Consider the following 49,825-nt stretch of genomic DNA (forward strand, 5'->3'; position numbering starts at 1 on the left):
GTTGCTTCCTGCCCGCGCGCGGTATCCAGATCGGCCGACCATGCCAGCCCCAGCCCGCTGACGTTGGCGGCATTGACTGCGCTCAGCGGCGAAAAGCGCTGCTCGCCATAGTCCCGGCCATAGCTGAGCCATTCTTCCGACGGGCTGGCGGCAATATCGGCGGCAGTAACCCCGGCCAGCGCCGCACTGCCACCCGGCTGCACGGTCGCGAGCGCCAACGCTGCGGTGGCCGCAACGCCCGCACCAAACCGGCCCATCACCGATTTGCGACCCGAAAAGACCCCACGATACAGATTGCCAGCCATGGCCTTCGACACCCTTGTGTTGGCGCCGGGCTGTGCCCCGGTCGCATTGTCCCAAGATTTGCGAATGACCCGGTCAAAAGACCAGCCCAACCACTTGTTAAGAGGTTGATTAAAGCGCCCGCCCCGGTTCGGCAAGAGGCGAAGGGGGCAACCCGCGCAGTTGCCCCCATGGACCGCGCCACGCCGGTTGCGACCGAGCGCGGCATGGTTAGTGTAACCGCGTGGCGTTAGAATGGGAGCGTGCGGGCATGTGCGATGATCTGACCGAATCCGAAAACTCGACTTTCCTTGGCCGGCTGGCGCTGGCCAATCCCGCGCTTGACCGCCGCCGGTTTGCTGCGCTGGGTGCCGGCGCGGCTACGCTGGCCGCGGTGCCGGGGTGCATCGCCAAAGTGGCTGACCAGTCCCCCGCCTTGCCCGTCAATGGCCGTGCGGTGACGGTGACCACCCCCGATGGCGTCACCGATGCCTGGTTTGTTGCGCCCACCAGCGGCAAACATCCAGGCGTGATCCTGTGGCCCGATATTGCCGGGCTGCGCGATGCGTACAAGACCATGGCGGCACGGCTGGCCGGCGCCGGCTATGCCGTGCTGGTGGTCAACCACTATTACCGCGGGGCAAAGGCGCCGGTGCTGGAATCGCTGGTCGCCTGGCGCACACCCGAAGGCCAGGCGAAGCTGAAACCGCTGATCGCCGGGATCACCCCGGCCGGAACCATGCGCGACGCGACGGCTTATGCCGCCTGGCTGGACCAGCAGGCAGGGGTGGATACCGCCCGCCGCATCGGCACGCTGGGGTTCTGCATGGGCGGGCCATACACTGTGCGCACCGCCGCAGCGGTGCCGGCGCGGATCGGCGCGGTGGCGTCGTTCCACGGCGGTGGGCTGGTCGATGCAGAGGCAGGCGCCGACAGCCCGCACCGCCTGCTGGGCAAGACCCGCGCGGCATTCCTGTTCGCCATCGCCCAGAACGACGATGCGCGCGATCCGGGGGACAAGGTCGCGCTGAAAGACGCCGCTGCCGCCGCCGGCCGCCCTGCGGAAATCGAGGTATACCCCGCCCAGCATGGCTGGTGCACGATCGACGCGCCGATCTATGACGAGGTCCAGGCCGAACGCGCCTACGCCCGCATGATCGCGCTGTTCACGGCCAATTTGTAAGCGGCCCCGAATTCCACTTTTTTGACCCTCCTCCTAAGGGGGAGGGTTGGGTGGGGTGTCCCACGCCGAAAGGAATCGCTGCAAATCAGGCGCCGGACACCCTTCCCCACCCCCTTCCCTGAGGGACGGGGCCTTAACGGGCGGTGCTATTTCACCACTTCGCCGCCCTTCATCACGTGGGCGACGTGTTCCAGCACGGTCACATCGGCCACCGGATCACCCGCCACCGCGATCATGTCGGCGTAATGGCCGGGTGACAGCGCGCCGACATCCTTGCTCCACCCCAGCATCTGGGCAGAAACCACCGTGGCGGCCTGGATCGCCTGCATCGGCGTCATGCCCCATTGCACCATGTATTTGAACTGGCGCGCGTTCAGCCCGTGGGGATAGACCCCGGCATCGGTGCCGAACGCCAGTTTGACCCCGGCGCGCACCGCTTTCCTGAACCCTTCGCGCTGGCCCTGCGTGGTTTCGGTATTTTTGCGCATGTAATCATCGGGATAATGGTCGCGGCGGCCGACCTCGTCGGTCCAGTCACCGTTATAGACATCCATGTCGAGGAACACGCCGTGCGCCTTGGCCATGGCGATGCCTTCGTCATCGATCAGGCTGGCATGTTCGATCCCGCGCACCCCGGCGCGGATCGCCGCCTTGATCCCGCCCGCACCATGCGCGTGTGCGGTCACCCATGATCCGCGCGCGTTGGCGACATCGACCGCCGCACGCATTTCTTCCTCGGTCAATTCCTGCTGTCCCGCGACCGTGCCGATGGCGAACACCGCGCCAGTGGCGATCAGCTTGATCGAATCCGCGCCGTGCTGGAACAGGTAATTGACCTTTTGCGTGACCTCTGACGCATTGGTGACCACGCCCACGCGCATGTCGGCGGGCACCTGCACATCGGGCGAAAACCCGGTCACTTCGCCGCCGCCGCCGGGTGACGTTATATAGGCGCCGACCGCCGCCATGCGCGGCCCGATGACATCGCCGCGGTTGATCGCATTGCGCAGTTCGACATCGCCAAACGCGCGGAAACAGCCGACATCGTGCACCGAGGTGAACCCGGCAAACAGCGTGGTGCGCGCATTGGCCGCGCCCACATAGGCGATCTCCATCGCCGAATGCAGCAACGGTTCCGCCGGGTTGTTGGTTTCACCCGGATCGGCCAGGTGCACATGCATGTCGATCAGCCCGGGCAGCACGGTATAGCCCGACCAGTCGACCACCGTCGCCCCCGCCGGCGCCGTGCCATCGGGCATGATCGCGGCAACCCGGCCGTCCACCACTCGCAACAGGCGCGCGGGCAGCACCGTGCCCGCTTCGGGATCGACCAGATGCCCGGCGCGCACATAGACGGTGGCGGCCTGCGCCGTACCGGCTGACAGGACCAAGGCTGCTGCGATCAGTGTGCGCATAGCGTTGTCATTTCCCCATTGTGAATTTTCACGCCCAGCGGGCAATGCGCGCGCAGCACTGCGCCCAATTGCACTGCTTCGTCATGGGCATCATCGATGGTCGGGTGCGCACGGTCAAACCAGCCGCCCCGTTCATGCCGCAGGCCATAGCCAATCGCGATATCGGCAAACTGGTCGGGCCGGGCATTGATGCGGTAATGCGCGCGCAGGGCCTGCCATTGCCCGGGGGCAAGATCGGGCGCGGCCCCAGCGGGCGCAGTGTCCCGGTGCGATGATAGCGCATGCCATGCGCCACTGGCCGCGCCATACGCACCGGGTGCCGGGTCCAGATCGACCACATCGCCCGCGGGTGGCGGATCGCCGATCGACAGGCGCCTTAAACGGTAGGTGACCGCGACCGGACGACCATCCGCGTTGCGCAGCACCAGGTCATAGACCAGATCAAACGTGTGCCGCCCATCGGGCAGCCGCCCCAGATCGCGCACAAACAGCGCGCCCGAAGGATTGTCGCCACTGCCACCGGGTGGCGGTGGCGGACGATGGCCGTCATGCCCAAACGCCGCGAACACCAACAACGCCGCCAGCGCCAATGCGCCCAGCACGACCAGCCAGCGCAGCGCCACCGTGGCGCGCGCAAATGTTTCGGGTACGGCCACCAGAAAATCGCGCAATGCCGCGCGGCGCGCCTTTTTGTCCTTGGTGCTCACCCTGCTCCCCGTCTGATCGGCCATGGCGCACCTTGGCAGAAATGTGCCGGTGCGGTCCATTGATTGTTGCATCGGCGCGGGGGGCGCCCGGCCCGCCACGCGCTGCCGATGCGGTGGCCATACGTCCTGACCCTGATGGCCTGTTCACCCGCATTAAGCCCGGCTTCGCCACAGTCCGGCGTTGCTTTGGCGAAAGACAGTGCTTTGAGCTATATCGGAAAAATTGTCGCGGACGGGTTGGCGGGCGACACCCTGGGTGGTGCCGATGCGATGGCCGCGGTGCGGGCCGATCTGTTGCGGCAGGCGCAGGCCGCCAGCGCGCTGGGATCACCGTTCGTGTGCGACGTGCTGGTGGCGGTGGCGCGGCAATTGTCGCACGCACCGCACCTGGCGCTGCGCCTGGCGACGTGGCCGGGTGACCGTGCCGCGGCGGCGCTGGCATTGCGCGTCAATGGCGCGCTGCATGCGCTGGCACGCAGCGGCACCGTGCCGTCGCTGGCAGCGATCTATGCGCAGCGCGGCGGCGATATCGATCGCGCGGTGGCCGATGCCTTTGCCGCCGCCGATGCGCTGCTGGCGCGCAGCATTGACCATCCGACCCAGACCAACGAAGTCGGCCGCAGCGGCGCGCTCTATGCCGGGCTGATGGCCGCGGCAGCGCCGTTTGGCCACAGCATCGAATTGCTGGAAGCGGGATCGAGCGCGGGGCTCAATCTCAACCTGGCGCGTTATGCCTATTGCCTGGGCGGCACAGCGGCGGGCGACCCGGCATCGCCCTTGCGGATTGCCCCGCACTGGCAGGGCCCGGCCCCGGCCCGCGTGCCATTGCAGATTGTCAGCGCACGCGGGGTCGATCTCGCGCCCATCGACGTGGCCGATCCCGCTGCTTGCGAACGCCTGCTGGGCTTTGTCTGGGCCGACCGCAGCGACCGCATGGCGCAATTGCAGGCCGCCATCGGCATCGCCCGGCTGAACCCGCCGGTCGTGGAATACGGTGATGCTGCCGACTGGATCGAAGCGCGGCTGGACGCGCCCCAGACCGCGGGCACAACCCGCGCGCTGATCCATTCGATGGTGCGCCAGTATCTGGACATCGCCACCCGGCTGCGCATCACCCGCGCGCTGGAACGTGCCGGTGCCCGCGCCGATGCACGCCGACCATTGATCCACCTGGCCTATGAATGGGATGTGGCGCGGCGCAATGTCGAACTGGTGGTGACGACCTGGCCGGGCGGCGAAACCCGCCTGCTGGCGCATCCCGATCCCTATGGCGACCGGGTGCACTGGTTCGGCTGAGTGCCGGGCCGATCACACGCCGACCGCGTGCCCCCCACACAGCGGGCAATGATCAGAATTCCGACCAGTCGTCATCCGCTGCCAGCGCGCTGGCCGTGGCCGTTTTGACCACCTTGCGCGGTGCGGGCGCGGTGGGCGTGGTGCGCAGTGGCAGGCGGGTTACGTCGTGACGACCGCTGCCCTGGTGGACCGGGTGACCGCCATCGCCGCTGACGCGGAATGCCGCGACCGCCCCGCCCAGTTTGCGCGCCTCGTCCGCCATCAGGTTGGTCGCGGCGGTGGTCTGTTCGACCATCGCGGCGTTTTGCGTGGTCGATTTGTCCATTTCGACGATCAGGCGATTGACCGCCTCCATCGCCTGCGACTGGCGCGCGGCCGTTTCGGCAATCGTTTCAATCGCGCCACTGACATGGCCGACGCGTTCGATGATACGTTCCAGCGAATGCCCGGTTTTGTCGACCAGTTCCACCCCTTGCGCGACATGGCCGGCGGCCGAGGTAATGCGCACCTTGATATCCTGCGCGGCGGCAGTGGCACGCTGGGCCAGCGCGCGCACTTCGCTGGCGACCACCGCAAAGCCGCGGCCGGCCTCACCCGCGCGCGCCGCTTCAACCCCGGCGTTGAGCGCCAGCAGATTGGTCTGAAACGCGATACCGTCGATCAGCGTGGTGATTTCGGCAATTTCGCGGCTGGCGGTATCGATCCCGTTCATCGCCTCGATCGCGCGGCGCACCACCCCACCGCCGGCCTCGGCCTCTGACCGGGCCTCGATCATGGCGCTGTTGGCGCGCGTCACTTGCGCGCTGCCGTCGCGCATCAATCCGCTGATCTCGTCGATCGACCGGGTTGAATTCGCCAGGTTGACCGCCTGCTGTTCGCTGCGGTTGGACAGATCGGTCACCGCGTCGCGGATCTCGCTCGAACTCGTCGCGATCGACCCGACGCCATCGCGCACCACCACCATGGCATCGCCCAGCTTTTCCATCGCGGCGTTGTAATCGACGCTGATGGCGGCAAATTCACGCGGCAATCCGTCCAGCCGGTGGCTGAGATCGGCTGATGACAGCCGGCGCAACGATTCGCCGATGGCGCGGACCGCAGTCTGCACATCGCGATCGGTTGCCACTTTGGCCTGCGCGGCATCGCGAAACACGCTGACCGCGCGCGCCATGTTGCCCAGTTCGTCTTCGCGATCGGCATCGGGCACGTGCACATCGTGGTTGCCGGCCGCCAGCTGTGACATCACCCCGGTCAGCGCCACGATCGGGTGGGCGATCGCCTGCCCCAGTTTGCGCGACAGGATCAGCGCCAGCCCGATCATCGCGATCCCGCCCAGCACCAGCGTGATCATCGCGGTGGTGATCGCGCTTTGCTGGCTGGCAGAATTGGTGGCGATCAGCTTGTCTTCGGCATCGCGCAAAGCGCGCAGCGACAGCACCGGGCGCGTGATCAGCACCGCCTTGCCGGCGGCGCGCATATCGGCCTCGGCCGCATCGCGCCCGTCCGATTTGACCCGTTCGATCAGGTGATCGCCCCAGTCGTGCCGCCAGGCCAGCGTATCGGCCCGCGCGCTGCGAAGCAGATCGCGCTTTTCCGGTTCGCTCAGCTGCGCTTCCAGCACTTGCGCAGTGCGGTCAAAATCGTCGCGCGCGTCGTAATAGGATTTGAGATAGCTTTCATCGCCGGTGACCAGGTACCCGCGCATTTGGCTGTTCTGGCGCAGCAGCGCGGATTCCAGCGTCAGCGCCTCGGCATGGATCTGCTGGCTGAGATTGTTGCGATCGATCGCCGACCGGATCATCAGGATATTCGCCAGGAACACCGCCATCATCACCGCAGCGGAGGCGATCACGAACACGAATGACAGGCCCAGCTTGCGCTGGATGTTGAGGGACCCAAGCATTCACGAATTCTCCGTATGATCTTCACGTGCGCCCCGCCCGCGCATCAGGTGCATGCGGGCCACCAACCGGCGCTGACCCCGCGATAGCGTGCCAGGGATTAACCATGCACGGCGGCGCGGTTACGCGCGGATACCAGCCGGCGGTTAACCACGCCGATGTTCCACCCGGTGTGCGGCGGCACCCGGGCCATCCCGATTGTGGCTTGTTTTGAAATGTTTGTGCCGGATTGGCAGGGCGTATCCGCCAGCTCGCCAGGCCGCGACAGGCGTGTCGCCAAGGCCGCCAACACATCGACGCGCGCCCGCGACCTGCGCGCCCTCCGCAATAACCCGGATGAGACACCTTTCGACCCGTTAAGCACACCCGACGCAAGGCCCGCAGCACTGGTTTCATCCAATGAAAGGTCACTTGTGAAGACACCGTTCACCATGCTCGCGCTGACGACCGCGCTCGTTCCGTTCAGCGCCTGGGCCGACAGCCCGGCGACCACAGCAGCCGAACAGCCGTCGGCCAAGGCCGCCGCGCCAGCCGAACAGCCGTCGGCCAAGGCCGCCGCGCCAGCCGAACAGCCGCCGGCCAAGGCCGCGTTCACCACCGGCGTCGCCAAAGGGCGCGACCTGCTGGACAGCGCCATTTCGGCCAGCACGCTGGATGAAGCGGACATTGCCAAGATCGGCACGCGTTCGATTGCCGATGTGATCGGCAACATCCCCGGCATCCGTGCCGAAACGTCGGGCACCGACGGGCTGACCGCGATCACCATTCGCGGATTGCCGCTGGCCGCCGACGGATCAAAATTTGTGCAGATCGAAGAAGACGGCCTGCCGGTGCTCGAATTCGGCGATATCCATTTCGGAACGGTCACCGCATTCCTGCGCACCGATCTTAGCCTGGCGCAAGTACAGGCCATCCGTGGCGGTTCGGCATCGACGTTTGCATCGAATTCGCCCGGCGGCGTGATCAACTTCATTTCGCACACCGGCGAGGTCGATGGCGGCCAGATCGAACTGTCATCGGGTATCGGCCATGCGCTGGGCCGCGTCGATTTCGACTATGGCGCAAAGCTTGACGATCATCTGCGCTTTAACCTGGGCGGTTTTTACCACCAGGGCGAAGGGCCGCGTGCGGTCGGTTATGACGCCTATCGCGGTGGCCAGATCAAGTTCAACATCACGCGCAGTTTCGACAACGGCTATATTCGGCTGTATTTCAAGGCGATGGACGACCGTGAGCCCAACTACAGCGCATTCCCGGTTGCCGTTTCGGGCACCAACGATGCGCCGCACTACAGCGCGCTGCCCGGTTTCGATGCGCGGCGCGACACGCTTTATTCGCGCAATGTCAGCAATTTCCTGTCGACCGATGAAAACAATCAGCCGCACAGCTACAACACCCGTGAAGGCAACCGCAGCATTGTCAAATCGGTGGGGCTGGAGGCGCAGTTCGATGTCGCCGGTTGGACGGTGACCGACCGGTTCCGCTATGCCGCGATGTCGGGCGCATACAATGAAATGCTCAGCCTGGGCGTGCTGCCGGCCGCCTATGCCGGGCCGCAGTTCGGTGGCCCCGGCGCCACGCTGTCCTATGGCACCGGGCCGCTGGCGGGCCAGGCGATTACCAATCCAGCCACGCTCGGTGGCAACGGCCTGGTCGCCTATAGCGCGATGAACCACGAAAACATCGACCGGCTGGACAATATGACCAACGATTTCCGCGCCAGCCGGGTCTGGAACGCGGGCGCGGGCAAACTGACCACCACTGCCGGTCTCTATGCCTCGTCACAGGACATCGGCATGACCTATATGTTCAACACCGTGCTGAGCGATGTGGCCGGCGGGGGCAATCTTGACCTGCTGGATGTGACCACCGCCACCGGGCTGAAAGTGTCGCAGGCCGGCACGCTGATCTACAGCGTGCCCGGCGCGCAATCGTATCACCGCATCTATGACGTGAATTTCCGCGTGATCGCCCCCTATGGTTCGTTCAATTACCAGTGGGACAAGCTGTCGGTGGGTGGCAGCCTGCGGTATGATGCCGGGCGGGTCAGCGGTGCGCTGTATGGCAGCGATCTGGGCGGTGGCCGCGTCGGCATGGCGCCGGTCGATCTGAATGGCGACGGGGCGATTTCCTATCCCGAAAGCCATGTTCCGGTGCTGCCGCTGGCGCAGCCGGGCACGGTTGGTTACAATTATCATTACTTGTCCTATTCGGTCGGCGCCAATTATCGCTTTCAGGACTCGTTTTCGGGTTTTGCGCGCTACAGCAAGGGCGGCCGCGCCAGCGCCGAGCGCGGCCTGTTTCCGCCGGGTGTCGATCCCGCCACGGGCGCGCTGAACGACCCGTCATCGGCGTTCGGCACGATCAAACAGGCCGAGGCCGGGGTAAAATACCGCGTCAACGGTCTGACCGTGTTCGTCACCGGGTTCTGGGCATCGACCACTGACAAGAATTCGCAGATCGGCGCCGATGCGACCGGCGCGACCGTGGTCATCCCGATCGACCGCAAATACAGCGCCAAGGGCGTGGAACTGGAAACGCTGGCGCAGCGCGGGGCGTTTAGTTTGCGCCTGGGCGCGACTTATACCGCGGCAAAGATCGACAGTGATGCGCACAGCGTCGCTTTCAACGGCCTGACACCGCGCCACGAACCCAAACTGTTCTTTACCGCCACACCGCAGTTTGAAAACAAGCTGTTGTCGGTCGGCGCCAACGTGATCGGCGTTTCCAGCAGCTATGCGCAGGACAACGATGTGCTGAAACAATCGGGCTATGTCATCGTCAACCCGTTTGTCGAACTGCGCCCGGCCAAACGCGTGTCGCTGCGGCTGAATGTCTACAACCTGTTCGACAAGCTGGCGGTGGTGTCGGTCGGATCGGCCGCCATTCCCGCCATCGGCGTGGTCAACGCGCAGGTGCTGAACGGTCGCACCATCAGCGGGGCGCTACGCCTCAGCTTTTGATCCGGCAAAGCAAACGATTTGACGGGCGCGGCGGCAAACTGCCGCGCCCGTTATCGTGTCAGGCCGATATCAGGCCGCTTGGGCCTTTTGCCCGGCGCGTTCCAGATTGATCGCCTCGGCCAGCAGGAACGCCAGTTCCAGCGATTGCGCGGCGTTCAGCCGGGGATCGCAATGCGTGTGATAACGATCGGCCAGGCCCGCCTCGCTGATCGCCACCGCGCCACCGGTGCATTCGGTCACATCGCGCCCGGTCATTTCGATATGGATGCCGCCGGCATGGGTGCCTTCGGCGCGGTGCACCGCGAAAAATCCTTCGACCTCTTTCAGGATGCGTTCGAACGGCCGCGTCTTGTACCCGTTGTCGGCCTTGATCACGTTGCCGTGCATCGGGTCGCACGACCACAGCACCGGATGGCCTTCGCGCGTGACCGCGCGCACCAGCGCGGGCAGCCCGGCCTCCACCTTGTCATAGCCGTACCGGCTGATCAGCGTGATGCGCCCGGCTTCACGGCCCGGATTCAGCGTATCGAGCAGTTTCAGCAGGACATCGGGCGCCAGGCTGGGGCCGCATTTGACCCCGATCGGATTGTCCACCCCGCGCAGGAATTCGACATGCGCAGACCCTTCAAACCGCGTGCGATCGCCGATCCACAGCATATGCGCGCTGGTATCGTACCACTTGCCGGTCAGCGAATCCTGCCGCGTCATCGCCTCTTCATACTGCAACAGCAGCGCTTCGTGGCTGGTGTAGAAACTGGTGCCCTGCAGCTGCGGTACGGTCGCGGGATTGACCCCGCAGGCCTGCATGAAATCCAGCGCTTCGCCGATGCGGTCGGCCATTTCGCCGAATTTGGCCGCCCACGGGCTTTTGCCGATATGGTCCAGCGTCCACTGGTGGACCTGGCGCAGATTGGCATAGCCGCCGGTCGCAAACGCCCGCAGCAGGTTCAGCGTCGCCGCCGCCTGGCTATAGGCGCGCAACATTCGGTCCGGATCGGGAATGCGCGATTCGGGCGTGAAATCCATGCCGTTGATGTTGTCGCCAAGGTAGCTGGGCAATTCCACATCGCCCTGCCGTTCCATCGGCGATGACCGCGGCTTGGCAAATTGCCCGGCCATGCGCCCGACCTTGATCACCGGCTGTTTGCTGGCAAAGGTCAGGATCACCGCCATCTGCAGCAGCACGCGAAACGTGTCGCGGATGTTGTTGGGATGGAATTCGGCAAAGCTTTCCGCGCAATCCCCGCCCTGGAGCAGAAAAGCGCGTCCCGCTGCTGCTTCGGCCAGATCAGCCTTCAGCGCGCGCGCTTCGCCGGCAAACACCAGCGGGGGAAAGCTGGTCAGCGTGGTTTCGACCGCCTGCAATTTGTCCGCATGCGGATAAACCGGCAGATGCCGTGCTTCGTGCCCGCGCCAGCTGTGCGCATTCCAGTTGCTTGCCACTGTACCCGTCCCTCAGGCGCAATGACCATGGCAATTTGCCCCGCCATCACGCGAAAACACCGATCGCGGCACGTGCTGCCGGACCACGAAGCGAACGCCGCCTGTGGGCGCGAAATAGGCATGGCCACGCGCAAATGCAAAGGACGGTTGCAAACAACCCGGTCTATCGCCCGGGTTGCGCCAAAAAATCAGCGCTTTTCAGGCACGACCTGCAGCTTCCACGTGGTGCCCGGGGTCAGGTAACGCCGCGCCAGATCCTGCATTGCGGCGGGCGTGGTCGATGCCGAATCGATCAGGATGCTGCGCAGATCATCCAGCTTGCGCGGTTCCGACGCGGCGCCCTGCAACTGATCGAGGTAAAACCCGTTGCCGGTGGACAGCCGGGTGATCCACTGTTTCATCGGTTCGGTCACGCGCGTGATCTCGTCCGCGCTGGGCGGCGCGGCGACCAGGTCGGCGGCAATCTTTTCCGCCGCGGCAAAAAACGCCGGCAGGTCGCCCGGGCGCAATTGCGTGGTGGCGGCGAAATAGCCCCCCGATGGCAGATCGAGCGGCCAGGCCGAGCTGACCTGCGGCGCATAACTCGCGCCGATGTGTTCGCGCATCACGTCAAACAGCCGGTTCTGGAACACTTGCGCCAACAGTTCCAGCTGACGCGATTCGCGCAAGCTGGCCCGCCCGCCGCCGGTCGGCCAGGCCACCACCGCCGCCGCCGCATCGGGATCGCCGCGATGGGTCAGTTCCAGCGGCACGGCATTGTGCGCGGGCAAATGTGGCGCCAGCATGCCGCCCGGCAGCGCCGTGCGTGGCGGCAATGCGCCAAAGCTGCGTTCCAGCGCGGCAATCGCGTCTTCACGTTTGAAATCACCGAACAGGTCCACTTCGACCGGGCCCTGTTGCAACAGTGGTTCCCACACCCGGCGGAAACCGGCGGGCGTGGCCTTGGCCAGTTCGGCCGGATTGGGCTGGGCAAAGCGGGGGTCACCATCACGCACCAGCCACGGCAGATCGCGCTGCAACACGCGCATCGGCGACCCGTTGGTGCTTTCATACCCCAGCCGCGCCGCCGCCAGCGCGCGGATCACCGGATGGTCATCCCAACGCGGCATCGCCAGTTTGGCCGCAAACAGATAGAGCTGGTCGGCCATGTCGGCCGGGCGGGTGTCGGCATAAAACCCGAACACCTTGTCACCGATATCGAAATCCAGGCTCAGCTTGCGCCCGGTGGCCAGCCGGTCCAGGTCTTCACGGCCATATCTGGCAAAGCCTGAATCCATCAGCGCCGCTTCTGCCAGCGGGGCATAGACCGCGTCCTTTGGGTCGATCGCGGCATAGCCTCCGCCAAACCGCACGCGTGCAATAATGCGGCCCGGTTCGGCATCGTTGGCCCACAACAGCACCTTTACACCGTTGGACAGCGTGATCCGTTCGATCCCGAGCAGCCCGGTGGGCGTCGCACTGACCACTGTGCCCGGGGTGCCGATCACCGGCAGATCGGCAAATTTGACCGAATTGGCGGCCAGCCGGCTGCCTGACGCGGCATTGACCGGTGCCTGCAGCGCCGCGCGCACATCGGCCGGGGTGCCGTCGCTGGCCCGCGGTGCGATCAGCACCGCGCGTTCGACCGTGCCCCAAAACAGCGCGCGGGTATGCGCCAGCACCGCCTGCGGGGTGAACAGCGGCACGGTCTGTTTGAAAATCTTGTAAACCGTATCGGGATTGGCGACGGTTTCGCGGATATCGACGGCCTGGACAATATCGTCGGCCAGTTTCGATCCGGCCTGGGTTTCCTGCGTTTCCACCGGCACTTTATAGCTGACATCGAATTCGGCCACTTCGCGGGCGATATCGGCCTTGCTGGGCGGGGTGGTCAGCGCATCCACGATCACCTCGCGCACATCGCGCACCGCGGTTTTCCAGTCATCGCCCAGCGGGGTGACGGTGATCAGCGTGGCATCGGCCGAACGGCTGATGCGGTTCTGATCGACCGACGCCGCCAGATAGCTGGCCGCACCGCGCGCGCGCGCCTCCAGCCGGCGGTTGATCAGCGCCAGCGCCAGCCGGTCGGTGATGTTGCCCTGGTTATAGACGATCGTATCGTTGATCTTGTGCCAGGGGCGCAGAATCGCCGCGTTGAACACGCGTGGCAGATCGGGCTCGACGATCACCGCGGTTTCACCAACCGGGAGCGTGTCGCAATGCGGGGATTGGCACTCATGTGGCGCCTGGGGCGTGCCAAAATCGGGCTGCGCCGGCTTTGGCCCGGCGCCCTGCCAATCGCCGAACCACTTGGTGATTTCGGTCACCAGCGTGGCCGCATCGGCATCACCCACCACCACGATCACGGTATTGTCGGGGCGGTACCATTTGTCGTGAAACGCCTTGACGCTGGCGGCAGTCGCGGCCTCCAGCGTGGGCACGGTGCCGATCGGTGAGCGGCTGGCCAGCGGCTGCCCGGCAAAGAACGCGGCACGTGTCGCTTCGATCACGCGCGCCTCTGGCCCGCGCCGTTCGCGCATTTCCGCCAGCACGATCGGGACCTCGGTGGCGACCCCCACCGGGGTGAAGATCGGCGCCGAAATCATCCCCGACAACAGCCGGAACGTTTCATCCAGCGTGGCCGGGGTCGCGCCGGGCAGATCGAGTTTGTACGCGGTCTGGGTCGGGCTGGTTTCGGCATTGGTGTCGCTGCCGAATGTCGCGCCCAGTTTCTGCCAGGTCGGGATTGCCTCGCCCGCCTTCAGGTACTTGGAATCGCGGAACGACAGATGTTCGATCAGGTGGGCATAGCCGCGCTGCGCATCGGTTTCATACAATGATCCGACGTCGGCGACGATGCGGATCGACACTTGCCCCGGCGGCACCCCGTTGTGCCGCACGGCATAGCGCAACCCGTTGGGCAGAATGCCGAAAGTCCACTGCGCGTCGTGCGGGACATCGGACCCGACATACAACCACGGCACTGGTGCCGCGGGTGCCGCGGGCGCCGCCCACGCCCCCGCCCCAAGGGGCAAAGCGGTGCCGATAACCAGGGAGACAACAAGACCGAAGCGCGCAAAGCGCCGACGCGAAGACATCATGCGTCAAGCTATAGCCCGCAGAAAAATGAAGGGCCAGTGAATAGCCGCGCCGGCAACGGGGGCATTGCCCGAACGCCGGGCGCCGCAACCGGTGACGATCAGTGCGCGGGCGGTGGCGGCGGTGTCGGTGCAGGCGCGGCGCCAGATTCGCTTTCGGCGCGTGCCTTGCGAAGCGCATCGACCTCTGCCGCCGATTTGGAATCGATCAGTTCGATCTGAAACACCAGGTCGGCATTGGCCGGTACCTGGTCGCCCGCGCCCGCCGGGCCATAGCCAAGCGCCGCCGGCAGGCACAGCCGCCACACGCTGCCGCGCGGCATCAACTGCAGACCTTCGGCAAAGCCCGGGATTACTGCCGAAAGGTTGAGCGGGGTGCTGCGGTTCTGGTCGAACACCCGGCCATTGGCCGCCAGATAGCCGATATAGCTGATCAGCACGAAATCACCCTTGCCCGGCATGGGCCCGGTACCGGTGCGCAGGGCCTCGGTCCCCAGCCCCGACGCAGTCTTTGCCGAACAGGTGCGCAGATCGGCCGCGACCACCGGCTGCAACGGCAGCGTGATGATCGCCGGATTGGCCGCCGCGGCTGGCGCCGGCATTGCCGGCTTCACCGGTGCCGCAACCGGCTTTGCCGCCCCGCGCCCGGGCGCTGCGGCCAGCGCAGGGGCGGCTGCGCACAGCAGCAGGGTGGCAACAGCAGGGGCGAATCGATGGCGGATGGTGATCATGGCGCTGCCGAATAGAGTTGCGCATGCACAAGCGCCAGCATGGATTCATGCAGGCGGCCCACAAAATCGCCACCGCGTGCGCAACCTTCGCCCCAAAACGCGCAACTTTCGCCAGCTCGGGACTGCTGTGCCCCTTGACCCCCGTGCCGCCTCATCCCAAAAGCAACAGATGTTCATAGAAACCGAAACCACGCCCAACCCGGCCACCCTGAAATTCATGCCTGGCGAAGTGGTCATGACCACCGGCACGCGCGAATTCACCTCGGCGGAGGAGGCCGTCGCTTCGCCCCTGGCAGAGGCGCTGTTTTCGCTGGGCGATGTTACCGGGGTGCTGTTCGGGCGCGAATTCGTGTCGGTCACCATCGCGTCGGGATCGGCGTGGAGCGATACCAAACCGCAAGTGCTGGCGGTGATGCTGGACCATTTCGTCACACAGACGCCGCTGTTCGCGGCCGGCGTTGCCGATTTCGCGGTCCCGGCCGATGATGCCGGCGACCTTGGCGATGATCCGGCCGATGCCGATATCATCGACCAGATCAAGGATCTGATCGAAACCCGCGTGCGGCCGGCGGTTGCCAACGACGGCGGTGACATCACCTATCACGGTTTTCGCGATGGCGTGGTTTATCTGCGCATGCAGGGCGCCTGCGCCGGTTGCCCGTCATCGACCGCCACGCTCAAACAGGGCATCGAATCGCTGTTGAAGCATTACGTGCCCGAAGTGAACGAAGTGCGCGCCGCGTAACCCGCGCCGATCAGCGACGCCAACCCAGCATCCTGCCCCCGCCCGGTCGGGGGCGTTTATCCCGGAATGCCGACACCATGACAGACGTATCCGCCGAAGCTTTGCCCGATGCCGCGCTCGATCAGGTGTTTCGCACCGCGCGCAGCTATAACGGCTATCTCGACCGGCCGGTCAGCGAAGAACAGTTGACCCGGATCTGGGACCTGATGAAAATGGGGCCGACATCGGCCAACCAGATGCCCGCGCGGCTGGTGTGGTGCACCAGCGCACACGCAAAGGAGCAACTGGCCGCGTCGACCAGCGGCACCAACGCGGAAAAAATTCTGGCCGCGCCGGTCAGCGTGATCATCGGCATGGACCTTGATTTCCATGAACAGCTGCCGTGGCTGTTTCCGCATGCCGACGCCAAAAGCTGGTTCGACGGCAACGATGCCCTGCGCGAATCCTCGGCCTTTCGCAATTCGACGTTGCAGGGCGCCTATTTTCTGATCGCCGCGCGCATGATCGGGCTCGATACCGGGCCGATGTCGGGGTTCAACCCCGCCGCGGTCGATGCGGCGTTTTTTGCCGAGACCCCGCGCGTGCGCACCAACTTCATTTCGACACTGGGCTATGGCGACCCGGCGACGATTTTCGGCCGCAGCCCGCGCCCCGACTTCGCCGTGTTCAACCGCATCGTCTGACGGACTGACCGGTGACGCGCATCCTGGTGATCGACAGCGCGACCGAGGCTTGTTCGGTCGCGCTGTTTGACGATGGCGCTGCCGATACCATGCTGGTGGCCGGCGAATGGGCCGAACTGGGCCGGGGCCACGCCGAACGTCTGGTGCCGATGATCGCCGGATTGCCCGCGTCCGGCCGCGCCGACCGGATCATGGTCAATCTGGGCCCGGGCAGCTTTACCGGTATCCGCGTCGGGCTGGCGGCGGCACGCGCGCTTGGGCTGGCCTGGGGCGTGCCGGTCGGCGGGTACGGTTGCCTGGATCTGGTGGCCGCGATGGCGCACGCCGCGCAACCCGGCCAGGCCATCGACGTGGTGATGTCGGGTGGCCACGGCGAATGGTTTTTCCAGCCCTTTGCGGCCACCGGCGCGGCCATCGCGGCGCTGGCATCGCTGTCGCCACCGGCGGTGCTGGCGCGCAGCGCGGCGGCCTGTGTCGCCGGCAGCCAGGCGCATGCGGTTGCCGCGCATACCGGGGCGCAGGCGCTGGACATCCGGCCCGATGCGCGGGCGTTTGCGCGGCTGGACCGCGCAGCGTGGTGCGACGATATCAGCCCGGTCTATGGCCGTGCGCCCGATGCAAAAGTGGCGGTTGCGCGCGCGCCAGTGGCAAAAACGGGGCGCGCGAAAACAGGGCCTGGCGCGCCCCGGGCCGCCTGACGCACAGCGGTGGCGGCCCCCCCGACAGACGACGTCGACCGGATCATGGCGGTCATGGAATGCGCATTTTCGCCCGAATACGGCGAAGCGTGGAACCGCCGCCAGGTCAGCGACACACTGGTGCTGACGGGCACGCATTATGCGCTGATCGCGCCCGATGGCTCCACCCGGCCGACCGGCAGCGACCCCGCCGCCGGGTTTGCATTGTCGCGTGGTGTGTTTGATGAAGAAGAGCTGCTGTTGTTCGCGATTGCCCCGCAATGGCGCAGACGCGGGCTGGGTCAGGCGCTTTTGGTTCATTTTATTGAATCCGCGCGCCAACGTGGCAAGAAACGGCTGTTTCTGGAAATGCGCCACAACAATCCTGCCGGGAAATTGTACTGCGCGCATGGATTTCGGCCAATTGGAATACGGCCTCGGTATTACTGCGCATTGAACGGCGATCGGATCGACGCGATAACGCAGGAATTGGTCTTGGCGTGAATCCTTGACGCCGTAGCCGAATTATGAAATTTTTGTGAAATTGATCGTTGCCAATGGACACAAGCATTGTGTCTGGCAATATCCGCCTTATATGACGCCCACCGCACAGCAGAGTCGATCTGCCTGATCGGCCCAAAAAGCCAGCAATTCAAACAATCTGGCCAAGACCAAAGACTGTAGCACCAACAGCAAGAAAGTCGGTTCGCAATGACTGAAACTGAAAACGATCTGCGTGAAACGCTGATCACCCTCACCTCCGATATCGTCGCTGCCCATGTCAGCAACAACAGCGTCGCCGTGGGCGACCTGGCCACGCTGATCAGCAACGTGTACGGCGCGCTGGCCGGCCTGAAGCCGGCGGAACCGCAGGCCGAACCGCTGCCAGAACCGGCGGTATCGATCCGTTCTTCGGTCAAGAACGACCACATCGTCTGTCTGGAAGATGGCAAAAAGCTGAAGATGCTGAAACGGCATCTGATGACACGCTATAACCTGACGCCGGACCAGTATCGGGCCCGCTGGAATCTGCCGGCTGACTATCCGATGGTTGCCCCGGCCTATGCCGAAAAGCGTCGTGAACTCGCCAAGAAAATCGGCCTGGGCCGCAAGCCTGCGCCCAAGCGTGGCCGCGCCAAAGCCGCGAGCTGAACCCGCGCCAGCCATGCTGGCCTGAACCGGCCGCATGATCCACCACCATTGGTCCGGGCATGGACTGATGGGCACCGGGTCATGCGGCCGTTTGCGTTATGGTGGGCGGCCTGACCACCCGCCAGTGCAGCCAAATATAACACCCTGCATATAACACCCTGCAAAACGATCCGTACCTGTTGCAGTCTGTGGCTGACGCCGTATCATGCGCGACCACAGCGCCATTTGCGGATCCATCGTGCACCAGCCCATCGACATCGAAGCCCTGTGTGCCGAACGCGGTTTGCGCATTACCGAACAGCGGCGGGTGATCGCGCGCGTGCTGTCCGACAGCGATGACCACCCCGACGTCGAAAAACTGCACGAACGCGCCGTGCTGCGCGACCCGCGCATCTCTATTGCCACGGTGTACCGCACGGTCCGCCTGTTCGAAGAAGCGGGCATCCTGGACCGCCATGATTTCGGCGATGGCCGCGCCCGCTATGAAGCCACGCCAGAGGCGCATCACGATCATCTGATCGATGTGGAAAGCGGCAAAGTCATCGAATTCGTTGACCCGGAGCTCGAAGCGTTGCAACGGCAGATCGCCGAGAAACTGGGGTATCGGCTGGTCGACCATCGGATGGAGCTGTATGGTGTCAAGCTTGGCCGAGAGGCTTAAACTGCGCCGCCGCAAGGTCGGGCCGGAACGCGGTGAGCCGATTACATGGATGGGGTGGCTGCGGATCGCGTTGCGCGGGCTGGGGCTGGGGCTGACGCTGCTGATCATTGTGCCGCTGCACTATGCCTATCGCGCGATTCATTACGGGTCACCGTTCCCAAAAATCTTTTTGCGGATTGCCTGCCGGCTGTGTGGCGCGCGATTGCGCATTCATGGCGTGCCGCTCAAACGCGATGTGTTTTATATTGCCAACCATCTGTCGTGGATAGATATTCTGGCGCTCGGCGGGGCCAGCGGTACGGCCTTTGTGGCCAAGGCGGAACTGGCAACCGCGCCGCTGGTCGGCTGGCTGGCGCGGATCAACCGCACCGTGTTCGTTTCGCGCGAAGACCGGCTGGGCGTGGCCGACCAGATCAACCGCCTGCGTGAAGCGCTGGCCGACAACTGGTCGGTGACGGTGTTCCCCGAAGGCACCACCACCGATGGCAAATCGCTGTTGCCGTTCAAAACCGCCATGCTGCGCGTGCTGGAACCGCCGCCGCCGGGCGTGCTGGTGCAACCGGTGGTGCTGCATTACGGCGGTGACATCGGCGAATGGATCGGCTGGATCGGCACCGAGGCCGGCGTCGACAATGCCAAACGCGTGCTGGCCCGGCGCGGGTCTTTCAAGCTGGAGGTGTTTTTCCTGGAACCCTTCGATCCACGCGATTTCGGCGGGCGCAAGGCGATCTCGGCCGAGGCGCGTGCGCGCATCCTGCCCGCGCTGGAGGCGCGGCTGGGTGAACCGGTGCGGCCGTTTGCGCATGCGGTTGGCCAGATCGGCTATGTCCCCCCCAAACAGGCGGCCTGATCCCCTTTCGCAATTGACCATTCTGGCGTAAGGGCAGCGGCTTATGCCCGCCCAGACACCCCCTCGCACCTTTCACGTCAAAAGCTTTGGCTGCCAGATGAACGTCTATGACGGCGAACGCATGGCAGAACTGCTGACGGCAGAGGGCATGACCGCGGTCGATGCCCGCGAAACCGCCGATCTGGTCGTGCTCAACACCTGCCACATCCGGGAAAAGGCCACTGAAAAGGTCTATTCGGATATCGGCCGGTTGCGGCGTGATGATGGCACCGTGCCGCTGATCGCGGTGGCGGGGTGCGTGGCCCAGGCCGAAGGCGCGGAAATCATGGCGCGCGCGCCATCGGTGCGCGTGGTGGTCGGCCCGCAGGCCTATCACCGCTTGCCCGAAATGGTCGCCGCCGCCACCAAAGGCAGCCGCGAAACCGCCACCGACATGCCGGCCGAGGCCAAATTCGCCGCGCTGCCGCAACGGCGCAAATCGGGTCCGACCGCGTTCCTGACCATCCAGGAAGGCTGCGACAAATTCTGCACCTATTGCGTGGTGCCCTATACGCGCGGCGCGGAAATTTCGCGGGCGTTTGTCGATCTGATCGAAGAGGCGCGCGCGCTGGTCGATGGCGGCGCGCGCGAAATCACGCTGCTGGGCCAGAATGTCAACGCGTGGACGGGCGAAGCGACGACCGGTCGCGCCATCGGCCTGGCCGGCCTGGCCGAGGCGCTGGCCACGATCCCCGATCTGGCGCGCATCCGTTACACTACCAGCCACCCCGCCGACATGGATGACGCGCTGATCGCCGCGCATGCCGACAATCCCAAACTGATGCCGTTTCTGCATCTGCCGGTCCAATCGGGCAGCGACCGCGTGCTGAAGGCGATGAACCGCAGCCACAGCGCCGATGGCTATCTGAAACTGATCGACCGGGTGCGCGCTGCGCGCCCCGATATCGCACTGTCGGGCGATTTCATCGTCGGCTTTCCGGGTGAGACCGAGGCCGAATTTGCCGATACGCTGGCGATCATCGACGCGGTTGGCTATGCGCAGGCGTACAGTTTCAAATATTCGGCGCGGCCGGGCACGCCAGCGGCGCTGATGGACGGGCATGTGCCGGCCACCGTGATGGAAGACCGACTGGCGCAAGTGCAAGACCGCATCAACCGCGATCAGCTGGCATTCAACCAGGCGTCAATCGGCCGGCGGTGCCAGGTGCTGGTCGAACGGCGCGGGCGGCAGCCCGGGCAATGGCTGGGCAAATCGCCCTGGCTGCAATCGGTGCATTTCAGCGACGAGGCCGCGATCGGCGATCTGGTCGAGGTTGACCTGATCAGCGCCGGTCCCAATTCGATCGCCGGGCAACGCGTCGGCTGAAATTGGGAAACACTACGCACCTCAGCGGGTGATCAAAGGAACTCGTCATTCCCGACGGGATCGGGAATCCAGCGAACATTGAATGCGTTAGCATTCCTGCCGCTAGGCAGATTGCCTACCGGCAAAGACGCTAACGCGTCTGATGCTCGCTGGATTCCCGATCCCGGTCGGGAATGACGAGTGAGTGCGCCCACGGCTGGTGCAAAACCATCATCATCCACCACAATTCGTGCACGCTGTCTTGCGCCTGACACACCGGGGGATAATCTAGGGCGATGCAAGCAAGGGAGACGCATGGCTCGTAAAATTCCCCGCGCCACGACAGAGGCGCATCGTGGTTCCCGCGGCGGACAGCGTGGCGACAGCGATTCGTTTGTTGAGCCCGCCGGCCATTATGGCGCCACCCACGAGGGCCTGCACCGCAACGAAGGCAACCGGCGCGCCCGCATCGAAATCGAATTTGACGAACAGACTGTGCTGGGCGCGCTGTTTGGCCAGTTTGATACCAATCTGGTGCAGATCGAAAACCGGCTGGGCGTGTATATTTCCGCACGCGGCAACCGCGCCGTGGTCGAAGGGCCCGAAGACACAGTGGCCCGCGCGCGCGATGTTCTGCGCGGCATGCACCAGCGGTTGCAATCCGGGCACGACATCGATGCCGGCGCCATCGACGCGCTGATCGCGATGTCGAACGAACCGACACTGGAAGGGATCATCACCGGCGCGCCGATGGAAAACCCGCCGATCCTGATCCGCACCCGGCGCAAGACCATCGCGCCGCGGTCAAAGACCCAGATCGACTATATGCGCGCGCTGGTGCGCGATGACGTGATCTTTGCACTGGGCCCGGCCGGTACCGGCAAGACCTATCTGGCGGTGGCACAAGCCGTGGCGCAGTTGATGAGCGGATCGGTGCAACGTTTGATCCTGTCGCGCCCGGCGGTCGAGGCGGGTGAGCGGCTGGGGTTTCTGCCCGGCGACATGAAGGAAAAGGTCGATCCCTATCTGCGCCCGCTCTACGATGCGCTGTATGATTGCATGCCGCCCGAACAGGTCGAACGCCGCATGACATCGGGCGAGATCGAGGTGGCGCCGATTGCGTTCATGCGCGGGCGTACTTTGGCCGATGCGTTCATCATCCTGGACGAGGCGCAGAATACCACGCCCGCGCAGATGAAGATGTTCCTCACCCGGTTTGGCCAGAACAGCCGCATGGTGGTGTGCGGAGACCCGCGCCAGGTCGATCTGCCCGGCGGGGTCGCCGCCAGCGGTCTGGCCGATGCGGTGCGCAGACTCGAAGGCGTGGATGGCATCGGCACCGTGCGGTTTGGGGTGGCCGATGTCGTGCGCCACCCGATCGTTGGCCGCATTGTCGAAGCCTACGAAGGCAAAGACGCCCAGGACGTGCCGTAATGACCGATGCGGGCGCGGCGCCCGATATCGATATCGATATCGATCCGGTGTGGGGTGATGCCACCGATTGGGAGGCGCTGGCCGCTGCCGCCGCCGCTGCCGCCGCCGCGGTCGCGCCCGAAATCGCGCATGCACACATGCTGGTCAGCCTGGTGCTGGCCGATGATGACGAAGTCCACGCGCTCAACCGCCAGTGGCGTGCCAAGGACAAGCCGACCAATGTGCTGTCTTTCCCGATGCTTGCGCGCGATGAAGTGCTGCGCGCAGGGTCGGTCGATGCCCCGGCGATGCTGGGCGACGTGATCCTGGCGCATGGCGTCTGCGCGCGCGAAGCTGCCGACAAGCATATTGCCGTTGCCGCCCATACCAGCCACCTGATCGTGCACGGTTTGCTGCACCTGGCCGGGTACGACCACGAAACCGGCGACACCGAGGCTGGCGAAATGGAAGCGCTGGAGCGGAAGGCGCTTGCACTTTTGGGCCTGCCCGACCCATATGCGTGACGGGGCGCATCAGGGTCGGCGATTGCGCCGGGCCTGACCCCCGTGACGAAGGAGACTATGCACGTGCCCGAGGGCAATGGGTCCGGCGGTGACAACCGTTCGGGCGAAAGCGACAGTAGTCACGCGCTATGGCGCATGGTGAAGGCCCTGTTTCGCGGGTCGGACCACGACCAGTCTTTGCGCGCCCAGATCGAAGAAGCGATCACGGAACACGAAGGCGACGGCGGCGGCATCACCGACCGTCAGGGCGATCTGGTGCCGCTGGAACGCCAGATGCTGCGCAATCTGCTGCATTTCAGCGAACACGATGCCGATGACGTGGCCATCCCGCGCGGCGAAATCGTCGCGGTGCCGGCGGGCGCCAGCTTTGCCGAACTGGTCGCGGCGTTTGCCGATCATGGCCACAGCCGCCTGCCGGTCTTTGGCGAATCGCTGGATGAAGTGGTGGGCATGGTCCATGTGAAGGACCTGTTCCCGATCGTCGCCAAAATGGCATTGGAGGGCGCGCCCGCGCCCGATGACTGGTCGCACCTGATGCGCCAGCCGCTGTTTGTGCCGCAGGCGCGCGGCGCGCTGGATGTGCTGGGCGACATGCGCACCAGCCGCACTCACCTGGCGATCGTCATCGACGAATATTCGGGCACCGACGGCATCATCACGTTTGAAGACCTGGTCGAGGAAATCGTCGGCGAGATCGAGGACGAACATGACGATGCGCCGGTCGACATGCTGCACCGCGTCGAACCCGGCCTGTGGGAGGCGGATGCCCGCGCCGAACTCGACGATATCGGCAAAAGGGTGGACCCCCGGCTTGCCATCGTCGATGAGGACGTTGATACGATCGGCGGATTGGCAGTGGTGCTGGCGGGCGAAGTGCCGCCGGTCGGCCGCGTGCTCGACCACGACAGCGGCTGGCGGATCGAAGTGACCGAGGGCGATGAACGCCGGTTGACGAAGGTGCGGCTGCACGCACCGGTGGCGGCGGGCCACGATCACGAATGACGTTGGTGAATGAAGGACGGACAATGACCACGGCGACCGGCAGCGACCGGGCGATTGATGAACGGGGCGCGCGATGATTCGCCGGTTACCCCCGCTGCGCTCGCTCGAAGCGTTTATCCGCGTGGTGCGCGCAGGGTCGGCCAAGACGGCGGCGGCCGAACTCGCGCTCAGCCCCTCTGCGCTGTCGCGGCGGCTGGGCGCGCTGGAGGAATTTGTCGGCAAACCGCTGTTTGAACGCAAACACCAGGCGCTGAAACTGACCGACGAGGGCCAGGTGCTGTACGATGCGGTGGCGCCGCTGATCGACGAAATGGCCGACCGCATCGATCGGCTGATCGACACGGGCAAGATCATGCGGCTGCGGCTGGGGGTATTGCCCTTGTTCGGCAGCCAGCGCCTGTTTCCGCGGCTGACTGAATTGCGCCGGCTGCACCCGCTGCTGCATATCGACATCGACAGCGGCCATGCGGCGGAAACCAAGCTGGGCGATACCATCGATGCCGCGATCGTGCTGTCCGAAGGGCCCGATGCCTCACTCCATTCGGTGCGGCTGGATCACAACCGCGTCTATGCCATCGCCAACCGCGAACTGGCCGCGCAACTGGGCGACCGGCCCGATATCGAAAAGCTGTCGAAGCAGACCTTTCTGATCCACAACGATCTGCCCGCCAGTTTCGAGGCGTGGAAGCGCACGTTGCATCTGGAAAGCCTGGAACCGGCGGCGGTCGACCATTTCGATTCGGGCCAGCTTATTCTTGAGGCGGCGGCACAGGGCCTGGGCGTGGCGATCATGCACGACGACCATTTCACCCGCAGCCACGATTCCCGGCTGGCGCGGATCTACGATATCGAGGTCGACAGCCCCTACAGCTATTGGTTCGTCTGCCGCCCGCGTGCGCTGCAATCGCGCCCGGTGCGCCTGTTCCACGACTGGATGATCAAGGCGGGTTTGTAAGACCCAACAAATTCCCGCTAAACCATTGATTATACAACAACTCCGCTCATCCTGAGCCTGTCGAAGGATGCGTGGGACGGTTGTCCAAGGGAATGCTGCCGGAGTGTTGGGCTGGCATTTGCGCGCATCCTTCGACAGGCTCAGGATGATCGGATGTATATGATATAATAGAAAAATATATCAGATTGAGGGATGTGGGAATCCGTCAGCCTGATCGAGATGGGGGAAGATCCACCCCAAATCACCGCAGGCGCCCCGATCCGATCAGCCGCGACAGCTCTTCGGGCAGCGGCAGATCGTGGTGCGGGCCGGGTGCCGGTTCCGCCGCGCCCATTTTGGTGGTCATTGGCAAAACGCCGGCCCAGACCGGAAAATCGGCTTCATCGGCATCGCCCGGCGGCGCGGCGCGATGCTTTACGCTGGCTTCGTCGATATCCATCCACAGCACGCTGGTGGCCTTCAATTCCTGCGCCGACATCGTGCGCAAAGTCTGCCAGCGACCGGGGAACAAATCATCCACCAGGTGGCGCAACGCGGCGGCGATATCATCGGGGTTGGTGATGATCTGCGCACGGCCAAACACCATCGCCGACCGGTAATTGACCGAATGGTTGAACGCCGACCGCGCCATGACATAGCCATCCATCAGGCTGACGGTCAGGCACACCCGCTGGCCCACCACCTGGCGCAGAAAACGGCTGGCGGCAGACCCGTGCCAATAGACGCGGTTGCCGTCGCGCCAGTGAATGGTGGGCGTCACATACGGTTCCCCATCAATGACATAGCCGACATGGCACAGCGGCGCGGCATCGAGCACGGCGTGCACGTCCGCCGCCGCATGGCTGCCGCGTTCATGCACGCGCCGGATGCGGCTGCGCTCGGTCACCGGAAAATCGGACATCATGCCTCCATCATACGCTGCCGTGGGTGCCACACCATGCAGCGAACCCGGCCCAATCGATCACACCGTCACCATCGCCCACCTGCGTCAGATCATCCGGCGCGGTCAACCATGCCCCGGTTTTCGGCGCGCGCGCATCGATCCAAAGCACCGGGCGCCCCCGTTCCAACGCCTGCACCATCGTGTGCCGGGTGCCGCCACGCCCGCCCGGGCTGACCCCGTCCCAAACCGCGACAACCGCAGCGCTGGCATCGATCACGATCGCCGCCGCCGCCGCTGCGTGATCGGCCACCAGCGCGTCCAGCGCCCCGGCGTTTGCACCGGTGCGCATCAGCGTTTCGGCCAAAGCATCGTCGTGATCGAACGCCCGGCAATGCGCCTGCGCTGCCAAATCCTGCATTGCGTGTGCCAGCGACGCGGTTTCGGGCGTCACCGCCTGCCGAACAAGCCAGGCCAGCCGTTGCGCCGGATCATCGATGTTCACCGCGATGTTGATGGCAATCCCGAACGGCAGTGGCGCGATCACCCGCCAGCCCCGCGCCACCGCCAGTTCCGCCGCCAGCATATCGGTACCCTGCGCCAGCGGCGATACCAATTGCGGGGTGGGCGGGCACGCCGCTTGCGCCACGTCCATGATCTGCCCCAGTGCTTGCGCTATCGCCACTCGGTTTGCGGCAAACGCCGCATTGGCCGCGCGATGCCCGGTAATCCCGAGCGTTAGCGCACGCCCCGAAATTGGCCAATCGTCCGACACCGCCCGCTCCACCACCACGGCACCGGCAATGCGCGCAGGCCTCGGTGGGGCGATAGCGCAACGCAGATGGTTTGTGAATCGGCCGCGCTGCGTTACAAGGGCGCGGCCCGGGGGGGTCATCGCGCTTGTCACCGCGCGCATGGGGTGCAAAGCCATCGTGTCCCGCGTGTCTTGCAAGCGGCGTGCACATATCCATCCTGTGAACGGCGCCGCACCGGCTGGCGCCGCCCTCCACAAAGGCCGCCCCCCATGCTGATCCGTGCCGGTTACGATATCGCCTTTACCTCCGACCAGGAGGTGCCGATGCTCGCCTGTCTGAGCGTGCATCCGTCGCGCAACAAGGACTTGCGCACCGCGCAGCGCATTTTCACCACGCCCGATCTGCCATTGTATGATTATGTCGACGGGTTCGGCAATGTCTGCACGCGGCTGACCATGCCGGCCGGCGGCGTGACGATATCCTGCGGCTTTGTGATAGAGGATGCGTTCCTGCCCGATCCGGTGGTGCCCGATGCGCGCGCCGTGCCGCTGGCGCAATTGCCCGATGATGTGATGATCTATTTGCTGGCCAGCCGCTATTGCGAAACCGACCGCCTGACCGAGGCTGCGTGGGGCCTGTTTGGCCACGTGCCGCCAGGCTGGGGGCTGGTGCAGACCATCGTCAGCTATGTCCACAACCACATCCGGTTCGATTACCAGACCGCGCGCCCGACCAAGACCGCATGGGATGTCTACCACGAACAAGTCGGCGTGTGCCGCGATTATGCGCATCTGGCGATCACGCTGTGCCGCTGCATGAACATCCCGGCGCGCTATTGCACCGGCTATATCGGCGATATGGACCTGCCCGCGGTGGTCGGCGCCATGGATTTTTCGGCCTGGTTCGAAGTGTGGCTGGATGGCGGCTGGTACGTGTTTGACGCCCGCCACAATTTCCCCCGCCGCGGCCGCGTGCTGATGGCCCGCGGGCGCGACGCCGCCGATGCCGCGCTGGTCACCAATTTCGGCCTGGTCACGCTGACCCGGTTTGACGTCTATTGCGACGAAGACCGGCTGGGCTGATGGCAAAAGGCCATCCCGCCACAATGGGCGGGATGGCCTGAACCTTGCTCGCTTGCGACCTACTTAAAGCCCCTCCCCTCAGGGGAGGGGTTGGGGAGGGGTGTCCCACGCCCGCAATGACGTGCGCTCTACCAACGTCGCACACCCCCACCCAACCCTCCCCCTGCAGGGGGAGGGCTTATCAGGCAGGGAGCGCGTCTCAGCCCGCGATGACGCTCGCCTTGTTGATCACGCCCGGCTTTGCTGGCGGTTCGCCCTTGGGCAGCGCGTCGATGTGTTCCATGCCGCTTTCGACTTCGCCCCACACGGTGTACTGCTTGTCCAGAAAGCGTGCATCGTCAAAGCAGATGAAGAACTGGCTGTTGGCCGAATTCGGGTTCTGCGTCCGCGCCATCGAACACACGCCGCGCACATGCGGCACATCGTTGAATTCAGCCTTCAGGTCGGGCTTTTTCGAACCGCCCATGCCGGTGCCATCGGGGCAGCCGCCCTGCGCCATGAAACCGGGGATCACGCGGTGAAACTTCACCCCGTCGTAAAATCCTTCGCCGGCCAGTTCCTTGATCCGTGCGACATGGCCCGGCGCCTTGTCATCGCGCAGGCGGATCACCACGTCACCCGAATCGAGCGACAGTACCAGTTTTTCTTCGGCCATATGCAAATCATCCTTTTGCGGTTTGCCGCCGATATAAGCGGTTTATGGCCATTGTCGACAGGCTGCCGCCCACAACCTGCGCCGATGGGCACCTTCCCTTTATGCCCTGCGCATTCTAGATCAGCGGCATGCCGCTCAACATGACCAAAGTCGCCTATGGCGCGCAATCGCTGGCCGAAGTGCACGGCTGGTTTGACCAGCGCGAGGGTGAGGCACGCCTGACCACGCGCAACCTGCCCCGCCGCCACGCCGAAATGATCGGCGGATCGGTCTACTGGATCCTGAAACACCAGCTGGTCGCCCGATCGGAAATCCGCGCCTTTGCCCCCGCCCCCGACGGCCGCACCGACATCGTGATCGACACCCGCCTGATCGACGTCCACCCCATCCCCCGCCGCGCCCACCAGGGCTGGCGCTACCTGGAAGAACCCGACGCCCCGCCCGATCTGGCAGCGGGCGAAAGCGCGGATGTGATGCCAGCCAACCTGGCGGGAGAGCTGGCGAAACTCGGGTTGGTTTGAGACGTGACAAGGCAATACCGCCCTTTACCGAATTAGCTTTTGCATACCGCCAGCTGTCGCACGGCTTTTATGATCGGCGCCCGCGTTTCGCTGCCGTGATCGCGTGCCGGTTTGGCCGAAGGCACCCGGATTGTAGCCCAATAGGCGCCGAGGCCGCGCCGACCATGTGCGGCATCTCCGCCAATCATGCCTGCGTGACCAACCAGGTACGACGCAATTTTCACGCCGCAGGCAAGGTTGAGGTGTGGGTCAAGCAAGCTCTTTTCGTCCGGAATATCACAGCCATAGGGATGCCTGTTGCTGACCGACAGCTGGAGCAAGCCAATGCTGTATTCTCCCTGATCAAGAGGGTGACCCTTGTGGTCCACGGGCTGCTCCCACATAAAGGCATTGGCGTTATTTCCCGCCTCCGGCTTGATGACCTGATAGAGCAACTCGCGCCAGAATACGGCGCGTTTCGCGGGGCTCGCCGTGCCATAAGGTGGGCAGAAGGCAGCAATGTCGTTCGGTATCGTGGAGTTAAGCGGATCTTCCGATTTGATCAATTGATCGAGGTCCTGCCGCACAGCTGGCCAGTTGATAGGTTTTTTCGCAGTGATGCCAAGGCATTGCTTGCCGAATGCATCGGCACGCTTGGTTTCATATCGCTGCGCAAGCGGAAGAGATCTTCTTTGTGCCAGCCATTGGTCGGTACAGCTTGGGGACTGCGCGCGTGCTGGATAACTTGTCTCAGCCAACGAAAACAAGACAGATAGTGCAAGATAGAATGCTGATCTTGTCCACATACGGCTCTCCTGTGATTACCACTCGACTTCTGGATCGGTATTCGTGAGGCCCGATGCCAGCAAAGAGGATTTACGTCTCAAGCAGAGAGTATTCTTGAATTATGACAAATCCAGCGTCAATTGACGCCACATCCTGCAAAATGGCGCACGTCCACTAAAATCCGTGGCACAATGAAGACGATCTACATGACGCTTGTGCACAGCAGTGCACTGCGTGACCTCCATTCCTTCCCCATATATAGCGGTCCAAGGCTGGAAATTGCCGAAGTCGAGCGGGCACCGGCCGCGCGCAATGCGCCCGGCCGGTGCCCGCACGGGTTTCAGACCGCAGTCATCACACCAAAGCGTCGCGCTTCACTGTGATCACCTGCGAATAGGTGAACTCCTTCAGTCCTTCGACGCCATATTCCGCGCCAAAGCCCGACTGCTTGTGCCCGCCGAACGGTGCGAAGGGGGACAGGTGGAGGAATTCGTTGATCCACACGGTGCCGGTTTCCAGCTGTTCGGCGATGGCCACGCCGCGGTCGGTGTCTTTGGTCCACACTGCGCCGGCCAGGCCGTAATCGGAATTGTTGGCGCGGGCGATCACTTCGTCGTCGGTCGAAAACTTCATCAGCGGCATGACCGGGCCGAACTGTTCCTCGGCCACGATGCGCGCGTGTTCGGGCGGATTGTCGAGGATGGTGATCGGCACGTAATAGCCCGATCCCGACGGATCGACATCGCCGCCCACCAGGAATTTATAGCCATTGGTCTTGGCATCCTCGATCAGTTCGCACACACGGTCGAACTGTTTCTTGTTCTGGATCGGGCCGACGCCGGTGCCCTGGTTGGCGCCGTCGCCCACGGTGACCGTGCGGGCGACATCGGCGATGGCCGCGCTCATTTCGTCATAGATGTCTTCGTGGATATAGATGCGCTTGGCCGCCACGCAGATCTGCCCGGCGTTGGTAAAGCTGGACCAGAACAACTGTTCGGCCACCGTTTTTACATCGGCATCGGGCAGCACGATCGATGCGTCGTTGCCGCCCAGTTCCAGCGTGATACGCTTCAGATCCTTGCTGGCGCCTTCCATGATTTTTTTGCCGGTGGCGGTCGATCCGGTAAAGGTGATCTTGTCGATATCGGGGTGCGCGGTGATCAGAGGCCCCAGGCTGTCTTCGCCGGTGATGATGTTGACCACGCCGGCGGGCGCGATGTCCTTGATCAGTTCGGCAATGCGCAGCGTGGTCAGCGGCGTGAACGGCGACGGTTTCAGCACGATGGTGCAGCCCGACAGGATCGCTGGCGCGATTTTCTGCACCGCCATCAGCACGGGGAAGTTCCACGGCACAATCCCGCCGACCACGCCCACCGGCACGCGCCGGGTGCGGCTGAGGCGTTCAGGACTGTCTTCGTTGATGACCTCTTCCAGGCTGAGCGTCGATTGCGCGTTCATCATGGCCGATGCGGCGCCGATTTCGAACTGCGCCTGGGCGTGCGGTTTGCCCTGTTCGGTGGTGAGCAGGCGGTACAGCTCTTCAAAATGCGCCTCGATCACGCTGGCCATCGCCTGGATCACCTTGCGCCGGTCATCGACCGGGGTTTTCGACCAGGATTTGAACGCGCGCCGGGCGGCGGCCACCGCGCGGTCCAGTTCGGCCGCGCCGCACGCGGGCACCTGGCCCACGACCTGCTTGTTGGCGGGGTTCAGCACGTCCAGCGTGGCGGCGGTCGCCACCAGTTCACCGTCGATCAGATTGCGATAGAGTTCAGTCATCGTCTCTCTCCATGGGTCATGCGGGGTTTGCGGCGTTGTTCGCCTGCGGTTGATTGCGCCAATGCCGGTTTCATCGTCGCGGCGCGTGCTGCGCTGGCACCGATGATTGCGATACGGTATTACAGAATGCCGGGCTATTGCCAAGCGTCGCCATCACGCCGGCGCCGTCGTTTCGCGCGCCACCACCCGCCGCAGCGCATCGGCATAGGTCGCCGGGTCCTGCGCGCCGGGGATCAGGTATTTGCCGTTGATGATCATGGCGGGGACGCCGGAAATGTTCCAGTCCCACGCCTGCTGTTCACCGGCGGCGACGATCGCGTCGAGTTCGGGGTCGATCAGCGCAGCAGTTGCCGCAGCGCGGTCCAGACCGCATGCGACCGCGATGTCCGCCAGCACATTCAGGTCGCACACATTGCGGCGGGCCTGAAAATGCGCGTCGAACAGCGCGTGTTTCAGCCGCACCTGCACCGCCGGGCCGTGGTCGCGCAGCGCCCAGACCAGCAATCGGTGCGCGGCGCGGGTGTTCCACATCATCGCCGGGGGCGCATCGCCGGGGCCGGTGTAATCAAAGCTGTAACCGGCCTGTGCCCCGACCGCGTGCAGGCGTGTCCGGCCCTGTGCCGCTTCGTCTGCGCTGCGGCCATATTTGCGCATGATGTGCGCCCGCTGCTCCTCCCCCTCTGGCGGCATGTCGGGGTTCAATTCGAACGGGTGAAAGCGAATGGTGGCGGCCACTTCGCCGGTCAGCCCGGCCAGCGCGGTATCCAGCTGCCGCGCGCCGATCACGCACCACGGGCACATCACATCCGACCAGATGTCGATGGTGACGGGATGGGCAGACGCGGGCGCGCTCACTGGTTCAGCCACCATACCAGCAGGTGGTGCGCGATCGCGAAGGGCGGCGGCGCGTTGAACGTGGCATCATCGCGGCGCTGCATCGCCGCGACCACCTGATCGCGGGTAAACCAGCGCGCATCGTCCAGCTCGGTCTTGTCGATGGTTATTGTGTCATCGTCTGCCACCGCGTGGCAGGCAATCATCAGCGATGATGGAAACGGCCAGGGCTGGCTGGCGATATAGCGCACATCGCGCACCACCAGGCCGGCTTCCTCGGATATTTCGCGCGCGACCGCCTCTTCCACGGTTTCGCCCGGTTCAACGAACCCGGCGAGTGCGGAATAACTGCGCGGGGGGAAGCGTGGCTGGCGCCCCAGCAACAGCCGTCCGTCATGTTCGACGGTCATGATCGTGACCGGATCGACCCGCGGAAAATGTTCGGCCTTGCACGCAGGATTGGTGCAGGTGCGCTGCCACCCGCCCTTGCGCAATTCGGTGCCATGGCCACAGCGCGCGCAAAAGCGGTGCCGCGCATGCCAGTCCACCAGCGCCTTGGCCGCGCCATAGACCGCCAGATCGGCCGGGGCGAGCAGGCTCATCACCTGCCACAGCTGCGGATTGGGCGGCGCCACACTGCCCACCAGCGCGGGATCGACCGCCGCAAAACACGCGCGGCCATCGGGCGCCAGGCCCAGAAACACCAGTTCCGCCGCCGGATCGGCATCGGCCAGCGTGCCCCATTCCAGCCCGCCATCGGCCGCGATCACCGGCACCAGACCATCCAGCCGCAACAACCGCGCGCGCCAGTTGGTCAGCGCCGCCAGCTTTTCCGGATCGCCACGCACCGCATCGGCGCGGTCGATCACCGATCCGGAAAAGGCGATGGCGGGCGCGCTGAATCCTGATCCGGTCATGCTGCTGCCTTCATCCCCGCGCCCATCATGGCCGTGACATCGGCGCGCACCGCCAGCGGAAATTCGCTGCCGATCGGCAGCGCGCTCGACGGCATATATTGCACCCACAGCCCGGCGCGCAAACCGGCGCGATAATTGACAAAGCCGATGGTGCCCGCCGCGCCCGACCAGCCAAACGTGCCGGCCTCATCACCCAGCCCGACCCGGCCGCCCGCGCCAAACCCCGATGGGGCGGTATCCCAGGTCGATCCGCCGACGCCGGCGGGCAACAGGTTGCTGGTGCCCACGCGCACCGCACGTTCGGTCATCACCCGGGTCTTGCCCAGCAGGCCATAGCCCAGCAGCATCTGCAGGAACCGGTCGTAATCGCGTGGGCTTGTCACCAGCCCGGCCCCGCCAAACGGATAGGCGGGCGGATCAAGATAGATCGACGTTGCCGCCGGATCGATCGGCACCAATTTGCCATCCAGCAGTCCATAGTTGGTGGTCAGCCGCGCAGCATTGGCGGCCGCCACGCGAAAGCCCGAACTGGTCATGCCGCACGGCCCGAAAATGCGGTCCGCCACAAAGGCATCGAACGGTTGCCCGGCGACGACCTCGATCACGCGGCCCAGCAAGTCCAGCCCGACCGAATAGGACCACTTTGTGCCCGGTTCATAAACCAGTGGCATATCCGCCAGGCCATCGGCAAACGCGGCCAGGCTGGGCAGCGGATTGGGTGCGCTCAACCCCGGAATCTGTTTGTGGCTGACTTGCGCGGGCACCAGTCCGTGCGTCTCATACGCCGCCTTCAACGGGCCCTTTTGCGTGATGGTATAGCCCAGGCCGGCGGTGTGCGTCAGCAGGTGGCGCACGGTGATCGGGTTTTTGGCCGGCCGCACATCGGCGATCGACCCGTCGGGGGTGACCTGCACCTGCATTTTTGCATATTTGGGCAGGATATCGGCAATCGGCTGGTCCAGCCCCAGCCGGCCTTCATCAATCAGCATCATCGCCGCCATGCCGGTGATCGGCTTGGTCATCGAATAGGCACGATACAGGCTGTCGGCATCGACCACGCGCGGATCGCCCAACGACTGCACCCCGCGCGCGATCATCGCCACATTGTCACCCATGCCCAGATAGGCCAGCACCCCGGGCAGGCGCCCGGTATCGGCATAATCGTGCACCAGTTTGGCCACATGCGGCCACAGGCCCTCCGCATCGGGCGCGGCAAAGGCCATGCGCGGCAGCAGCCCCGCGCCGCCCGCCAGCAGCGCGCTGCCCAGGAAACCGCGCCGCGACAACGGTGCGCGCGCAAAGGAAGCGGTATCAGCAATCATTCCGGGCATTGGGACCCCCCAAAGTGTTTTTGTCGCGCGTTATCGCTACGCGTTGTGTTCACGTCTTATCGTTCCGCCAGCGCCAGCTGTGCTGCCTTGGCAAACACGGTTGGCAGCCCGGCCTGATCGATCTGGTCGATCGGCCAGAACGCGCCATCGGCATTCGCAGCCAATTGGTGCCCGAAATCATCGGCGGCGCAAAGCATCAATTGCAAATCGAGATCGAAATGGGTGAAGCTGTGCCGCACCACCCCGCCGCTGCGCCATTCCCCGGCAAACGGCGGTTGGCCATCGCCATCGGCGCGCGCGGCCCAGCCATCATCGGGCAGCGCGCGCATACCGCCCAGCATGCCTTTGCCCGGCCGGGTGACCAGCCACACCGCGCCATCGCGTTCGATCCACCAGGCATGCCCGGTGCGCTGCGGCTTTGGCGCTTTTGCGGCCTTTACCGGCAGCGTGGCGGCGATGCCTTGTGCATCGGCCAGACAGCCCGCGCGCAACGGGCACAACAGGCAGCGCGGATTGCGCGATGTGCAGATGGTGGCGCCCAGGTCCATCATGGCTTGCGCAAAATCGCCGGCGCGCGTGGCGGGCGTGATCGCCGCCGCACGTTCGCGAATCACCGGGCGTGCGCGCGGCAGCGGGTCGGTAATCGCGAACAGGCGCGCAACCACGCGTTCGACATTGGCATCGACCACCACCGCCGGCCGGCCAAACGCGATCGCCGCCACCGCCGCCGCGGTATAGGCGCCCAGCCCCGGCAGCGCGCGCAAGGCTTCCTCCGTATCCGGAAAGCCGCCCGCCTGCGCCACCACGCGCGCGCACGCGATCAGGTTGCGCGCGCGGCTGTAATAGCCCAGCCCCGCCCACGCCGCCATCACCGCTGCCTCATCCGCCGCGGCCAGATCGGCCACGGTGGGCCAGCGTTCGGTAAAGCGGGTGAAATAGGGTTTTACCGCCATGACCGTGGTCTGTTGCAGCATCACCTCTGACAACCACACGCGATAGGGATCGGGCGGGGGCGTTCCCGGCGGGCTGCGCCAGGGCAGCCCGCGCGCGTGGCCATCGTACCATTCCAGCAGGCGGCCGGCCACGGAACCCTGCGCAAAGGATGGGGATCGATCGGTCTGGGTGCTGGTCTGCATCGCCCGGCTATGGCATGGCTTTGCCCGTGATGGAACGTGACCCCAAAGGTGCCAAGCCAAAAGACGCCGCGCGCACTTATGAACGCGCGCGTGGCGGAGAGGCGCGCGTGATCGGCGATCTGATGCCAGCGGTCGGCCGCACCGCGTTTCGCCGCTTTGGCTTTGTGCAATCGAGCGTGGTGACGCGCTGGCCCGAAATTGTCGGGCCTGTGCATGCCCGCCATTGCCTGCCCGAATCGATCCGGTTTCCGGTGGGGGAAAAGGCCGAAGGGACGCTGCATCTGGTGGTCAGCCCGGCGCACGCGCCGATGATACAGCATGTCGTGCCCGAAATCATCGAACGCGTGAACCGGTTCTTTGGCTATCGCGCAGTCGCGCAAGTGCGCATGCGGCAAGGTGCGGTTCAGCCAGCCGGCGCTAGTGTCGCGCGCAACACCGCGGCCCCTGCAGGCGCGCCGCCATCGTTGAAACCGGTGCCGATCGAACTGGGCGACAGCCTGCGCGACATCGGCGATCCCGAATTGCGCACCGTGCTGGAATCGCTGGCGCGCAGTCTGGACCGGGTCAACAATGCGACCGAGGGCAAAGCCGGTGGCGGCACCGGGCCGGGCCGCCCGGCCAAAGTGCGATAGGGGTAAATGAGGAAATGCCGATGCCGAACATGCGTAACCGCCTGACCGCGTTGATTGCCGCCGGTGTGCTTGCCGTGGCGATGATCATGGGGATACCCGCCAGCCAGGCCCGCCCCGCCCCGCGTGTCACGCCCGCCGCCCACCCGACCGCATCGCCGGCGCAATCGGCCAAGACCCCCAACTGGAACGCGACCGTCACACGCACCCCGGATGAAGGCTATATGCTGGGCAACCCGGACGCGCCGCTCCACCTGGTAGCCTATCTTAGCTATACCTGCCCGCATTGCGCGGATTTTGAGGCGGAGGCCGATGCACAGCTGCGGCTGGGCATGATCGCGCCGGGCAAGGGCACGTATGAAATCCGCCCGTTCCTGCGCAACGGGCTGGATCTGGCGGCAGCGCTGCTGGCCGAATGCGGGGCAACGTCGAAATTTTTCGGCAACACCCAGGCGCTGCTGGCCGGGCAACGCACCTGGATGGCGCCGGTCGGCGCGCTGACAGAGGCGCAAAAGGGCCGCTGGGAAAGCCCCGATTTCGGCACCAAGATGCGCGCCATCGCATCCGACCTGCACCTGTATGACCTGATGGAACGCCGCGGCTATACCCGCGCCGAAATGGACCGCTGCCTGTCGGACAAGGCCAGGGCCGACCGCCTGGCCAAACGCACCGCCGCTGCCACGGAAAAGGATTTCATCAACGGCACCCCCGGTTTCCTGATCAACGGGGTGACGCTGACCGGCACTTATAGCTGGGAAGTGCTGAAACCGCAGATTGACGCGCGTCTGCGCTGATCACCCGCACTGACCACTACGCGTTGACCCGCCGCCTGCCCGATGCTTTACATCGCCGATATACCGACCGGAAAGCTGACAAAACCGATGACCCTGACCCGCCCCCTTCGTACCGCCGCGCTGACCGTTGCCATGCTGCCGATCGCGTTCGGTCTGACCGCCTGTGGCAAAAAGGCCGATACCGCGCCGGTCGCCGACACCGCGATTGCCAAAGTCGCCGCGCCGGCAGGCAAGCAATGGAGCGATGTGATCGTCGCCACGCCCGATGGGGGCTATCTGATGGGCAACCCCGATGCACCGCTGAAACTGGTGGAATATGGCGCGCTGTCGTGTTCGCACTGCGCGGCGTTCGCGACCGAGGGCTTTCCCAAACTGCGCGATGACTATGTGAATTCGGGCCGCGTCAGCTATGAACTGCGGTTCTATATGCTCAACCCGCTGGATGTGCCGTCGGTGCTGCTGGCCACCTGTGCCAATGCGCCCGAAACGGTGATCCCGATGGCCGAACAGTTCTGGGCGTGGCAGCCGACGATGTTCACCAATCTGAAGGCGGCGGGCGACAGCGCGATGCAGCAGATCCAGACGTTGCCCGCCAACCAGCGCCCGACCATGATCGCGCGGATCACCGGCATGAACGAATTCTTTGCCCAGCGCGGCATTGCCACCGGGCAGGGTTCAACCTGCCTGAACGATGTCGGCCGCGCCAGCGCGCTGGCCAGTGCCACCGACAAGGCGACGCGCGATTTCAACGTGACCGGCACCCCGGCGTTCATCCTGAACGGGCGCAATGTCGATGTGGCGTCATGGGACGGGCTGGAGCCCTTGTTGCAAAAGGCCGGCGCGCGGTAACCGGTATCGATAATACCGGCCGCGCGGCCGGTACCATGATCGCCAGCGTCGGGGGGACGCTTTGATGCAGTTCAAGCGGCTTCGACTGACCGGCTTCAAAAGCTTTGTCGAGCCCGCTGATCTGCGCATCGAACCCGGGCTGACCGGCATCGTCGGGCCCAACGGTTGCGGCAAATCCAACCTGCTGGAAGCGATCCGCTGGGTCATGGGCGAAGGGTCTGCCCGGGCCATGCGCGGCGGCGGCATGGACGACGTGATCTTTGCCGGCACCACCCGGCGCCCGGCGCGCGATTTTGCCGAAGTCACGCTGACCACCACGCGCGAACAGCCCGGCGCCCAACCTGGCACTGACGACGAAGACCTGGAAGTGGTGCGGCGGATCGAACGCGGCGCGGGCAGCGTCTATCGCCTGAATGGCCGCGATGTGCGCGCGCGCGATGTCGCGCTGGTGTTTGCCGATGCCGCCACCGGCGCACACAGCCCGGCGCTGGTCAGCCAGGGGCGCATTGCCGCGGTGATCGCCGCCAAACCCGCCGAACGCCGGATGATGCTGGAAGAGGCGGCCGGCATCGCCGGGCTGCATGTGCGCCGCCGCGATGCAGAGGCACGGTTGCGCGCGACCGAAACCAATCTGGGCCGGCTGGACGATCTGGTGGCCGGGCTGGACGCGCGGATCGGCACACTGCGCCGGCAGGCCCGCGCCGCCGAACGCTATACCGCGCTCAGCGCAGCGATCCGCGTGGCGGAGGCCATGCTGGTGTTCGCCCGCTGGCGCGATGCCGCGGCGGCGGCGGACGACGCGCGCGCCGCGCTGGCCAGTGCCGAGGCCGCCGTCACCACCGCACAAACCGCCGCGCAGACCGCACAGACCGCGCAGACCCAGGCCACCGCCGCGCTGAACACCGCGCGCGAAACGCTGTTTGACCGCCGCCAGGATGCGCAGGCGCACGCGCAGCGCATGACCGCATTGCTGGCGCAATTGTCGGCGGCCGAAGACCGCCTGAGCGATATCGACCGCCAGATCGCGCGCATTTCCGCCGACCGCGATGCGGCCGACCGCCTGTCGCGCGACGCGGCCGAAGCGCAAAGCCGGCTGGTGCGCGACATCGCCAGTGCCGAAGCCGCGCAAACCGCCGAAGACGACGCCCGCCCTGCATTGCGCGCCGCGCGCGACCGGGCAGAGGCCGACAGCCGCAATGCCGAACTCGCGCTGGCGACCGCCACCGCCGAACAGGCCGGGATCGATGCCGAATGGCGCGTGGCAGAGGCGGCCGTGACCGCCGCGCGCCAGCGCCAGGCCCGTGCCGACGCCGATGCCGCGCGCATTGCCGCACAGGCAGAGGCGCTGGCGCGTGAACCCGACCCCGCCGCGCGGCTGGGCGAGGCCGAAACGGCGCGCGCCACCGCCGCCGCCGCAGTGGCCTCGTCGCGCGAAACCCGCGCGCACCTGAATGCGCGGCGGGAATCTCTGACCGAGGCGCGCGATGCCGCCGCACAAAGCTTGGCCACCGCGCGCGCCGATCTGGCCGGGATAGAGCGTGAGGCAGAGGCGCTCTCGCGCGACCGCGCCGCGCGCGACCGGGCCACCACCCAGGCCGGGAAAGCCGCCACAGCCCTGTCGGCCACGCGCGTGGCGCCTGGCTATGAACGCGCGCTGGCGGCGGTGCTGGGCCGCGATGCGCAGGCGCCACTGGGGCCGCTGCCCGGCGCAACCGCAGAGGGCCGGTTCTGGACCGGCGCCACTGCCCCCGCGCCGCTGGCGGATGCGCTGGCGCACCATGTCACCGCCGCACCGGCCGAACTGGCCGCGCGGCTGGCGCTGGTGCGCGTGGCCGAGGCCGATTCCGGCCAGGTGCTGGCGCCGGGCGAATGGCTGGTCACCCACGGCGGACGCCTGCGCCGCTGGGACGGGTTTGTCGCTGCGGGCGAAGGCGCGGCGGAAGCGGCGGTGTTCGCGGCGGAAAACCGGCTGAGCGCGTTGCAGGCCCTGCTGCCCGAACGGCGCGAAGCAGCGTCCGACGCGATCGCCGCCGATGCGGCTGCACGCGCCGCACTGGCCACGGTGCAATCCGATCTGGCCACCTGTGAACGCACATTGGCCGCCGCCGGCGATGCCGAACGCGCCGCATTGCGCGCGCATGACGCGGCGCAGGCAGCGGCGTCGTTGCGTCAGACCCGCGCTGCTGATCTGGCCCGCAGCGCATCCGACCATGACCAGCAACGCGTGGCGGCCGGCGCCGATCTGGCCGAGGCGGAGCGGCGACGCAGTGCCCTGCCCGATCCCGCCGCCGGGCGCGCCGCGCTCGATGCCGCGCGCGCACGCAACCACACCGCGCGCACCACGCTGCAAACCGCAACCGCCGCACTGGCCGCCGCTGACCAGGCGATTGCGGTGGGGCGTGAACGGCTGGCCGCGCAGAAAAGCGATCTGCGCAACTGGCAGTCGCGCGCGGGCGATGCCGCGCGGCGGCTGGCCGACATGGTCACGCGGGGTGAAGAGCTGGCCGCCGAACGCGCGATCAACGCCGCCAAACCGGTCGCACTGGCCACCGAAATCGACGCCGGCAGCAGCTTGCGCGATTCGCTGGCCACCGAACTGAAACTGGCCGAAGCCACGCAGACAGCAGCCGAGGCGCAGGCGCAAGCCGCCGGACGCGCCTTTGCCAGTGCGACCGAGGCGCTGGCAGACGCGCGCGAAACCCGCGCCGGGCTGGCGGCACGGGTGCAGAACGAAGACCAGCGCCGGCAGGAAATGGCGGCCATCGCGGGTGAGCGGTTTCAGTGCCCGCCGCCGCTGCTGCCCGCGCGGCTGGGCTTTGACAGCGCCACCGTCGCCAGCGCCAGCGAAGTCAGCGCCGACCACGACCGGCTGATTGCCGATCGCGAACGGCTGGGCCCGGTCAACCTGGTCGCCGCCGACGATCTGGCCCAGGCCGAGGCCGATCATGCCACCACCATCCACGAACGCGCCGAATTGCTGGAGGCGGTCGGGCGCCTGCGCGGGTCGATCGGCGCGCTCAATCGCGAAGGGCGCGAACGTCTGCGCGCCGCATTCGAAGCGGTCGACGCGCATTTTCGCCGCCTGTTCAGCCGCTTGTTCGACGGGGGAGAAGCGCATCTGGCGCTGATCGACAGCGACGATCCGCTGGAGGCCGGCCTGGAAATCTTTGCCCAGCCGCCGGGCAAGAAATTGCAATCGCTGACGCTGCTGTCGGGCGGCGAACAGGCGCTGACCGCGGTGGCGCTGATTTTCGGGCTGTTCCTGACCAATCCTGCACCGATCTGCGTGCTGGACGAGGTCGATGCGCCGCTGGATGATGCCAATGTCGAACGGTTCTGCGACATGCTGGACGCGATGGTCGATGAAACCCGCACCCGCTATCTGATCGTGACGCACAACGCCGTAACGATGAGCCGGATGCACCGCCTGTTCGGCGTGACGATGGTTGAACGCGGTGTGTCGCGGCTGGTCAGCGTCGATCTGGGCGGGGCGGAACAATTGCTGGCCACCGCGCAATGACCCCGGCACCGCTGTCGCCAGCGCACCTCGCGGCCTATTGCGCGCGGATCGGATATGCCGGCGCGCTCAATCCCGATCTGGCCACACTGCGTGCGATCCACGCCGCGCATTGCGCCGCAATTCCGTTTGAAAACATCGATGTGCAACTGGGTCTGCCGCCGACGCTGGACCCTGAGGCCGCCTTTGCCAAGCTGGTTACGGCCGGGCGCGGTGGCTGGTGTTATGAACACAACGGCGTGCTGGGCCGGGCGCTGGCAGCGATCGGCTTTGCGGTCACGCGGCTGTGCGGCGGGGTGTTACGCGATGACAGCGGGTTGCCGGCGATGGGGTCGCATCTGGCGCTGCTGGTATCGCTGGACAGGCCCTGGCTGGTCGATGCGGGGTTTTCCAGCTGGCTGTCTTCACCATTGCCGCTGGAATCGGGGGCATGGTCGCAACCGCCCTGGACGGTTACGCTGTCCTCCGCCGATATTGGCGCCTGGACGCTGGCCGTCGATCTGGGATCGCGGGTGATGCAGTACCACTTTGCCGCCACCCCGGCGGATGAAGCCTTGCTGGCGCAAGTCTGCGCGTGGCAGGCCAGCAATCCGGCATCGCCTTTTGTGCAGAACCTGGTCGTGCAACGCCGCGCCGATGGCATCGATCTGGCTTTGCGCGGGCGCGTGCTGGTGGAAACCACGGTGGCGGGCGCGCACCAACGCCTGATTGCCGACGCCGATGATCTGGTCGCCGTGCTGCGCGACCGGTTCGTGCTGAACGTGCCGCATGCCGCGCAGATCTGGCCCACTGTGGCCGCGCGCCATGCCGCGCTGTTTCCCGATCAGGCGGTCGCGCCGACCACATAGCACGCCGCCGCCATCAGCAATCCGGCAAAGCGGTTGGCACGGAAACGCTGCAACGCGCCGTCGCCATCATCCGCATGCAGCGTTACCGCCTGCCACCCCAGATGCACCGCCACCGGCACCAGCGCGACCAGGGCCAGCGGTTCGGGCCGCACCAGCCAGATCGCCCCGCCCCAGCCGGCCAGCGCCAGCGCATAAAGCGCGATCACCCCGGCGCGCACGTGCCGCCCGAACGACAGCGCCGATGATCCGATCCCCACCAGCGCGTCATCCTCGCGGTCCTGGCAGGCATAGATCGTGTCATAGCCCATGCACCACGCCCAGCATCCGAAGTACAGCGGCGCCAGCGGCCACAGATTGTCAAATCCGGTCGCCTGCACATACCCGGTCGGCGCGCCCCAGGTGAACACCAGCCCCAGCCACGCCTGCGGCCAGCCGGTAATCCGTTTCATGAACGGATAGGCCGCGACCAGCCCCAGACTGCCCAGCGCGACGATCTGCGCCTGCCACCGCAATTGCAGCAGCACCACCAGGCCGACGGCGGCCAGCGCCATTATCCACAGCCACGCGGCGCGTTTCGACACCGCCCCGCTGGCAATCGGCCGCGCCGCCGTGCGCGCCACCCGCGCATCGATATCGGCATCGACAATGTCGTTGTACACACAGCCTGCGCCGCGCATGACCACCGCGCCCAGCAGCATCCACGCGCACACGCCCCATTGCGCCGTACCGCCGCCCAGAAACAGCCCCCACGCGCAAGGCCAGAACAGCAACCACCACCCGATCGGGCGATCGAAACGCGCCAGCAGTGCATAGTTGCGCACCCCCTGCGGCAGGCGCGCGACAAGGCCGCGATGCTGGCTGTCGGGAACGATTGTGGCGGCATCGGTCATGGCTTTCTCCTGCGCTGCACAAGGGCGTGAGGCAAGCATGATTGCCGTGAGCGGCACGTCATTCTAGACCCGCCCCATGACCGATCCCCAACCCACCAACGCCGCACCGACCCACCTGCCCGCAACACCCGCCTGGCCGCCCCGGTCGGCCCCACGTCTGTTTGTGCCCGGTCCGCTGGCCATGGGCGCGGGCGTGGCGGTGGACGGGCCGCAGGCGCATTATCTGGGCAAAGTGATGCGGCTTGGTCCCGGCGACGCGGTCATCCTGTGCGATGATCAGACCGGCGAATGGGTGGCCACAGTGGAAGCGGCGGGCAAGCGCGATCTGACGCTGCGGGTGGAGCGCCTGCTGCGGGTGCGGGAGGACGTGCCCGATCTGTGGCTGTGCGCGGCGCTGCTGAAAAAAGACCGGTTTGACCTGGTGCTGGAAAAGGCCTGCGAGCTTGGCGTGGCGGAAATTCATGCCGTGCTGACGCGGCGCTGCGTGGCAACCCACATCAACCCGGATCGCGTGCGCGCCACGCTGATCGAGGCGGCAGAGCAATGCGCGCGCACCGCGCTGCCGGTGGCGCACGCGCCAGTCACCCTGGCCGCGCTGCTGGCCGGCTGGCCCGCCGGGCGCGCGCTGTTCTTTGCCGATGAGGCCGGCGGCGCACCGGCGGCGGACAGCTTTGCCGGGCATGCCGGCCCGGCCGCGCTGCTGATCGGCCCAGAGGGCGGGTTTGACGATGCCGAACGCGCCGCGATCCGCGCGCACCCGTGCGCCGTGCCGATCACGCTGGGCCCGCGCGTGCTGCGCGGGGAAACCGCGGCGATTGCATCGATCGCGTTGTGGATGGGGATTGTCGGCGACTGGAAAGAATAGTTGTAGCGCGAAACCTATTCCATCTTTATCGGGTGCGGGCATGAGCACGCGGCAGGAATCCGACCATAACGAACCCCTGATCGAGGACCGCGAGGCCTTGATCGCCCCCATGCAAAAGGGCGAAAAGCCTCCCGAACGCTGGCGCATCGGCACCGAGCACGAAAAGTTCGTCTATCGCAAGGCCGACCACCGCGCGCCCGGCTATGACGAACCCGGCGGCATCCGCGATCTGCTGATGGGGCTGACCGAATTCGGCTGGGAACCGGTGATCGAGGGCGGCCATGTCATCGCGCTGTCGGGCGCCGACGGTGCGGTCAGCCTGGAACCGGCCGGACAGCTGGAACTGTCGGGCGCGCCGCTGGAAAACCTGCACCTGACGTGTGAGGAAACCGGGCGGCACCTGGCGCAAGTGAAAACCGTGGGCGACCGGCTGGGGCTGGGTTACCTCGGGCTGGGGCTGTGGCCAGACAAGACACGCGCCGACCTGCCGATCATGCCCAAGGGCCGTTATGCCATCATGCTGCGCCACATGCCGCGCGTGGGCAGCATGGGGCTGGACATGATGCTGCGCACCTGCACCATCCAGGTCAACCTCGACTATGCGAGCGAGGCCGACATGGTGAAGAAATTCCGCACCAGTCTGGCGCTGCAACCGCTGGCGACCGCGTTGTTTGCCAATTCACCGTTTCTGGAAGGCAAGCGCAACGGTTTTCTGTCGTACCGCAGCCACATCTGGTCCGACACCGATCCGCGCCGCACCGGCATGCTGCCATTCGTATTCGAAGACGGTTTCGGCTATGAACGCTATGTCGACTACATGCTCGATGTGCCGATGTATTTTGTCTATCGCGATGGCAAATATATCGATGCGGCAGGGCAATCGTTCCGCGATTTCCTGGATGGACGGCTGCCCGCACTGCCGGGCGAAAAGCCGCGTCCGTCCGACTGGACCGACCATATGTCGACCGCCTTTCCCGAAGTGCGGCTGAAATCGTTTCTGGAAATGCGCGGCGCCGATGGCGGTCCGTGGAGCCGCATTTGTGCGCTGCCCGCGTTCTGGGTAGGGTTGCTGTACGATCAGGGCGCGCTGGATGCAGCGTGGGACCTGGTCAAGGACTGGGACATGGCCGGACGCGAGCGCTTGCGCGAAGCAGTGCCGCGGCTGGGACTGAACGCACCACTGCCGGGTGGTGGCACGCTGCGCGATATTGCCGGCACGGTGCTGGGCATTGCGCGCGCCGGCCTGGCGTCGCGCGGGCGGCTGAACGCCGCTGGCGACAACGAAACCGGATACCTGATGCCGCTGGAAGAGGTGCTGTCGCGCGGAAAAACCTCGTCGGAACAGCTGTTGGACCTCTACAATGGCCCGTGGGCCGGTGATGTGTCGCGGATTTACGACCAATCGAGCTTTTGAAGGACGACACCATGATCCTGATCGCCGGAACATTTCGCCTGCCGCCCGAAAACCTGGCCGCCGCATTGCCGATGGCCGAACGCGTGGTCATGGCCACCCGCGCCGAGGATGGCTGCATCGCCTATAGCTATGCGCAGGACCTGTTTGACCCCGGCCTGATCCACGTCAGCGAAAAATGGCGCGACCGCGATGCGCTGACCGCACATTTCAAAAGCGCGCATATGCAGGCGTGGATTGCCGAACGCGGTGATCTGAACCTGTCGGAACGCGACATCCGCGTGTTTGAATCCGACGAGGGCGTCGCGGTCTGATTGCCGGATTACATTGAAAATAAATGATAAAGCCCCACCCCTGAAGGGGAGGGGGGAAGACGCGCGCTTATTGCGCGTCGGTGGTTTCAGCAACCTGGTGTGCGGCGCCAGCGCGATTCGCACGCCGCTGCAATATCCAGCGCCCCAGCGCGTTGAACCGCGCGGTGATCGGGCCGTAATCGCTCATCCACGCATGGTACGCGCGGTATTTGGCGTCGGCGGCCAGCAGATGCGCCTCCTCAGTGCGGGCGCGCCAGTAATAGACCGCGCTCAGCAGCGCGAGCGCGGCGGTGTTGCGCACCGCATCGACCGGTGAATGGGTGGTCACCAGAAACGGCAGCGTCTGCAACCACCAGAAACTGTTCTTGGCCAGATAGGCCGGGTGGCGCGTCCAGGCATAGGGCCCGTTGGTCAGCACACCGCGATAGGTGAGGTTGGAAAAGCGCAGGCCAAACGCCACCGTCGCCCAGGCATAGATCGCCGTCAGCCCCACCAGCAGCCCCGCCCACAGCCATTGCAGCGCCGGCAATCCCGCCAGCCACACCGACCAGTCGGCAGTGTTCTGGTGGTAATCGAGCAGCGGTACGGTGTTGAACGGCGGATAGCACAGCAGCGCCGACACCCACCCTGCCAGCAGCGGATTGGCGGTGCGGATATGCGCATCAAGCGGTTTGATCGTCAGCAGATAGCCGACCATCGCGATCTGCACATCAACCATGAACATGAAATCGATCATGACATTGCCGATGGTGACCGGGTTGCCGGCCAGGTGGATGAAATCGGCGCGCACCTCTTCCATGAAACCGATCGTGACAATCGACAGCATGAACGCGATGAAAAAGCCTTTGACCGCCCAGCTGCGCAGATGGTGCCAGACTTCGTCGGCATCCCAGGCTTCGCGCCCGATCAGCATCGCGCCAAAATGCCACGCGCCGTCGCGCGGGTTGATCAGCACCCGATCCAGCCAAAGCACATAGGGGATCGCGCCCAGGAACAGCAGCGGCGCCGCATTGGCAAACAAATCCATCGCAAACAGATAATTGCCGCGCCAGTACCAGCGCCCCAGGCCATAGATGAACGCGATCAGCGCCCAGGTCGCCCATAGCCCGGCCAGTTTGGTAATCGCGCCATCGACCACATCGCGCAAAGGACGCGGGTTGGCCCAGTCGATCCCGGTCGAGGGCCGCAGGTGGACTTTGTCGACCACCATCGACCAGGCCACCATCGGCACGCCCGACGCGATCAGCGCGGCCAGCGCCGCATATGGCCCGATCAGCGGCGCATGCGGCCCGGGCAGCGCCAACGCATCGCCGATCACGCCCCAATTGCGGCAAATCAGCAACCACGCCAGCAAACCGGCCAGTCCCGACAGCCCGACACCGGCGGAAACGTCGCTGGCGGGGCGGGCAGGCCGGGTGGCATCGGGTTCGGTTGATCGGGTCATCGCGCGTTGGTCATACCCGCCAATGCCCCAAGAAATGGTGAAGCGCCCGGGCAAAACCCGTGACCGATCAGAGTCCGCTGCGAAAGTCGCTTATAGGCGACTTTGTGCCACCCACCGGCCCGTGCCCCCGGCCCAGCCGCCCGGTTAAGGTACCCTGTGGGCAGTTGGGACGGGGGTGCGGGGTGGTGGGTGGCACTTTCAAAATAGACTCTCAGCGATAGGCGGTGATGCGGCCGCTGTTGTCCAGCACATACAACGTGTTGTTGGCCACCACCGGCGCCAGCGTAAACCCGGCATCGTTGTGGAACACCTTCGTCAATTTGCCATCTTCAACCGAAGCGACCGACAGGTTGCCCAGCGAACTCGCCAGCCACAGCCGGTTGCCCGCCAGCACCGGCCCGGTCCACAGGATCGCGCCCTCTTTCTTTTTCGGGTGCAGATAGCGCGGCAATTGCGACAGCCAGCGCACTTTGCCGGTGGTCTTGGTAATGCACAGCAGCTTGTCTTCGTCGGTCAGCGTAAAAATCCATTCGCCGGCGATGGCCGGGGTGGAAATGCCGGCCAGATTCAGTTCCCACACCCGCTGCCCGGTCACCAGTTCATAGGCCGCCATGCGCCCGCCCTGCCCCAGTGCATAGACCCGGCCATGGTCGATGATCGGATCGGCATCGATGTCGGTCAGCGTGGAGACAGAGGTGGCGATCGATGTGCGCGCCAGCGCATCGTTCCACAATTGCCGACCGTTTTCATAGCGATAGGCGACCAGTTCGCCCGATGAATAGCCCGCCACGATCGTGCCCTGGCCCACTGCCGGCACCGCCACCCCAAACACCCCGGTCTGCGCCAGCGACCCGGATTCGTTCCACTGCGTTTTGCCGGTGGCGATATCGAGCGCGGCAATCTGGTTGTCCTGCGTCACCACGAACACCGATCCATAACCGACCGTGGGCGATCCGCGCAGCGGCCCCAGCGGCTTTACCCGCCATTTGACCGTGCCCTTTTCGGCATCGACCGCCGCCACTTCGCCAAGGCCGGTGGTGACATAGACCACGCCATCGTCGTATGACGCACCGCCGCCAAACACCGCTGCGGTTTCAGACGAAATGTCAAAGCTTTGCGACCACAACGGTTTACCCGTGTCGGCGTTGAAGGCGTGCAGCATGCCCACCGTGTCAACCGCATAGAGCCGGCCGCCACCGATAACCGGCGCCGCCGCCAGCCGTCGCAGTGGCGATGACCCGGCAATTCGCGCCGTCCACAGCGCGCGGGGATGATCGCCCAGCGCCACATGGCCATAGGATTTCGATCCGGTGCCACCGCCCTGGCCCCAATCGGTGTTCACCTCGGGCGGGGGCAGCACCACCACCACGCTCGACAGGCCATCATCGACTTTGGTGCTGGCCTCTATCCGCGACAGGATCGGCACGCGATTGCCCAGCGTCGGCGTGGTTTTCACCTTGCTCCGGTGGCCGCTGCACGCACCCAGCGCCAGCGCCAGCGCGGCCAGCGCGGTTACCGCCAGGACGCGGCGCGGCATGCCGATCGGGGCCGGCGCAAACGTGCCCCGGGCATTGAGTGTTTCATGCGGCATCCGCGTTCCCGGCATAATCGTGTCCTGACCCATGGTTACAGGGTGCTGTGTGGTATCATTGGGCAAGCGCGGGTGCGCCGGCGGCCGACGGATCGGTCCCCGGATCAACCCCCAGTTGCATGGCAAGCTGGCGTGCGCGCCCGCGCAGCGATTCGGGCACCGTGGTATCCTTGGCCATGGCAGCAAACAGCGCGCCGGCCTCGGCCTTGTGCCCCAGCTTCATCTGCGCGACCGCAGTCAGTTCGCCCGCGCTGCCAAACCACGCGTTGCCGGGCACGGCCAGCGGTTTCAACCGGTCGATCACCGTTTGCGGTGGCAGCGTGTCGAACTGCGCGGCGACGGCGCGCACCGTGGCCAGATCGCGATAGGCCTGCGGCACATTGGCGTCGGCGGCCACGGCGGCAAAGATTTTCGCTGCTTCGGCCGGTTTTTTCTGATCAAGCGCGATTCCACCCTCGATCAGCCGGGCCGATCCGGCATAACCCTTGCCGCCGGTGGCCGCGATCTGCGCCAGGCTGGTCTGCGCCGGCGCCCAGCGGCCCGCCGCAACCTGGTCCAGCGCCACGGTCAACGCTTCGCCCGCTTGCCCGGCCTGCGCCGCGACATGCCCGTTCCACGCCATCCACCCGGCCAACCCGGCCAGTCCCAGCCCGATCGCGGCGCCGATCGGCAGGCCATAACGCCGGAACAGTTGCAGCGCGTCGTCTTCACGCAAGGCATCGTCGACTTCGCGCAGGAACACCTGTTCCTGCGCCGCGTTGCGTTCGGCAACACGGTTGGCGGGGGTCGGCGGCGACTTTGGAAACAGGGCCAAGGGATATGCTTTCGGGTCAGGCTATCAGAAATGGGCAATGCAAAGGATAACGCGGCGGTTTAGCGAAGCCTCGCACCTTTTCAACCTTAATGACGCACGGCGGGCCGGTTCATTGCTGACCCGAAACTATCGTTTCGGGAAGTCGGCACCGGCCCGCTCCCCCACCCGACCACCCAACGATAGTACCATATGGGTGGTC

The 49,825-nt window shown here is 65.4% G+C and carries 45 protein-coding genes (1 of these 45 running past the window's edge); 25 read left to right on the top strand and 20 right to left on the bottom strand.

All coding sequences use genetic code 11. The annotated features are described in order from the left end of the window. A protein-coding gene (locus tag ABWP89_RS06785) for a PQQ-dependent dehydrogenase, methanol/ethanol family (RefSeq protein WP_353228121.1) crosses the window boundary here: on the bottom strand, positions 1–305 show its 5' end (the start). 1,858 nt of this gene lie to the left of the window's left edge; 305 of the gene's 2,163 nt are visible here — the first part of the coding sequence; the start codon lies at positions 303–305; its stop codon lies off the left edge, out of view. A gap of 248 nt (positions 306–553) precedes the next feature. On the opposite strand from ABWP89_RS06785, the gene ABWP89_RS06790 reads away from it, so the two are divergent. Further along, positions 554–1,465 carry a dienelactone hydrolase family protein gene (locus tag ABWP89_RS06790; RefSeq protein WP_353228122.1) on the top strand — a complete coding sequence of 304 codons (912 nt, stop codon included), beginning with the start codon at positions 554–556 and terminating at the stop codon, positions 1,463–1,465. A gap of 146 nt (positions 1,466–1,611) precedes the next feature. Here the strand turns inward: ABWP89_RS06790 and ABWP89_RS06795 are convergent, their stop codons facing one another. Further along, positions 1,612–2,880, bottom strand: a complete 1,269-nt coding sequence (locus ABWP89_RS06795) for a Xaa-Pro dipeptidase (RefSeq protein WP_353228123.1) — start codon at positions 2,878–2,880, stop codon at positions 1,612–1,614. Next, positions 2,868–3,587 carry a hypothetical protein gene (locus ABWP89_RS06800; RefSeq protein WP_353228125.1) on the bottom strand — a complete coding sequence of 240 codons (720 nt, stop codon included), beginning with the start codon at positions 3,585–3,587 and terminating at the stop codon, positions 2,868–2,870. Before ABWP89_RS06800 ends, ABWP89_RS06795 begins: the two co-directional genes overlap by 13 nt. A 204-nt stretch (positions 3,588–3,791) precedes the next feature. Here ABWP89_RS06800 and ABWP89_RS06805 point away from each other — a divergent pair, with 204 nt between their 5' ends. Then, entirely contained in the window at positions 3,792–4,883 is a 1,092-nt protein-coding gene (locus ABWP89_RS06805) for a DUF2332 domain-containing protein (protein WP_353228126.1), read from the top strand. 52 nt (positions 4,884–4,935) lie between these two features. Here ABWP89_RS06805 and ABWP89_RS06810 read toward each other — a convergent pair whose 3' ends face one another. Continuing rightward, positions 4,936–6,786 (bottom strand): methyl-accepting chemotaxis protein, encoded by a 1,851-nt coding sequence (locus ABWP89_RS06810; RefSeq protein WP_353228127.1) that lies wholly within the window; start codon positions 6,784–6,786, stop codon positions 4,936–4,938. A gap of 411 nt (positions 6,787–7,197) precedes the next feature. Between ABWP89_RS06810 and ABWP89_RS06815 the strand changes: the two genes are divergently transcribed. Further along, positions 7,198–9,747 (top strand): TonB-dependent receptor domain-containing protein, encoded by a 2,550-nt coding sequence (locus tag ABWP89_RS06815; RefSeq protein WP_353228129.1) that lies wholly within the window; start codon positions 7,198–7,200, stop codon positions 9,745–9,747. Positions 9,748–9,816: 69 nt separating this feature from the next. On the opposite strand, the gene ABWP89_RS06820 is transcribed toward ABWP89_RS06815, so the two are convergent. From ABWP89_RS06820 to ABWP89_RS06830, 3 genes are all read right to left on the bottom strand, one after another. Then, positions 9,817–11,190 carry a class II 3-deoxy-7-phosphoheptulonate synthase gene (locus tag ABWP89_RS06820; RefSeq protein ID WP_353228131.1) on the bottom strand — a complete coding sequence of 458 codons (1,374 nt, stop codon included), beginning with the start codon at positions 11,188–11,190 and terminating at the stop codon, positions 9,817–9,819. Positions 11,191–11,378: 188 nt separating this feature from the next. After that, a complete protein-coding gene (locus tag ABWP89_RS06825; protein ID WP_502915253.1) occupies positions 11,379–14,270 on the bottom strand; it encodes a M16 family metallopeptidase in 2,892 nt (963 codons plus the stop codon). A 98-nt stretch (positions 14,271–14,368) separates the two neighbouring features. Beyond that, on the bottom strand, positions 14,369–14,998 hold the full coding sequence (locus ABWP89_RS06830; RefSeq protein ID WP_353228133.1) for an FKBP-type peptidyl-prolyl cis-trans isomerase: 630 nt from the start codon (positions 14,996–14,998) through the stop codon (positions 14,369–14,371). 169 nt (positions 14,999–15,167) lie between these two features. On the opposite strand from ABWP89_RS06830, the gene ABWP89_RS06835 reads away from it, so the two are divergent. From ABWP89_RS06835 to ABWP89_RS06890, 12 genes are all read left to right on the top strand, one after another. Beyond that, positions 15,168–15,743, top strand: a complete 576-nt coding sequence (locus tag ABWP89_RS06835; protein WP_353228135.1) for a NifU family protein — start codon at positions 15,168–15,170, stop codon at positions 15,741–15,743. Between the two features lie 77 nt (positions 15,744–15,820). Beyond that, positions 15,821–16,426: a malonic semialdehyde reductase gene (locus ABWP89_RS06840; protein WP_353228136.1), complete on the top strand. Its 606-nt coding sequence runs from the start codon at positions 15,821–15,823 to the stop codon at positions 16,424–16,426. Between the two features lie 11 nt (positions 16,427–16,437). Then, the gene (tsaB, locus tag ABWP89_RS06845; RefSeq protein ID WP_353228138.1) at positions 16,438–17,124 is read left to right on the top strand and encodes a tRNA (adenosine(37)-N6)-threonylcarbamoyltransferase complex dimerization subunit type 1 TsaB; all 687 of its coding nucleotides are present in this window, start codon (positions 16,438–16,440) and stop codon (positions 17,122–17,124) included. A 45-nt stretch (positions 17,125–17,169) separates the two neighbouring features. Next, complete coding sequence (locus ABWP89_RS06850) at positions 17,170–17,607, top strand: GNAT family N-acetyltransferase (protein ID WP_353228140.1); 438 nt, start codon at positions 17,170–17,172, stop codon at positions 17,605–17,607. 207 nt (positions 17,608–17,814) lie between these two features. Beyond that, positions 17,815–18,255 carry a Ros/MucR family transcriptional regulator gene (locus ABWP89_RS06855; protein ID WP_353228141.1) on the top strand — a complete coding sequence of 147 codons (441 nt, stop codon included), beginning with the start codon at positions 17,815–17,817 and terminating at the stop codon, positions 18,253–18,255. Positions 18,256–18,493: 238 nt separating this feature from the next. Beyond that, on the top strand, positions 18,494–18,916 hold the full coding sequence (locus tag ABWP89_RS06860) for a Fur family transcriptional regulator (protein ID WP_353228143.1): 423 nt from the start codon (positions 18,494–18,496) through the stop codon (positions 18,914–18,916). Then, entirely contained in the window at positions 18,888–19,766 is an 879-nt protein-coding gene (locus ABWP89_RS06865; protein WP_502915254.1) for a lysophospholipid acyltransferase family protein, read from the top strand. Before ABWP89_RS06860 ends, ABWP89_RS06865 begins: the two co-directional genes overlap by 29 nt. Before the next feature lie 43 nt (positions 19,767–19,809). Further along, complete coding sequence (gene miaB, locus ABWP89_RS06870; RefSeq protein ID WP_353228145.1) at positions 19,810–21,132, top strand: tRNA (N6-isopentenyl adenosine(37)-C2)-methylthiotransferase MiaB; 1,323 nt, start codon at positions 19,810–19,812, stop codon at positions 21,130–21,132. Positions 21,133–21,426: 294 nt separating this feature from the next. Then, complete coding sequence (locus tag ABWP89_RS06875) at positions 21,427–22,545, top strand: PhoH family protein (protein WP_353228146.1); 1,119 nt, start codon at positions 21,427–21,429, stop codon at positions 22,543–22,545. After that, the gene (gene ybeY, locus ABWP89_RS06880; protein ID WP_353228147.1) at positions 22,545–23,048 is read left to right on the top strand and encodes an rRNA maturation RNase YbeY; all 504 of its coding nucleotides are present in this window, start codon (positions 22,545–22,547) and stop codon (positions 23,046–23,048) included. The genes ABWP89_RS06875 and ybeY overlap by 1 nt, the downstream gene beginning before the upstream one ends. Before the next feature lie 57 nt (positions 23,049–23,105). Then, on the top strand, positions 23,106–24,050 hold the full coding sequence (locus ABWP89_RS06885; protein ID WP_502915255.1) for a hemolysin family protein: 945 nt from the start codon (positions 23,106–23,108) through the stop codon (positions 24,048–24,050). A 73-nt stretch (positions 24,051–24,123) separates the two neighbouring features. Further along, positions 24,124–25,005: a LysR substrate-binding domain-containing protein gene (locus tag ABWP89_RS06890; protein WP_353228150.1), complete on the top strand. Its 882-nt coding sequence runs from the start codon at positions 24,124–24,126 to the stop codon at positions 25,003–25,005. Between the two features lie 241 nt (positions 25,006–25,246). On the opposite strand, the gene ABWP89_RS06895 is transcribed toward ABWP89_RS06890, so the two are convergent. Continuing rightward, on the bottom strand, positions 25,247–25,906 hold the full coding sequence (locus ABWP89_RS06895) for a pyridoxamine 5'-phosphate oxidase family protein (protein ID WP_353228151.1): 660 nt from the start codon (positions 25,904–25,906) through the stop codon (positions 25,247–25,249). Between the two features lie 10 nt (positions 25,907–25,916). Continuing rightward, a complete protein-coding gene (locus ABWP89_RS06900; protein ID WP_353228153.1) occupies positions 25,917–26,570 on the bottom strand; it encodes a hypothetical protein in 654 nt (217 codons plus the stop codon). Positions 26,571–26,909: 339 nt separating this feature from the next. Between ABWP89_RS06900 and ABWP89_RS06905 the strand changes: the two genes are divergently transcribed. Next, positions 26,910–27,722 carry a transglutaminase-like domain-containing protein gene (locus ABWP89_RS06905; protein ID WP_353228154.1) on the top strand — a complete coding sequence of 271 codons (813 nt, stop codon included), beginning with the start codon at positions 26,910–26,912 and terminating at the stop codon, positions 27,720–27,722. Positions 27,723–27,921: 199 nt separating this feature from the next. Here ABWP89_RS06905 and ABWP89_RS06910 read toward each other — a convergent pair whose 3' ends face one another. After that, a complete protein-coding gene (locus ABWP89_RS06910; RefSeq protein ID WP_353228155.1) occupies positions 27,922–28,377 on the bottom strand; it encodes a peptidylprolyl isomerase in 456 nt (151 codons plus the stop codon). A 128-nt stretch (positions 28,378–28,505) separates the two neighbouring features. Here ABWP89_RS06910 and ABWP89_RS06915 point away from each other — a divergent pair, with 128 nt between their 5' ends. Further along, positions 28,506–28,898 (top strand): DUF1489 family protein, encoded by a 393-nt coding sequence (locus ABWP89_RS06915; protein ID WP_353228156.1) that lies wholly within the window; start codon positions 28,506–28,508, stop codon positions 28,896–28,898. A gap of 32 nt (positions 28,899–28,930) precedes the next feature. On the opposite strand, the gene ABWP89_RS06920 is transcribed toward ABWP89_RS06915, so the two are convergent. The 6 genes from ABWP89_RS06920 to ABWP89_RS06945 all read right to left on the bottom strand — a co-directional run bounded on the left by ABWP89_RS06920 (position 28,931) and on the right by ABWP89_RS06945 (position 35,660). After that, positions 28,931–29,683: a hypothetical protein gene (locus ABWP89_RS06920; RefSeq protein WP_353228158.1), complete on the bottom strand. Its 753-nt coding sequence runs from the start codon at positions 29,681–29,683 to the stop codon at positions 28,931–28,933. A 334-nt stretch (positions 29,684–30,017) separates the two neighbouring features. Continuing rightward, complete coding sequence (locus tag ABWP89_RS06925) at positions 30,018–31,442, bottom strand: aldehyde dehydrogenase family protein (protein WP_353228160.1); 1,425 nt, start codon at positions 31,440–31,442, stop codon at positions 30,018–30,020. 153 nt (positions 31,443–31,595) lie between these two features. Next, positions 31,596–32,297, bottom strand: a complete 702-nt coding sequence (locus ABWP89_RS06930; protein WP_353228162.1) for a DsbA family oxidoreductase — start codon at positions 32,295–32,297, stop codon at positions 31,596–31,598. Then, entirely contained in the window at positions 32,294–33,193 is a 900-nt protein-coding gene (gene nudC, locus ABWP89_RS06935) for an NAD(+) diphosphatase (RefSeq protein ID WP_353228164.1), read from the bottom strand. Before nudC ends, ABWP89_RS06930 begins: the two co-directional genes overlap by 4 nt. Beyond that, positions 33,190–34,524, bottom strand: a complete 1,335-nt coding sequence (locus tag ABWP89_RS06940; RefSeq protein ID WP_353228165.1) for a serine hydrolase domain-containing protein — start codon at positions 34,522–34,524, stop codon at positions 33,190–33,192. Before ABWP89_RS06940 ends, nudC begins: the two co-directional genes overlap by 4 nt. A gap of 56 nt (positions 34,525–34,580) precedes the next feature. Next, on the bottom strand, positions 34,581–35,660 hold the full coding sequence (locus ABWP89_RS06945; RefSeq protein ID WP_353228166.1) for an A/G-specific adenine glycosylase: 1,080 nt from the start codon (positions 35,658–35,660) through the stop codon (positions 34,581–34,583). Between the two features lie 29 nt (positions 35,661–35,689). Here ABWP89_RS06945 and ABWP89_RS06950 point away from each other — a divergent pair, with 29 nt between their 5' ends. The 5 genes from ABWP89_RS06950 to ABWP89_RS06970 all read left to right on the top strand — a co-directional run bounded on the left by ABWP89_RS06950 (position 35,690) and on the right by ABWP89_RS06970 (position 42,297). Next, positions 35,690–36,292 (top strand): DUF721 domain-containing protein, encoded by a 603-nt coding sequence (locus ABWP89_RS06950; RefSeq protein ID WP_353228168.1) that lies wholly within the window; start codon positions 35,690–35,692, stop codon positions 36,290–36,292. A gap of 20 nt (positions 36,293–36,312) precedes the next feature. Next, positions 36,313–37,083 (top strand): thioredoxin domain-containing protein, encoded by a 771-nt coding sequence (locus tag ABWP89_RS06955; RefSeq protein WP_353228169.1) that lies wholly within the window; start codon positions 36,313–36,315, stop codon positions 37,081–37,083. An 87-nt stretch (positions 37,084–37,170) separates the two neighbouring features. Then, complete coding sequence (locus ABWP89_RS06960; protein ID WP_353228170.1) at positions 37,171–37,932, top strand: thioredoxin domain-containing protein; 762 nt, start codon at positions 37,171–37,173, stop codon at positions 37,930–37,932. Between the two features lie 64 nt (positions 37,933–37,996). Beyond that, a complete protein-coding gene (locus ABWP89_RS06965; RefSeq protein WP_353228171.1) occupies positions 37,997–41,452 on the top strand; it encodes a chromosome segregation SMC family protein in 3,456 nt (1,151 codons plus the stop codon). Further along, positions 41,449–42,297 carry an arylamine N-acetyltransferase family protein gene (locus tag ABWP89_RS06970; RefSeq protein ID WP_353228172.1) on the top strand — a complete coding sequence of 283 codons (849 nt, stop codon included), beginning with the start codon at positions 41,449–41,451 and terminating at the stop codon, positions 42,295–42,297. The genes ABWP89_RS06965 and ABWP89_RS06970 overlap by 4 nt, the downstream gene beginning before the upstream one ends. On the opposite strand, the gene ubiA is transcribed toward ABWP89_RS06970, so the two are convergent. Then, positions 42,273–43,187: a 4-hydroxybenzoate octaprenyltransferase gene (ubiA, locus tag ABWP89_RS06975; protein WP_353228173.1), complete on the bottom strand. Its 915-nt coding sequence runs from the start codon at positions 43,185–43,187 to the stop codon at positions 42,273–42,275. The genes ABWP89_RS06970 and ubiA overlap by 25 nt on opposite strands. A gap of 115 nt (positions 43,188–43,302) precedes the next feature. Here ubiA and ABWP89_RS06980 point away from each other — a divergent pair, with 115 nt between their 5' ends. Genes ABWP89_RS06980 through ABWP89_RS06990 form a run of 3 tightly spaced genes read left to right on the top strand, consistent with a single transcriptional unit; the run spans position 43,303 to position 45,777 of the window. Beyond that, positions 43,303–44,052 (top strand): 16S rRNA (uracil(1498)-N(3))-methyltransferase, encoded by a 750-nt coding sequence (locus ABWP89_RS06980; protein ID WP_353228190.1) that lies wholly within the window; start codon positions 43,303–43,305, stop codon positions 44,050–44,052. Positions 44,053–44,092: 40 nt separating this feature from the next. Further along, positions 44,093–45,466: a glutamate--cysteine ligase gene (locus tag ABWP89_RS06985; protein WP_353228175.1), complete on the top strand. Its 1,374-nt coding sequence runs from the start codon at positions 44,093–44,095 to the stop codon at positions 45,464–45,466. 11 nt (positions 45,467–45,477) lie between these two features. Then, positions 45,478–45,777 carry a putative quinol monooxygenase gene (locus ABWP89_RS06990; protein ID WP_353228176.1) on the top strand — a complete coding sequence of 100 codons (300 nt, stop codon included), beginning with the start codon at positions 45,478–45,480 and terminating at the stop codon, positions 45,775–45,777. Positions 45,778–45,844: 67 nt separating this feature from the next. Here the strand turns inward: ABWP89_RS06990 and ABWP89_RS06995 are convergent, their stop codons facing one another. The 3 genes from ABWP89_RS06995 to ABWP89_RS07005 form a co-directional block, all read right to left on the bottom strand. Next, a complete protein-coding gene (locus tag ABWP89_RS06995; protein ID WP_353228178.1) occupies positions 45,845–47,221 on the bottom strand; it encodes a methyltransferase family protein in 1,377 nt (458 codons plus the stop codon). Positions 47,222–47,432: 211 nt separating this feature from the next. Further along, positions 47,433–48,812, bottom strand: a complete 1,380-nt coding sequence (locus ABWP89_RS07000; protein WP_353228179.1) for an outer membrane protein assembly factor BamB family protein — start codon at positions 48,810–48,812, stop codon at positions 47,433–47,435. A 55-nt stretch (positions 48,813–48,867) separates the two neighbouring features. After that, positions 48,868–49,626: a tetratricopeptide repeat protein gene (locus ABWP89_RS07005; RefSeq protein ID WP_353228181.1), complete on the bottom strand. Its 759-nt coding sequence runs from the start codon at positions 49,624–49,626 to the stop codon at positions 48,868–48,870. Positions 49,627–49,825: the final 199 nt, after the last annotated feature.

It is taken from the genome of Novosphingobium sp. (assembly GCF_040398825.1).
Classification (GTDB): domain Bacteria; phylum Pseudomonadota; class Alphaproteobacteria; order Sphingomonadales; family Sphingomonadaceae; genus Novosphingobium.

Excerpts from the sequence above, each read along its gene's own strand:
- ABWP89_RS06850 (WP_353228140.1), top strand. The coding sequence starts at position 17,170 with ATGGCGGTCATGGAATGCGCATTTTCGCCCGAATACGGCGAAGCGTGG.
- ABWP89_RS06955 (WP_353228169.1), top strand. The coding sequence starts at position 36,313 with ATGCCGAACATGCGTAACCGCCTGACCGCGTTGATTGCCGCCGGTGTG.
- ABWP89_RS06835 (WP_353228135.1), top strand. The coding sequence starts at position 15,168 with ATGTTCATAGAAACCGAAACCACGCCCAACCCGGCCACCCTGAAATTC.
- ABWP89_RS06890 (WP_353228150.1), top strand. The coding sequence starts at position 24,124 with ATGATTCGCCGGTTACCCCCGCTGCGCTCGCTCGAAGCGTTTATCCGC.
- ABWP89_RS06855 (WP_353228141.1), top strand. The coding sequence starts at position 17,815 with ATGACTGAAACTGAAAACGATCTGCGTGAAACGCTGATCACCCTCACC.
- ABWP89_RS06865 (WP_502915254.1), top strand. The coding sequence starts at position 18,888 with ATGGTGTCAAGCTTGGCCGAGAGGCTTAAACTGCGCCGCCGCAAGGTC.
- ABWP89_RS06875 (WP_353228146.1), top strand. The coding sequence starts at position 21,427 with ATGGCTCGTAAAATTCCCCGCGCCACGACAGAGGCGCATCGTGGTTCC.
- ubiA (WP_353228173.1), bottom strand. The coding sequence starts at position 43,187 with ATGACCGATGCCGCCACAATCGTTCCCGACAGCCAGCATCGCGGCCTT.
- ABWP89_RS06960 (WP_353228170.1), top strand. The coding sequence starts at position 37,171 with ATGACCCTGACCCGCCCCCTTCGTACCGCCGCGCTGACCGTTGCCATG.
- nudC (WP_353228164.1), bottom strand. The coding sequence starts at position 33,193 with ATGACCGGATCAGGATTCAGCGCGCCCGCCATCGCCTTTTCCGGATCG.
- ABWP89_RS06915 (WP_353228156.1), top strand. The coding sequence starts at position 28,506 with ATGCCGCTCAACATGACCAAAGTCGCCTATGGCGCGCAATCGCTGGCC.
- ABWP89_RS06990 (WP_353228176.1), top strand. The coding sequence starts at position 45,478 with ATGATCCTGATCGCCGGAACATTTCGCCTGCCGCCCGAAAACCTGGCC.
- ABWP89_RS06840 (WP_353228136.1), top strand. The coding sequence starts at position 15,821 with ATGACAGACGTATCCGCCGAAGCTTTGCCCGATGCCGCGCTCGATCAG.
- ABWP89_RS06895 (WP_353228151.1), bottom strand. The coding sequence starts at position 25,906 with ATGTCCGATTTTCCGGTGACCGAGCGCAGCCGCATCCGGCGCGTGCAT.
- ABWP89_RS06905 (WP_353228154.1), top strand. The coding sequence starts at position 26,910 with ATGCTGATCCGTGCCGGTTACGATATCGCCTTTACCTCCGACCAGGAG.
- ABWP89_RS06985 (WP_353228175.1), top strand. The coding sequence starts at position 44,093 with ATGAGCACGCGGCAGGAATCCGACCATAACGAACCCCTGATCGAGGAC.
- ABWP89_RS06810 (WP_353228127.1), bottom strand. The coding sequence starts at position 6,786 with ATGCTTGGGTCCCTCAACATCCAGCGCAAGCTGGGCCTGTCATTCGTG.
- ABWP89_RS06920 (WP_353228158.1), bottom strand. The coding sequence starts at position 29,683 with ATGTGGACAAGATCAGCATTCTATCTTGCACTATCTGTCTTGTTTTCG.
- ABWP89_RS06950 (WP_353228168.1), top strand. The coding sequence starts at position 35,690 with ATGGAACGTGACCCCAAAGGTGCCAAGCCAAAAGACGCCGCGCGCACT.
- ABWP89_RS06995 (WP_353228178.1), bottom strand. The coding sequence starts at position 47,221 with ATGACCCGATCAACCGAACCCGATGCCACCCGGCCTGCCCGCCCCGCC.
- ABWP89_RS07000 (WP_353228179.1), bottom strand. The coding sequence starts at position 48,812 with ATGCCGCATGAAACACTCAATGCCCGGGGCACGTTTGCGCCGGCCCCG.
- ABWP89_RS06790 (WP_353228122.1), top strand. The coding sequence starts at position 554 with ATGTGCGATGATCTGACCGAATCCGAAAACTCGACTTTCCTTGGCCGG.
- ybeY (WP_353228147.1), top strand. The coding sequence starts at position 22,545 with ATGACCGATGCGGGCGCGGCGCCCGATATCGATATCGATATCGATCCG.
- ABWP89_RS06965 (WP_353228171.1), top strand. The coding sequence starts at position 37,997 with ATGCAGTTCAAGCGGCTTCGACTGACCGGCTTCAAAAGCTTTGTCGAG.
- ABWP89_RS06795 (WP_353228123.1), bottom strand. The coding sequence starts at position 2,880 with ATGCGCACACTGATCGCAGCAGCCTTGGTCCTGTCAGCCGGTACGGCG.
- ABWP89_RS06970 (WP_353228172.1), top strand. The coding sequence starts at position 41,449 with ATGACCCCGGCACCGCTGTCGCCAGCGCACCTCGCGGCCTATTGCGCG.
- ABWP89_RS06830 (WP_353228133.1), bottom strand. The coding sequence starts at position 14,998 with ATGATCACCATCCGCCATCGATTCGCCCCTGCTGTTGCCACCCTGCTG.
- ABWP89_RS06885 (WP_502915255.1), top strand. The coding sequence starts at position 23,106 with ATGCACGTGCCCGAGGGCAATGGGTCCGGCGGTGACAACCGTTCGGGC.
- ABWP89_RS06925 (WP_353228160.1), bottom strand. The coding sequence starts at position 31,442 with ATGACTGAACTCTATCGCAATCTGATCGACGGTGAACTGGTGGCGACC.
- ABWP89_RS06825 (WP_502915253.1), bottom strand. The coding sequence starts at position 14,270 with ATGATGTCTTCGCGTCGGCGCTTTGCGCGCTTCGGTCTTGTTGTCTCC.
- miaB (WP_353228145.1), top strand. The coding sequence starts at position 19,810 with ATGCCCGCCCAGACACCCCCTCGCACCTTTCACGTCAAAAGCTTTGGC.
- ABWP89_RS06910 (WP_353228155.1), bottom strand. The coding sequence starts at position 28,377 with ATGGCCGAAGAAAAACTGGTACTGTCGCTCGATTCGGGTGACGTGGTG.
- ABWP89_RS06940 (WP_353228165.1), bottom strand. The coding sequence starts at position 34,524 with ATGCCCGGAATGATTGCTGATACCGCTTCCTTTGCGCGCGCACCGTTG.
- ABWP89_RS06945 (WP_353228166.1), bottom strand. The coding sequence starts at position 35,660 with ATGCAGACCAGCACCCAGACCGATCGATCCCCATCCTTTGCGCAGGGT.